Below are 55769 nucleotides of genomic sequence, written 5' to 3'. Positions count from 1 at the left end.
CCTTTCGATCTGATCGTCCAGCAGCCTGCGTCCGATGCCGATGCCACGCAGATGGCGATAGACGCCGAGACTGCCGATGAACCAGCCTCCGACCACCGTCTTCTGCAAGGCGAGCACCGGTGCGGTCGCCGGAATGGTGGCCTCGATATCACCTATCCCCTCATTCAGCGCATGGCCGATCGCCACACCCGCGACCTCGCCATAGGCCTCGGCAATGACGGCATCCCGCCAGCCGCCGACAGCTTCCTCCTCGCCCATCTTCAGCCGGCCCAGCTCCAGCGGCGTGTCGCTCACGCCGTTTTCCACACCGGCGAACCAAAGCCAGGAGGCAAAACCGCGCGATGCGATATCCGCCAGAATCGCCAGCTCCGAGGCATCCCGCCGTGAGGCCTGCCGGAGGGCGATGAAGGAGGTCATGCTCAGATCCCCAGCATCATCCGCACGATCGATTCCAAGCCGCGTCCAAGCGCACGCGTATTCTCCGCATCGAGGTGAATGCCATCGATCGGTGTGGTCTTGGCGACGGAATTGCCGTCGAAGAAGCCGCAACCGAGTTCGTCGGCAAGATCACGATAAAGCGTTGCAAGTTTTGCCGATTCCTCGATGCCGCCGGGAAACGACGCGGCGAAGGGCACATTGCCCGTCGCGCGGATCGCCGGCGGCGCCACGATCAGAATCTCCGGCCCATCGAATTCGAAGGGCCAGGCATGATTGCGGATCAGCCGCACGAGCCGGCTGATGCCCTGGCATGCGGCAAAGGCCGAGCCTGCCACGACCGGCTTCATGTCATTGGTGCCGAGCAGAAGGATGACGAGGTCGAGCGGCGCATGCGTCTGCAAGATCGTCGGCAGGATGCGCGCACCGTTGCGGTCGCAATCGGCGAGATGGTCGTCGAAAGCGGTTGTGCGACCGTTCAAGCCTTCGGCGATGATACGCGCGTCACCGCCGAGCGCTGCCTGAAGCACGCTCGGCCAGCGATTCTTGTAATCATGACGGCCGATCGTCTCGGCGTCATAACCCCAGGTCAGCGAGTCACCATAGCAAAGAACGGTCTTGGTCATTTCCGCCTCGTGCCGCTATCAGACAAGCATGCCCATCGGGTTCTCGATGTAGCTCTTGAAGGCCTGGAGCAGTTCAGCGCCGAGCGCGCCATCGACGCAGCGATGGTCGGTCGAGAGCGTGACCGACATCACGGTGGCAATCGCCATTTCGCCCTTCTTGACGACAACCCGCTGTTCCCCAGCGCCGACCGCGAGGATCGTCGCATGCGGCGGGTTGACGACGGCTGCGAAGTTCTTCACGCCCATCATGCCCATGTTCGAGACCGAGCTGGTGCCGCCCTGATATTCCTCGGGCTTCAGCTTGCGGTCCTTGGCCCGCTTGCCGAGATCGCGCATCTCGTTGGAGATCGTCGACAGGGTCTTTTCCTCGGCCTTGCGGATGATCGGGGTGATCAGGCCGCCGGGGATCGAGACGGCGACGCCGACATCGGCGTGCTTGTGCTTGACCATGTTGCTGTCGGTCCAGGAGACATTGGCATCCGGAACGTCGCGCAGCGCCAGCGCCATGGCCTTGATGACCATGTCGTTGACCGAGAGCTTGTAGGCCGGAGCGTTGTCCTTGCGCGGAGCCGCATCGTTCAGCTGGGCGCGCAGCGCCAGCAACGCATCGAGCTCGCAATCGAGGCTGACGTAGAAATGCGGGATCGTCTGCTTGGATTCGACCAGGCGCCTGGCGATCGTCTTGCGCATGCCGTCATGCGGCACGAGCTCGTAGGAGCCAGGTTCGAAGAGCTTGAGCACGGCCTCTTCGGACGCGCCCTTCGGTGCAGCGGCGGCCGGAGCCGGCGCGGCGGCCGCGGATACAGGCGCAGCAGCAGCCTTGGCGCCACCGCCGGCAACGGCGGCTTCGATGTCGCTCTTGACGACGCGGCCGTGCGGGCCGGAGCCCGCGACTGCCGAAAGGTCGATACCGGCTTCCTTGGCCAGCCTGCGGGCGAGCGGCGAAGAGAAGGTGCGGTTGCCATCAGATGAAACCGAGGCGGGTGCGGCGGAGGTTACAGGTGCCCCAGCCGGAGTAGGCTGGGCCGGAGCCGGTGCAGCCTCGGCCTTCGGCGCGACTGCACCGTCAGCCTTCGGTGCCGGTGCGGCGGAACCCGCACTGCTTGCGGCACCAGAGACATCCTCGCCATCGGCGGCGAGAACCGCGATCAGCGCATTGACCTTGACGCCTTCGGTGCCGGCGGCAACGACGAGCTTGGCGACCGTGCCTTCATCGACGGCTTCGACTTCCATCGTCGCCTTGTCGGTTTCGATCTCGGCGATCACATCGCCAGACTTGACCTTGTCGCCTTCCTTGACCAGCCATTTGGAAAGATTGCCTTCCTCCATGGTCGGAGAGAGGGCGGGCATCGTGATATTGATCGGCATCGAAACACCCTCCCCTTATTTGTAGCAAACAGCCTTCACCGCATCGACCACTTCGCCGACGTTCGGAAGGGCGAGTTTTTCGAGATTGGCGGCGTAAGGCATCGGAACGTCCTTGCCTGCGATCGTCAGGATCGGCGCATCGAGATAGTCGAAGGCCTGCTGCATGACGCGGGTGGCGATTTCGGTGCCGACGGAGGACTGCGGATAACCTTCCTCGACAGTGACGAGACGCCCGGTCTTCTTCACCGATTCGATCACGGTCGGCAGGTCCATCGGGCGGATTGTGCGAAGGTCGATCAGTTCGACGTCGATGCCGATCTTCTCGAGTTCGGCGACAGCCTTGGTGGCATAGCTCATGCCGATGCCGAAGGAGACGACCGTGACGTCCTTGCCCGGGCGATGGATGCGGGCCTTGCCGATCGGCAGCACGAAATTATCGAGCTTCGGCACGTCGAAGTGTTGGCCGTAGAGAATTTCATTTTCGAGGAAGATGACCGGGTTCGGATCGCGGATCGCAGCCTTCAGCAGGCCCTTGGCGTCGGATGCCGTATAGGGCATGACAACCTTCAGGCCGGGGATGGCGCTATACCAGGCAGCATAATCCTGGCTGTGCTGGGCGCCGACGCGAGCGGCTGCACCGTTCGGGCCGCGGAAGACGATCGGAGCGCCCATCTGGCCGCCGGACATATAAAGCGTCTTGGCGGCGGAGTTGATGATCTGGTCGATCGCCTGCATGGCGAAGTTGAAGGTCATGAACTCGACGATCGGCCGAAGGCCGGCCATGGCTGCACCGACGCCGACGCCGGCAAAGCCATGCTCGGTGATCGGCGTATCGACGACGCGGCGGGGGCCGAACTCCTGCAACAGGCCTTGCGTGACCTTGTAGGCGCCCTGGTATTCGGCGACTTCTTCGCCCATGACGAAGACGTTTTCGTCGGCGCGCATTTCCTCGGCCATCGCGTCGCGCAGCGCTTCGCGCACGGTCGTCGACACCATTTCGGTGCCGGCAGGGATTTCCGGATCGTTCTGCACCTGGGCCTTCGGCTCGGCCGGAACGGGTGCTAATGCCGGAGTTGCGGCAGCCGGCTTTTCCTCCTGCGCGGCCTGCGGTGCAGCAGCAGGAGCTGCTGCCGCAGCAGACGCAGTCATGTCGGATGCGGATTCACCGTCCTGCAGGAGAACGGCGATCTTGGCGTTCACCTTGACGCCTTCGGTTCCGGCAGGAACCAGAAGCTTGCCGATGACGCCTTCGTCGACGGCTTCGACTTCCATCGTCGCCTTGTCGGTTTCGATTTCGGCGATCACGTCGCCTGAGGTGACCTTGTCACCTTCCTGCTTCAGCCATTTGGACAGTGTGCCTTCTTCCATGGTCGGGGAGAGGGCGGGCATGAGGATATCGATAGGCATGGGTTCCCTCCCCGATTAGAGCAGAATGTCGGTATAGAGCTCGGATACATCCGGCTCCGGATCGGCCTGGGCGAAGTCGGCGCTGTCGGCGACGATGTCGCGGACATCCTTGTCGATCGCCTTCAGATCGTCTTCGGAAGCCCAGCCCTTTTCGACGAGGCGAGCCTTGACCTGTTCGATCGGATCATGCTCGGAGCGCATCTTCTGCACCTCGTCCTTGGAGCGATACTTCGCCGGGTCGGACATGGAGTGACCGCGATAACGATAGGTCAGCATTTCGAGAATGATCGGGCCCTTGCCGGAACGGCAATGTTCGAGCGCCTCGTCGGCCGCCGCCTTGACGGCGCGGACGTCCATGCCGTCGACCTGAATGCCGGGGATGCCGAAGCCGGATCCGCGAAGCGAATAGTTCGACTGCGCGGTGGCGCGGGCAGTCGAGGTGCCCATGGCGTAACGGTTGTTCTCGACGATATAGACGATCGGCAGCTTCCAGAGAGCAGCCATGTTGAAGCTCTCGTAGACCTGGCCCTGGTTGGCAGCGCCATCGCCGAAATAGGCGATGGAGACATTGTCGTTGCCGCGGTAGCGGTTTGCGAAGGCAAGACCCGTTCCGAGCGAGACCTGGGCGCCGACGATGCCGTGACCGCCGTAGAAATGCTTCTCTTTCGAGAACATGTGCATCGAACCACCCTTGCCGTGGGAATAGCCGCTGCGACGCCCGGTCAGTTCCGCCATGACGCCGCGCGCTTCCATGCCGGTCGCCAGCATATGGCCGTGGTCGCGATAGGCGGTAATGACCTGGTCGCCATCCTTCTGCGCCATCTGCATGCCGACGACGACAGCTTCCTGACCGATGTAGAGGTGACAAAAGCCGCCGATGAAGCCCATGCCGTAAAGCTGACCGGCCTTCTCCTCGAAGCGGCGGATCAACAGCATCTCGCGATAGGCCTTCAGCTCTTCATTGCGATCGAAGTCGGCTACCGGGCCGCCATTCGATGCTTTGGCTGCCGGTTTTGCTGCAGTTTTGCGGCTGGAAACGGTCGCGGTCTTTCGCGGCGCCATTCAACCCTCCCTATGGGTTTGTCGTTTCTTGGTGGCGCGTACCATAGGGAAGAAATATGAGCACAGCAATGCCATAATTGCATGGCTCGTATTCGGTGCTAAATTATTGGAAAAACAATGAAAATTACCAATTAACCTGTTTCCGGTTAATTGGAATAGTGGTTGAATACGACGATCTCGTCGGCGCGCGACATATTGAGCTGATAACGCGCTTTTTCGTCCAACATATCCTTGTCGAGCGAGCCGTCACTCAAAAGCGCTACCTGATTTTCCAGATGTTCGCGCTTCGCCTTCAAGACCGCAAGCTCTTTTTCACGGGCGACACGCTGACGCTCAAACGTCTCCGTCGCGCGCAGGCCGTAATCGCCATGAATGCAATGATAACCGAAATAGGAGAGGAAGGCGACCGTCATGGCCGGAATGACGAAGCGACCGATCTTTCTCTTCTTATGATGCTTTGTCCACATACACGCATGCTCTTGAACGCATTACCAATTCATTCAATCTAGCGCGCAGAGATTAACCGTTCGTTGACTCTAAAAAACGGGCAACAAAAAACCCGCGCCGGGAAGGCGCGGGTCAAGCTGTTGAAAATCAGATCCGATCAGCCGCGAATGATCGACCGGCCGGCATACTGGGCCTGGGGGCCGAGGCCCTCTTCGATACGGATCAGCTGATTGTACTTGGCAAGACGGTCGGAGCGCGACAGCGAGCCGGTCTTGATCTGACCGCAGTTGGTGGCGACCGCGAGATCGGCGATGGTCGAATCTTCGGTCTCGCCGGAGCGGTGGGACATGACGGCGGTATAGGCCGCCTTGTGCGCCGTGTTGACGGCATCGAGCGTCTCCGTCAGCGTGCCGATCTGGTTGACCTTGACCAGGATCGAGTTGGCGACGCCCATGCGGATACCGTCGCGAAGACGGGCGGAGTTGGTGACGAAGAGATCGTCGCCGACGAGCTGGGTCTTCTTGCCGGCCAGGTCGGTCAGCGTCTTCCAGCCATCCCAGTCGTCTTCGGCCATGCCGTCCTCGATCGAGATGATCGGATAGTTGGCGGCGAGCTCGGCCAGGTATTCGGCCATAGCGCCGGATTCCAGCGTGCGGCCTTCACCTTCGAGTACGTATTTGCCGTCCTTGAAGAATTCGGTCGAGGCGCAGTCGAGGCCGAGGCACATGTCGTCGCCCGGCTTGTAGCCGGCTTTCTCGATCGACTTCATGATGAAGTCGAGAGCTTCAGGCGCGCTCTTCAGGCCCGGTGCGAAACCGCCTTCGTCGCCGACATTGGTGTTGTGGCCCTGGCTAGCAAGTTCCTTGCGCAGCGTATGGAAGACTTCCGAACCCATGCGCACGGCTTCGGCGATCGAATCGGCGCCGACCGGCAGGATCATGAACTCCTGGAAATCAATCGGATTGTCGGCATGGGCGCCGCCGTTGATGATGTTCATCATCGGCACCGGCAGCAGGCTGGCGGAAGCGCCGCCGACATAACGGTAGAGCGGCAGACCGGACGCCTGAGCGGCAGCCTTGGCGACGGCGAGCGACACGCCGAGGATGGCGTTGGCGCCGAGGCGCGACTTGTTCGGCGTGCCGTCCAGCTCGATCATGATGTTGTCGATCTGAATCTGGTTTTCGGCGTCGATGCCGCCGATCGCGTCGAAGATCTCGGTGTTGGCGGCTTCGACTGCCTTCTCGACGCCCTTGCCGAGGTAGCGCTTGCCGCCGTCTCGCAGTTCGACCGCCTCATGCGCGCCCGTCGAGGCACCCGAGGGAACGGCCGCACGGCCCATGCTGCCATCTTCGAGATAGACATCGACTTCGACGGTGGGGTTGCCACGGCTATCGAGAATCTCGCGGGCGATGATATCGGTGATTGCAGTCATGGGTTCTTCCTGCTCGGTGGGTGATAAGTCGGTTCGAAACCTGTCTTAGTCGAAGGCGTGCAAATTACAATGCTGCAATTTCCAGCCTTCGGACCGTGTTCGGATCTCGCCTATAGCACGATCATGTCAGGCTGTTGAACGTCAAGCCTTGGCGACCGCATCGAAGGCAAGCAGCTTTTCAAGCAGCCGCGGCATATCCTTGAGATAGACCATGTTGGGGCCGTCGGAAGGTGCGTTATCGGGGTCCTGATGGGTTTCGACGAAGACACCGGCAATACCGGCAGCCACTGCGGCGCGCGCCAGCGTTTCCACGAATTCCCGCTGACCGCCGGAGGATTCGCCCTGCCCGCCCGGCTGCGCCACGGAATGGGTCGCATCGAAGATAACGGGCGCGCCCATCGCCGCCATGATCGGCAGCGAACGCATGTCGGAAACCAGCGTGTTGTAACCGAAAGAGGCGCCGCGCTCGCACAGCAGCACATTCGGATTGCCGCTGGCATTGAGCTTCTTCAGGACGTTCTTCATATCCCAGGGAGCGAGGAACTGGCCCTTCTTGACGTTGACGACGCGGCCGGTCTTGGCCGCGGCAATAAGAAGGTCGGTCTGGCGGCAAAGGAAGGCCGGGATCTGCAGGACGTCGACGATTTTTGCCACCTCCGCGCATTGCTCGGCGGTATGAACGTCGGTCAGGACGGGAAAACCGAATTCCTTCTTGAGGTCGGCAAAGACCTCCATGCCCTTTTCGATCCCGATACCGCGTTCGGCCGAGAGCGAGGTCCGGTTCGCTTTGTCGAAGGAACTCTTGTACACAAGGCCGATACCGAGCTTTCCGCAAAGCTCCTTCAGCATGCCGGCAACCATGAAGGCGTGATCGCGGCTCTCCATCTGGCAGGGACCGGCAATCAGCGACAGGCGGCCGGTATTGGAAAAGGTGACCTGGCCTTGGCCTTCGCCAACCCTGACTTCGGAATTCGTATCGGTGCTCATCCTGTTTCCTCGAAGGCGAAGAGCGTGCCCTGCCCGGGCGCGGGCTTCACCAGAATACGATTGTTCTTGCGCGTGTATGTCACCCCGTTAGCAGCCAAATGCGCTTCTGTCACGGCAAGATCGGCAACAGCGAAGAGGATTGCCCGACCGCGCAGGCCGCGATCTGCGGATGAGCCGGCGATGTCGAAATAGGCCTCCAGCCCTTCCGGCGTCATCAGGCTGATTTTCGCATTCGACGCCGCGATATTGACGCCGAAACCGGTTTTCTCGACTGCCGATTGCGCCGCGGCAAGGCTGACGAAGGCAGCGAATGCCGCCGGTTCCGGCGCGCAAAGCGCGATCTCGACTATGCCGGTCACGCCATTGGCATGCGTCTCCAGCGCGGCGCGGTCGGCCGGCAGCGGATTGATACGCTCGACGGTGAAGAGCAAGAGATCAGGCGCGCGCAGGTCGCCGGCAAAAGCAAGCTTGAAGCCGGCAATCGTCTCGGAGCCGTCCGGCATCGTCATCGGCCGGGTGAACTGCAGCATCTCCCCGGCGCTCGACCCGTTACCCACGAATTCCTGATGATCGATGTCGGCATCCTTGCTGCCGAAGGCCACCGCCGAAAGCCCCTCCGGGCCGCAACGGAAGCGGAAGGCCCGGTTGCGAGCGGTGAAGACATTGCCTCGTCGCGCCGATGCCTCGCTCTCCTCGACGCTCGCAATCCCGAGCGGCTCCAGATAGGTCTTGTCGGCAAAGAAGACACAGGCATTCTCCGTTCCGAAGGGATGGCGCGCATCGGCGGCAACGGTGAAGCCGAGCTTGCCGAGCCTTTCGCGCGCCAGATCGATGTCGACGACCGGCAGCACGACATGATCCAGCGGGTGCGGTTTGGTGGAATGCGTGTTCATGATATCCCTCCCTGACACGGCAGAGATGTGTGACACCGCGGCCTTTAAGGCAAGTCCCGGAGGTTCAGCGAGGGCCGACCAGTGTCACAAACCGACGCAGCGGACGGTGAACGCATTCGGCGTCTCAGCGATATTCCGGTCCGCTTCATATCCTTCACGAACGGAATATGCTCGACCGCGAAGGTGTATCATCGCCAAACTTTGCGAGGCACTCTGCGCGAACGTTCAAGTCGAAAACTTGTTACAAGGGGCCGACTTGACCCTCTACCAAGCCAAGTCGGGCGGACGCAACGAATGCAAGATTTGATCCTGTAACGCAGCAGCCGATGCTCTTGTAGGCCATGCTTCACATTCACACCAAGGAGATTTGCATAGCCACTCCTGGGCGCTTGCCTCACCTGGCGCGCTGCGCCGATATTCAGCGTGGGATGCGATATTTCAAATATTCGCGCATTTGGCTCAGGGCTATATCTCGGGTCAGGCCTTCCGATTGTAAGCCGGCCCGCAGCCAGAGCCCATCGATCAGCGCTGTGATCGCCAGCGCCACGGCCTCGCATTCAGCACGTGGCAGAAGATGGACCAGCGCCGACATCAGGTTGGAACGCATGCGGGCATGGATGACCTTCTGGATGCGGGCGAGCTGCGGCTCGCGCGGAACCTCGGCGCAAAGCGAAAGCCAGGCGTGGCAGATGGAAGGTCGGAAGAAACGCTCCTCGAAATTGCCTTCGATGATCGCCTCCAGTCGCTCGCAAGGCGTCGTCGCCTGTTTCAACCGGGCGTTCACCGCCTCGCTGAGTGAAAGATTCGCCTCGCGCATCGCATGCTCGAAGAGCTCCTGCTTGCTGCGAAAATAGTGCAGCACGATGCCTTTGGATGCACCCGCATGGGCGGCCACCTTTTCCAACGTCGCGCCTGCCATGCCTTCCTGCTGCAGCACCTCGAAGGCCGCCTGTCGTAGCTCCTTGCGCCGGATCGCGCTGATTTTAGTCAGTTTCATGCTCGTGCCCGTTCATCTTGTCTCCATCATTGACAACTCTTCCGCAAAGATCAATTATTGACCGACTGGGCAATTAAATAACCTTCTGGTCAATAAAGAGGACATGCAGTGATTCAGCATCTGAAGACAGGCGTTCTTTCCATACTCCTCTGTTCCGTCGCCATGCCGGCTTTCGCCGCCGATCCGGAAAGCTGCAAGGTGATCCGCATGGCAGAGCCCGGCTGGAACGATCTCGCCTTCACCACCGGTGTCGGCCTCACTCTTTTGAAGGCCCTGGGATACGAGCCGCGAAGCTCGCTGCTCGGCATCGACGTCATCTATCTCAGCTTGAAAAACAAGGATCTCGACGTCTTTCTTGGCTATTGGGACCCTGCCATGGTCGCCTACTATAAGCCCTACAAGGAGGACGGCTCAGTTGAGAACGTCGTGACTAATCTGAAGGGCGCGAAATACACCTTTGCCGTCCCGACCTATGTCTGGGACGCCGGTGTCAAAGATTTCGCCGACCTGCAGAAATTCCCCGATCGGTTCGAAAAGAAGCTCTACGGCATCGAGCCCGGCTCGAACCAGTTGATGCTGGACGCGGTCAAGGATCAGACGCTCGGTCTTTCCGGCTGGGACGTTGTCGAATCCAGCGAACAGGGCATGCTCGCCGAGGTCCAGCGCCACGTAAAGAACAAGGCCTTCATAGTCTTTCAGGGCTGGGCGCCGCATCCGATGAATACCGCGCTGGATATCCGATACCTGACCGGTGGGGACAAGTTCTACGGACCGGATTTCGGCGCAGCCACGGTCTCGACGCAGGTACGCAGGGGTTACCTTCAGGAGTGCCCTAACGTCGCGAAACTGCTGCAAAACTTGACTTTCGACGTCGATTTCGAAAACAGAGGCATGGGTTATCTAATGGCGGATGGTCTGGCTCCGGAGGAGGCTGGCCTGAAAGCCATCGTGAGCGAACCGCGACGTCTCGATGCCTGGCTGGATGGCGTGACGACCCTCGATGGCAAACCGGGGCTTGGGGCTGTGAAAGCCAAGCTGGCGCTGTGAGCCCGTTTTGATGAGCATCGTCGATCAAGACGGCTGGACGGCCCGCAAGCGCATGCTGCGCCTTGCCGACGGGCGGTCGCTCGCATATATCGATACCGGTGGCTCGGGGCCGACGCTTCTGCTGCTGCACGGTTACTCGGATTCCAGCCGTAGCTTTTCGCTATTGGAGCCGTGGCTTTGCGGCTACCGACTTGTCATCCCGGATTTGCCCGGCCATGGAGGCTCCGTGGTCGGGGCAGGCATGACCGTCGCGGATTTCACCGATGACATCGTTGCGCTGATGGCGGCTCTCTCTGTTGAGCGCTTCGCGGTCATTGGCCATTCGATGGGAGCCATGATCGGTATCGATCTTGCTGCCCGGCTGCCCGACCTTGTTGCCGCGCTGGTCACGATTTCCGGCACGGTGCGCCCGGCCTTTCCGCAGCGCGATCCGGTCACGGAAGGAATCCTTGGGCTTTGCGATCCGATCGATCCCGGCGATCCATTCTTCGATCTCTGGCACGCCTGTCCGCATCCGGTCGATCCATGTTTCCTCGCCCCCATCAGCCATGAGGCAGCAGCTATGTCGGCAGCGATCTGGCATGGCATTCTGGTCTGCTTTTCCACACTCGATCTGACGAAGGCCGCGGCACAGGTCAGAATGCCCGTACTTTGCATCGGTGGTAGCGACGATGTGCTGTTCGATGAGGGTCACCGGTTGGCGCTTGAAGATGCGCTCTCGAAAGCACAGTCGGTCCTGATGGAAGGATTTGGACATAACCCGCACTGGGAGGATCCAAAAAAGGTCTCGGTGGTTCTCCGCGATTTCTTTCACGTCACTTTTGCCTGAAAAGCTTCCTCTCTGAGAGCCTGACCGAAAAAGAGTTGAGTGAAATCAGCCAGTTGTGATTCTGTTTGTTTGCTTAGGACGAACGGAGACCACAATGGGCTGGACTGATTTCACCCGTCGGCAATATGCCCGACGCGCAATGCGGTATGCAAGCGATCTGACGGACCGGGAATGGGGGTTGATCTCGCCTTGCCTGCCTGAACCGAGGCGGCTGGGCAGGCCGCGCAGCACCGATCTTCGCGAGGTCGTGAATGCGTTGCTTTACATCGCCACGACGGGCTGCCAATGGCGGATGATGCCCAGGGATTTTCCGCCTTTTACAACTGTGCAGTCCTATTTCTATGAATGGCGAGCGACAGGGTTATGGGGTCGAATCAACCATCATCTTGTGATGGAGGCGCGTGAATTGGAAGGCCGGGAAGCCTCGCCGTCTGCGGGCGTGATCGACAGTCAAAGCGTAAAAACCACGGAAAGCGGCGGCATTTCGGGCTATGACGCGGGCAAGAAGATTAAGGGACGCAAGCGCCATATCGTCGTCGACACGCTTGGACTGATGGTCGGCCTGGTGGTTCACAGCGCCGATATTCAGGATCGCGATGGTGCACCTGCCGTCCTCAAAACCGTTCTCAAGCGCTGCCCTTGGCTGAGACATACCTTCGCCGACGGTGGTTATGCCGGACCGAAGCTGAAGGGCGCACTGCAAAAGATCGCAAAGTTCACTCTCCAGATCGTCAAGCGGACCGACAGGGCAAAAGGCTTCGAGGTTCTGCCGCGTCGCTGGGTCGTGGAGCGCACCTTCGCATGGCTTGGCAGATGCCGACGCTTGGCGAAGGATTGGGAAAAGTCCCTCGCTTCAGCCGAAGCATGGATCACTGTCGCCCGCACCCGCGTCCTGACACGACGCTTGGCAAGATACGGATATCATTGATACCTTTTCGAGTCAGGTTCTGAGAATGCGCGGCAATTAAGTGGGATTGTCCCGGAAGGTTCAGCAAGGCCCGAGCAGCGTCACCAAACCGACGCAGCGCACGGTGAACGTATTCACCGTCGGCGATATTCCGGTCCGCTTCATATCTTTCTCGAACCGCAATTATGCTCTATAGCGGTCGCGAGAAAAAACAATGCCTTAGCTGACCAAATTCTCGAACAATTCTGAATTTCCGTCTCTCCGCCATTCCAAAATAATTTTTGCGCCTCTAGTTTACGGAAATTTAGTTACTTGCGGAACACATATGGAACATATAGTGTCTGTTCTGGATTTGTTTCAATCACGAGGTCACAACGTCGATGCTCACGCGCAAACAACAGGAGCTTCTCCTTTTCATTCATGAGCGCATGAAGGAATCCGGCGTTCCGCCATCTTTCGACGAAATGAAGGATGCCCTGAACCTCGCCTCGAAGTCCGGGATTCATCGCTTGATTACGGCGCTCGAGGAACGGGGCTTCATTCGCCGCCTACCGAACCGGGCCCGTGCGCTCGAGGTCATCAAGCTTCCGGAGGCCTACAGCCCCAGCATCCAGCCGCGGCGCGGCTTTTCGCCGAGCGTCATCGAGGGCAGCCTCGGCAAACCTCAACCGGTCGCCGCCCCCGCTGCCGCAAAACCCGTCGCCGACAACGGCAACTCGGTCTCCGTGCCGGTCATGGGCCGAATCGCTGCCGGTGTTCCGATCTCGGCGATCCAGAATAACACCCACGACATCGTCGTTCCGGCCGACATGCTCGGCTCCGGTGAACATTATGCGCTGGAGGTCAAGGGCGATTCGATGATCGATGCCGGCATCTTCGACGGCGACACCGTGATCATCCGCAACGGTAGCACCGCAAGTCCTGGCGATATCGTCGTTGCTCTCGTCGACGACGAGGAAGCGACACTCAAACGCTTCCGCCGCAAGGGCGCCTCGATTGCGCTCGAAGCCGCCAACCCGGCTTACGAGACCCGGATTTTCGGGCCGGACCGTGTCAAGGTTCAGGGCAAGCTCGTCGGTCTTATTCGCCGCTATCACTGACTTTGGCTAGACCGGGCTCGGTAAAACTATTGCTGCGCCAGTCATAGGCGCGATGGCGCATCCATGGCCGCGACAACCCATCGAATGCGGTTGCGACCTCCAGGCCGGCGTCCGTGAAACGCAACTCGACGGAACCGGTCCTGCGCAGCGTCTCACCGGTGAAGAGCGTCGCACCTGAGCGGCAGCTGTTCAAGCGCAGGCGGACCGACGTCACGATGATATCGGCAGCGTCGCATGCCGGGCCGAGATAGGCGGCATTGTCGATGACGGCCACGACATGGCCATTGCCAAGCCTTGATGTGCACCAGGCCTTTTTGACGCAGGAAAATCGGTTTGCTTCACCGGCCGCTGCGGCTGCCCGCATCGCGGTCCTCGCTTCGGTCTGCTGATCGCGGGAAAGCCTGACGCGGCGGTCTTCTCCCTCCGGCGGGATAGCAGGACCATCCAGCATCTTCGGCGGATCATGCGTCGGCAGGACCAGCGCCCTCTGCCATTGGTCGAAGATGAAATCCGGCGGTCGTTCACGGTTGGAAGCCATTGCTGCCGCCTCGACGACCGCGACGAGGTTGCCATCCTCCGAAATCACCAGATCCGGCGGCCGGGGAACCGGCAGAAGCAACAGGATGAGCGTCGAGACTGCGATGATCGATGTGCCGACATGGCGCAGTCGCGTCCGGAGCAGCGTCAGCAGCAGAAAGCCTGCGACCGCTATCGCGAAATACCAGGCGGGCAAGCGGCCGACGTCGATATTGCCGCCCCAGCTGGACACCGTCTTTGCGACCGCGATCACCAGATCGAGGCCGAATCCGACGACCTTCCAGGCCCAAACATCCAGACCGAAAGGCATGAGCAGCATCGCCAGCAGCCCAGCCGGCATGACGATGAAGGAGATGATCGGCATCGTCGCGAGGTTTGCCGGCAGGCCATAGGCGGTCAGGCGATGAAAATGCTCGATCGAAAACAGCGCGGTTGAAAAGCCGCCGATCAGCGAGGTCAGGAAGACTCCGCCGAAGAAACCCACAATCGTAACGATCGGCCTGATGATCGGCAGCTTGAGGAAGGCGTTTTCGCGAACGCGCCGGTCCTTCCACAGCTGATAGCCCGAGACCAGCGCCAATGTCGCTGCAAAGGACATCTGGAAGCTCGGACCCAAGACCTCGGACGGCGAAATGGCGATGATGACGAGCGCGGAGAGCGCGACATTGCGCAGGCTGATCGACGGCCGGTCGAAGAAGACGGCAATCAACATGATGGCCATCATGATGAAGGCGCGTTCGGCAGAGACCCCAAAGCCCGAGATCAGGAAATAGGCGGTCACGGCGATGAGCGCGCCGGCGGCGGCGATCTTCTTCGTCGGATAGGCCCCAGCGACGCCGGGAAAGAGGCTGAGCAACATCCGGAACCCAACGAAGAAGATACCGGCCGACAGCGCCATGTTGAGGCCGGAGATGGCGACGATATGAGCCAGGCCGGACTGGCGCAGCGCTTCCGTCGTCTCATTCGAGATGGCGCGCCGCTCGTCCGTCACGAGAGCAGCGGCGAAAGCGCCGGTGTCGCCGGGCAGGATCGACCTTATGCGGTCGCCAATGCCGCTGCGCAGCCGGTAGAGCCCTTCGAGCAAAGCTTCCCACGTCGATCTTGCTGCCTGCGGACCTGCCTGCAAGTCGACCTTCGACGGCGCGCCGTAGAAGAAGCCGTTGGCGCCGATGCCATCGAAATAGGCACCGAAGGAGAAGTCGTTGAGCTCAGGAAGTGCCGGGCCTGCCGGCGGCGTCAGCCGCGCCCTGCCGGTGATGATATCACCGATCTCGAAGGGCGCGTCTGCGCCGCGGGCGATCGCGGTTATGCGTTCGGGCGGCCGCTTCACCTCCGGCGCCTCCGTGCCGGTGACGGCAAGAATGTAGCGCCACCGGCCGCGACCGTCGCCTTCGCGCCGTTCCACACGGCCGGTCACCGTCGTCGTAACGGCGGAATCGAGGATTACGGTCGAAGCCCGCCAGCTCTCAATCTGCGCCGAGGCCATGCCGCAGGCCACAAGTGCAAGCGCCAGCAGCGTTGCCCGCAATGCCGCCCGGCTGCGGCTGGCGATGAGAACGGCGACGGTCAGCAGCAACAGGCAGAACAGCGATGCAACGAGCGGAAAGTCCGATGCGGCCAGAAACCAGAAGGCTGACCCGGCACCGAGGAAGACCGGCGAAACCAGCAGCAGACGGCCGTGGTCCGCCTCTTCGCCCAGCATGCGCATGCCGATACGCAGCGATTGCGAGGCTGCTGCCGGCAGCCGGTGCCGCAAGGGGCTCGTCGACTGCGTCTTTGCCGGCCGCGTCACCACGACAGGCGGAGAAAAACCGGCGGAGTCGGCAAGGCCTTCGCCTGCTTCCGGCCGCAATTCGACTGTCGTCAACTCCTGCATGTGCCGCCCAAGCCCAACTGCGAAGGCGGCCAGAATGCAACCTCCAATCAAATCCGGCAAGAATAATCGATTGAAATATGAGGGGAAATCGCGAGCGCAAAAAGACGAGTTGAATCATCGGCTTCGGATATGCGTGCGGCTCATCGCTGCAGTGCCTAAAAGATGATACCGCAATGCACAAAATGCCGTCACGGTAACTTGGCATTAGCTTCGCGATCATATAGCTATCGGTGAGGACGCTTAACCCCTATGGCGCTTTTATGGCGCCACCGCCATTTCGGAGGATCAGCATGACGGATCAAAGCGCTACAATAAAAATCGGTGACAAGTCTGTCGACCTTGCTGTCAAAAGCGGCACGATCGGCCCGAGCGTCATCGATATCGGTGCCCTCTACAAGAACACGGCTTCCTTCACCTACGATCCGGGTTTCACCTCGACGGCATCCTGTGAATCGAAAATCACCTACATCGACGGCGACGAAGGTGTCCTGTTGCACCGCGGCTATCCGATCGAGCAGCTCGCCGAGCATGGCGACTTCCTCGAGGTCTGCTACCTGCTGCTTTACGGCGAACTGCCGACCACGGTGCAGAAGAAGGATTTCGACTATCGCGTCACGCACCACACCATGGTGCACGAGCAAATGAGCCGCTTCTTCACCGGCTTCCGCCGCGATGCGCATCCCATGGCCGTCATGTGCGGCTGTGTCGGCGCGCTGTCGGCCTTCTATCACGACTCCACAGACATCACCGATCCGCACCAGCGCATGGTCGCCAGCCTGCGCATGATCGCCAAGATGCCGACGCTTGCCGCCATGGCCTACAAGTACCATATCGGCCAACCCTTCGTTTATCCGAAGAACGACCTCGACTATGCCTCGAACTTCCTGCGCATGTGCTTTGCCGTTCCTTGCGAGGAATATGTGGTCAATCCGGTGCTTGCCCGCGCCATGGACCGCATCTTCATCCTGCATGCCGATCACGAGCAAAACGCCTCGACCTCGACCGTCCGTCTCGCCGGTTCGTCGGGCGCCAACCCGTTCGCCTGCATCGCTGCCGGCATCGCCTGCCTCTGGGGCCCCGCCCACGGCGGCGCCAACGAAGCAGCCCTCAACATGCTGACGGAAATCGGCACGGTCGATCATATTCCGGAATATGTCGCCCGCGCCAAGGACAAGAACGATCCGTTCCGGCTGATGGGCTTCGGCCACCGTGTCTACAAGAACTACGATCCGCGCGCCAAGATCATGCAGAAAACGACGCATGAAGTGCTCGGCGAACTCGGCATCAAGGACGATCCGTTGCTCGAAGTGGCGATGGAACTGGAGCGCATCGCGCTCACCGACGAATATTTCATCGAGAAGAAGCTCTATCCGAACATCGACTTCTATTCCGGAATCACGCTGAAGGCGCTGGGCTTCCCCACGACCATGTTCACCGTGCTCTTCGCGCTCGCCCGCACCGTCGGCTGGATTGCGCAGTGGAACGAGATGATCGAGGATCCGGAACAGCGCATCGGCCGTCCGCGCCAGCTCTATGTCGGCGAACCGAAGCGCGATTACATCCCGGTTTCGAAGCGCTGATCGCTTCAAAGGAACCCAAAAGAAAACCCGGTCAGTTCAGAAACGACCGGGTTTTTTCTTTTTCAAGACGTCGAGAAGGATCTCGGCGGCGTGCTCGCCGGGCGGCTTTTCGGTCTGCATGCGTTGCCAGACGAGATCGTAACCCTCGTTCATCGCCTTCAGTTGGAATGTGTCGGCCGACAGCCGCTCCATCCAGCGCGCGAGGCTGGCGCCGCGAACGATCTCGTTCAGATATTCCGGCACGACGGCATAATCGGCGATGATATTGGGCAATGCGCCCGTCCACACCTTGATGCGCGGGGCGAGCAGGCGGATAATCCAATCCGTCTTGTAGACGGACACCGTCGGCACGCCGGCAAGGGCGAGTTCGAGGATCACCGTGCCGGAGGCTGCCATCGCCGCATCCGCTTCGGCAAAGGCCTTCCATTTCTGTGCCGGCCCGACCGCCACCTCCGGCGGCGTGGCCCAGCCGGCAACCAGACCCTTCACCAGCGCTTCGTTGTGCGGCACGGTCGGCAGCAGGAATCGCATCGGGCCGTTGCGGGCGACGAGTTCATTGGCCGCATCCTCGAAGAACGGCAGGAGTTTGGCGATTTCGGAGGATCTTGACCCCGGAAGCATCAGGATTGTCTTGCCCGCTTCCCCGACAGATGCGCTGCCGGCGCGCAGCCGCCGCGCTTCGAGCAGCGCCGGATCAGCGATCAGGCGATGGCCGACATAGGTGGTCTCAGGCCCGCCGAGCGCACGCATCGTCGCCGGCTCGAAGGGCAGGACGGCGAGCACATGATCGACATAGGGCAGCATGCGCGTCGCGCGATATTCCTTCCAGGCCCAGACGCTCGGACAGACATAATTGACGACAGGCAGATCGGGCAGTGCGGTACGGACACGCTTAGCGACTCGGTGGGTGAAATCCGGGCTGTCGATGATGAGCAGGATATTCGGCCTGGCGGCAATGATGGCCGCTGTTGTCTGGCGGATCAGGCTATAGAGCCTTGGCAGCCGGCTCAGCACCTGGGTGATGCCCATGATCGACAGCTCGGAAAAATCGAACAGCGATTTCAAACCTTGGGCCTGAAGCCCCTCGCCGCCGACACCGACGAGTTCGATCGGTCCGGCATGGATCCGCTTCAGGGCCGCGACCAGATCGGCGCCGAGCAGGTCGCCCGACACCTCGCCGGCGATGACGGCGATCTTCAGCGGCGCCCCGGTCATTCGAGCCCCCATGCCGGCAGCTCGCGATCGATGCCGCAGACGAAAAGCCCGGCCTCATCGGCGGCCTTGAGGACGGCGGCGCGATCGAGCACCAGCGAACGGCCTGCCTCGATCGCAACGCCGGCAAGGCCAGCCTTCTTTGCATTCAGGACCGTGGAAACGCCGATCGCCGGCAGGTCTGCGCGAATATCCTGCTGAGGCTTGCAGAGCTTGACGAGCGCGCCGCGACGGCGTGGAGAGATGCGTCCGGCGGCTCTGAGACCGGCGACACGCTCGAGCATCTCGTCCGTGCCTTCCGGCCCCTCCAGTGCGACGATGCGCCCGCCGATGGCGACGGCGCCCTGGCCGACATCCAGCCGGCCGAGCATTTCGGCGGCTTCCGCCGCGCGGCCGATATCGCGCCGATCTTCCTCGCCGGGGGCCGCAGCGCCCAGCGAGCCGACCGAGGCAAGAAGATCGGGAGCGATCTCATGGGCACCGACGACGCGCCGGCCGTTTCCCTCGATCAGCCGGATCACCATCTGCAGAACCGTATCGTCGCCGCCTGACAACAGGGTGCGGATCGCCGCCGGCATCTTCATGAGAGTGCGCAGCGTCGGCCGCACCTCGCGCCATTCCGGCCGGCGCCGCACGCTGCCGGACATGACGACACGGCTGATGCCATAGCGGTTGAACAACCCCTCAAGGGCTGCAAAATCGCCGATGGCGATGACGGCGTGGTCATAACCTTCCCAGCGCCGGTCGCTTTCATCCTTCAGCGCGACGATCACGGGATTTTCGCCCGCCGCGCGCGCGGCTTCGGCGACATAGGAGGGCAGAAGACCGCCGCCGGCGATGATCGCCAGCCGGCCCGCAGCGGTGTCGCCTGATATAGCCACGGACTAGCCCTTCTGCCCCCGGGTCGGCGAGGACAAGGCGCGGTCGCTGTCGGCGGCAATGAATTCGAGGATGTGGACCACCGGCTCGCAATCGGCATATTCTTCGCGGATGGCGGCGGCGTTTTCACGGACGGAGCCCGTTCCTTCGAAGATCGACTTATAGGCGCGACGTACCCTGTGAATGATGGCGCGGTCGACGCCGGCGCGCGTCATGCCGACGACGTTGAGGCCGCTCAGCAGCCCGGGATTGCCGTTCAGCATGCCGTAGGGAATGACGTCGTAACTCACTGCCGAAAGCCCGCCGACGAAGGCCTGACGGCCGACGCGGGTGAACTGGTGAACGGCCGAACCGCCGCCCAGGATGACGCGATCCTCGATGACGACATGGCCGGCGAGCATGACGTTGTTCGACATGATCACATGATTGCCGACCCGGCAGTCGTGCGCGACATGCGAATTGGCAAGGAAGAGGTTATTGTCGCCGACGATCGTCCGGCCACCAAAATCGGCCGTGCCGGTATTCATCGTCACGCCTTCGCGGATCGTGCAGTTGGCGCCCACCGTCAGCGTCGTCTCCTCGCCGCCATGATGCACGCTCTGCGGATCGCCGCCGACGACCGCCATCGGGAAGATGCGCGTGCCCTTGCCGATCACAGTGCGGCCGGTCACGACCGCATGCGACAAAAGCTCGACATTCGCATGCAGGATAACGTGCGAGCTGACATGACAGAAGGGACCGATCTTGACGCCCTCACCGATGGTCGCGCCGTCTTCAACGACAGCCATCGGATGAATGCGGGCGCTTTCGGCGATAGTGCTCATGCCTGATCCTTACGAACGATCATCGCGCCGATATCGGCCTCGGCAACAAGCGCACCGTCGACCTTGGCATCGCAATGGAATTTCCAGATATTGCCGCGCTGCTTCTGCTTCCTGACATGGAACTCAACACGATCGCCGGGTACGACGGGCTTGCGGAAGCGCGCATTCTCGATGGTCATGAAATAGACGAGGTTGCCCGGTTGGCCATCCTTCTTGGCACAGATCGCACCCGCGGTCTGAGCCATGCCCTCGATCAAGAGAACGCCGGGCATGATCGGAGATTCCGGAAAATGGCCGGTGAAATGCGGTTCGTTCACTGTGACGTTCTTGATGCCGATCGCCGTGTTATCGCCGTCGATCTCGATGATCTTGTCGACCATGAGAAACGGGTAACGATGCGGCAGCAGCTTCATGATCTCGATGATGTCAGCCGAAGAAAGCGTTGTCGTGGCTTCCTCAGTCATTTTTCTCGCCTCCAGGTTTCTTTCCGCGCACCCTGGTCTTGGACATCAGTTGCGCGACATCTCTCAGATAATCATTCAGCGGACGCGCAGGTGTCCCACCATATTGTCCACCGGCGGCAAGATCGGTCATGATACCGCTTTGGGCGGCGATCTGCACGCCGTCGCCGATCGTCACATGCCCCTTGATGCCGACCTGGCCGCCGATCTGCACGCCATTGCCGATCTTCGCGCTGCCGGCAATGCCGACCTGCGCGACGATGGCGCAATGACGGCCGATCTGGACGTTGTGGCCGATCTGTACCTGGTTGTCGATCTTGGTGCCTTCACCGATCACCGTATCGTCCATGGCGCCACGGTCGATCGTGGTGTTGGCGCCGATCTCGACATTATCCTGGATGATCACTCGGCCGATCTGGACGATCTTGATCATGCCGCGCGGACCCGGCGCATAACCGAAACCATCCTGGCCGATGCGGGCGCCGTTGTGGATAATGACGCCGTTGCCGAGCAGAGCGCAGAGAATGCTCGCGCCGGCCGCAATCGAACAATCCCGGCCAATCTTGACATTGGGGCCGATGATGCTGTGCGCGCCAATACGCGTCCCTTCGCCGATCTCGGCATGCGCACCGATGACGGCCATCGGCTCGACGATCACACCCATTTCAAGCTTGGCGCTCGGATCGATCACCGCGCTTGGCGCGATCTCGCTTTCACCGGAAAAGGCGACCGGGCGCAGTGCCGTGGGATAGAACAGCCCGCCTGCCATCGCGAAGGCCGCATGCGGATTGGACGACAGCATGACCGGGAGATGTTGGGGGACGAGATCGGCGAGCGCCTTGTCGCAGATCACCGCCGAGGCTTCGCATGTCGCCAGCTCATCGCGGCTGCGGCGCGACAAGATATAACAGATATCGCCTGCCCGTGCCCGGCTGATGGGGGCAACGGACCTGACGATAACATCGGCATGGTCGGAATTGACAAGCTCCGCCCCAAGAAATTCTGCCAGCTCAACGAGCCTCAGACCTTCATGGGGCAGAAAAAAAACGTTTTGCTCCACCGGCAATGCTCCAGAACGGAATTGAGTCTTACAGTTCCGGACTGCCGATATCAGAATTGGTTGTTGATGCCAAACTTGAAGTTCTGCGTCTTGTCGAAGTCTTCCTTGAGGACCGGGATCGCGTAATCCACACGCAATGCACCGAAGGGAGACTGCCAGACGACACCGACACCGACGGAAGCACGAAGCGAAGCGCTGGTGCCCTCGGCCTGGTCGGACCCGAGAAGCTCGACGTCATTGCCAAACAGCGTGCCGGCATCGGCAAAGACTGCGCCGCGCAGATTGAAGTCACGTGGGAAGCCCGGCATTGGGAAGGTCGCTTCCGCAGACGCCGCGAAATAGGTCGTGCCACCGAGCGGATCGTCGTGGTCCCCGGTGATGCGCGGGCCGATACCCTTGTTCTCGAAACCGCGAATATCGCCGTTGGTCAGCGTGAACTGGTCGAAGACGTTCAGATGGTCGCCGAAGGGGACGACATAACCAGCCGAACCCGAGACCGAGCCGATGATATCGGCATCGTCGGCAAGCAGATGGTAATAGCGGGCCTTGCCGTAGATCTTGTAGAACTGTGAGTCGCCGCCGAGGCCGGCAATTTCCTGCGTCGCCGTCGCATAGATGCCTTCACGCGGCTGGACGGTGTCGTCAAGCGTGTTGTAGGTCAGCGTCTGCGAGACGGAAGAGCGTGTCCACGGGCTCTCGTCGACCAGATTGGCGTAGGTCGCCGACAGGTCGGAGGTATCGCCGTCGTAATTCATCTGCTTGTAGTTATAGCGGAAGGTCGTCGCCAGGTCTTCGGTAATCGGCGCAGTGACGCGCAGGACGACGCTGGTTTCCTCGTAATCGTAGTCCTGGTTGCTCGACGTTTCGCTGCGATTGACGTCGAAGCCTGCCGCCAGTCGGTAGCCGAGGAAATAGGGTTCGGTGAAGTTGACGCCGTAGGCGCGCGAGCCTTCCTGGCCGCCGCCGGCCGAGATGCGGATGTACTGGCCGCGGCCGAGGAAGTTCTTTTCCTCGATCGATGCTTCGAGCAGCAAGCCGTCGCCGCCGGCGGCATAACCCGCGCCGATACCGAACGAACCGGTCGACTGATCCTGCACGTCGACGACCACCACGACACGGTCCGGGGAACTGCCCGGCTGGGTGGAGATGTTGACCGAGGAGAAATAACCGAGCGCTTCGAGACGACGCTTGGCCCTGGTGATCATCTGCTGGTTGAAGGCGTCGCCTTCGCTCATGTCGAATTCGCGGCGGATGACGTAGTCGCGCGTGCGGCTGTTGCCACGGATCTCGATGCGCTCGACATAGGCGCGCTCGCCCTGGTCGACCAGATATTCAACACCGATCGTGTTGTTGTTGAGGTCGCGGTTGCCGCGCGGCGTGACGCGTGCAAAGGGATAGCCGGCAGACGCCACCTGATCGGAGATCGCCTCGATCGACTTCTGTACTTCCTTGGCGCTGTAGACCTGGCCTTCGCGGGTGCGCACGAGCGGCTGCAGCTGGTCGGAGCCGACGCCTTCGACAGTCGACTGAACGGTCACTGGTCCGAAATCGTAACGCTGCCCTTCCTCGATGTTGAAGGTGAGCGTGTATTTGTTGGTCGCATCGTCGAAGGTGGCATCGGAAGAGACGATGCGCATGTCGGCGTAGCCGCGATTGTAATAGAACTGCCGCAGCGCTTCTTCGTCGGCGTGGAGCTTGTCTTCGTTGTAGACGTCCTTGCGGGTCAGGAACGACAGGAAGTTCGAACGCTTGGTGGCGATGACGGCAGCCAGGCGGCCAGCGCTATAGGCATTATTGCCGACGAAGTTGATCGAATCGATCTTGGTGCGGTCACCCTCGTTGATGACGAAGGCAAGGTTGACGCGGCCTTCGCCGAGCGGCACCACCTGCGTCGTAACTTCGACCTCGCTGCGGCCAGTGGCGGCGTAGGCGTCTTTGATCGACTGGATGTCAGCCTGAATCTGGGTGTCGCTATAAGGGCCGGCAGCATGGGTCTGGACGACAGTCGCGAGCTTGTCGTCCTTGATCTTGCGGTTGCCGTTGAAGACAACCTGATTGACGAGCTGGGCTTCCTGGACGTTGACGACGAGCGTGCTTCCGGAGACCGAGATCTTGACGTCGGAGAAGTAACCCGTCCCGTAGAGCTGCTTGACCGAGGCATCGATATCGCTGTTGGAAAAACTCTTGCCGGGAGCGATGGTAAGGTTCGACCGGACGGCTTCCGCGCCGACGCGGCTTGCGCCGCGCACATCGATGCGCTGGATAACCGCGGCCTCAGCGGCCGTAGCGGAAACGAACGTCAAAGCACCTGCGCCCGAAGCAACAACACTAGCAGACAGCGCAACCGCCGATACTGCGTTCAAAAACTTTGAACCAGCCTTCATTTCACCCATTACCTTTGTTTCCCTCGTCCCCGGCTCCGGGAGAACCCGATTCCGGTCACGTGTGTCGTTTTACCCGCTTTTGACATACAAGCAAGGCAGGTCGTTAATTTCTGTTTACTTCATTTGCAAGCGTGACCCATTCGCCACTACAGCCTTGAAACATCGTAAATAAATAGTAATTAGCCTCGCCTTGCGCGTTTACCCTCTCAACGAGCCAATGTCGTTCCAGGTCGTGAAAACCATCAATGTCAGGATCATCGCCAGGCCGATGCGAAATGCAATTTCCTGGGCCGAAGAGCCGAGCGGCTTTCCCCTCACCGCTTCCACCGCATAGAACATCAAGTGGCCGCCATCAAGTACCGGAACCGGCATCAGGTTAAGCAATCCTATCGAAACAGAAAGCACCGCCGCAAGCTGCAACACTGCGCCTATCCCAAGCGACGCCATCTGGCCCGAGGCTTGCGCGACGCGGATCGGCCCACCCAATTGGTCGGCGCGCATCGTTCCGCTGAAGATGTTACCGATATATTTGAAGGTGCCGGTGACGATATCCCGGGTCTGGAGCACAGACTCACGCAGCGCCTGGAGCGGCGTATAGGTCTGCAGGCGGAAATTGCCAGCCTGCTGGTTGGTGACAATGCCGATCTGGCCGACCTCAGCCTTGTTACCGAACTGGTCAGTCGTGTCGGTGCGTTGCGGCACCATCGGCACGTCGAGCTTCTGGCCGGCGCGCTCGATCGTCACGACGATCTGCTGGCTCGGCCGGATGCTGACATAGCGGCGCACATCGTCGAAGGTCTCGACCTTGCCGCCATCGATGGCGATCAATAGATCGCCTGGAAGGATGCCGGCGGCAGCAGCAGCGCCATCAGGCTTGACCTCGGCAACGACAGGATCGGCGATCATGCGGCCATAGACCGAGAAAAGAATGGTGAAGATGGCGATCGCCAGCAGAAAATTGGCAATCGGGCCAGCCGCAACGGTTGCAGCGCGTTTCCACAGCTTGGCGCCGGCAAAGGAGCGCGCTCTGTCCTCTTCGGACATAGCGGCGATCTTGTCGGTGTCGGGCTTGCTCGAAGCATCCTCGTCGCCGAAGAACCGGACGTAGCCGCCAAGCGGGATCACCGAGATCTTCCAGCGCGTTCCGTGGCGGTCGGTGAAGCCGAATATCTCCGGACCGAAACCGACGGAAAAGGCAAGGATGCGAATGCCGCTCCAACGCCCGACGAGGTAATGGCCCATCTCATGCACAAAGACGAGCAGTGACAGCACGAGGATGAAGGTAACGATATTCCCCATCAAAAATGCGTATATGCCGCTCAGCGTTTCCATGAGTGCCTTCCGTCAGACTGCCGCGTTGTCAGAGTCCGAACAATGCCGCGCCGAGCGACGTCGTTCCGGTCTCCTTTATCAGGGAAAAAAGCCCTGCAAGCAAGAACGCCGAAAAACAGGCAAAAATCAGTCCGTCGACACGGTCCATGACGCCGCCATGGCCGGGAATGAGACGGCTGGAATCCTTGACGCCGAATTTCCGCTTGATAAACGATTCGAAAAGATCGCCGGACTGGCTGCAAACCGACAGAACGAGCGCCACGAAGGCGGCGATGATTTCAGCGCCCGGGAGGAGAAAATGAACGAGAACGACGCCGGCTGCGACGGCCGAAACGGCGCCGCCGATTGCGCCAGACCAGGTCTTTCCAGGCGAGATTGAAGGGGCAAGCTTCGGTCCGCCGAGCGCCCTGCCGACGAAATAGGCAAGGATATCGGTTGCCCAGACGACGGCAAAGACGAAGAGCATGGCGTAAAGGCCGGGCCGGTCATCGCTTCTGATCGCGGCAAGTGCCAGGCCGGTAGCGCCGGCATAAAACAGGCCAGCCGGAAACCAGCGGCTCGTGCCTTGCAAGATGATCAGGGCGATGCCGACGGCGGTGACGCCGGCCAGCATGCCGGCGGCGAATTCGAAATTGCCGACAAGCACAAGGAAGGCGATCGCCGCCTCGCCGATCCAGCCGACGGCATTGGCAACCCAATCGCGGGCGATACCGGTGATCTTCGACCATTCATAGTAGATCAGCAGGCCAATGACGACCGCCAGGATGCGGAAGGCAAGGCCGCCATACCAGGTGGCGGCAAGAACGATGGCAGCAAGGATCAGTCCTGAAACAATGCGGAGCTTCAATTCCCTCTGCATCAGGTGCCGACCGCGGCTGCCTGCGACGAGAGGCCGCCGAAGCGCCGGTCGCGAGAGGCGAATGTCTCGAGCGCCGAACGGAAGATTTCGGCGGTGAAATCCGGCCAGTATTCCGGAAGGAAGATGAATTCCGAATAGGCGGCCTGCCAGAGGAGGAAGTTGGAAAGCCGCTCCTCGCCGCTGGTGCGGATGATGAGATCCGGATCAGGGATGCCTGCCGTGTCGAGACGGGCGTTGATCAGCGCCGCGGTGATGTCCTGCGCCCTCAGGCGGCCAGCCTCGACATCCCTGGCAAGGCTCACCGCGGCGCGGGCGATCTCGTCGCGAGAGCCATAGTTGAAGGCGATGACCAGCGTCAGCGCCGTGTTGTCCTTGGTCGTTTCCTCGGCTTCGAGCAGCAGGCCGAGAATGTCGCTGCGCAGGCTGTGGCGGTCGCCGATCACCTTGATCCGCACGTTCTGGCGATGGAGCTCGGTGAGGTCACGGCGGATGAAAGCCTTGAGCAGACCGAGCAAATCAGAGACCTCGGCTTCGGGCCGACGCCAGTTCTCCGAGGAGAAGGCAAAGAGGGTCAGATATTTTATGCCGACGGCGCCGGCGGCGCGTACTGTCTCGCGTACCGCCTCCACACCCTTGCGATGGCCCATCGTGCGCGGCAGACCACGCTGCTTGGCCCAACGGCCATTGCCGTCCATGATGATGGCAACATGCTCTGGCACAGTTACAAATACAGATTCCGACATTTCCCGTCCGGTCTTTCCAGGCAAAGGCACAGATCCACTAGACCTGCATGATTTCCTTTTCCTTCTCGCCAAGCAAGCGGTCGACTTCGGAAATCGTCTCGTCCGTCATCTTCTGTACACGTTCCGACTGCGCCCGGCTCTCGTCCTGGCCGATGACGCCGTCCTTTTCGGCCTTCTTGAGGCCGTCCATTCCGTCGCGGCGGACATGGCGAATCGCCACCTTGCTCTTTTCGGCATAGTCGTGCGCCACCTTGACGAGCGACTTGCGGCGCTCCTCGTTCAGTTCCGGCAGCGGAATGCGCAGGTTCTGGCCGTCGATGATCGGGTTGAGGCCGAGATTGGATTCGCGGATGCCGCGCTCGACGGCGCTGACCATCGACTTGTCCCAGACGGAAACCGACAGCATGCGCGGCTCAGGCACGGTGATGTTGGCGACCTGGTTCAGCGGCATGCGCGAACCATAGGCCTCGACCGTGACCGGGTCGAGGATGTTGGCCGAAGCACGGCCGGTGCGCAGCGATGCGATGTCGCCCTTGAATGCGGAAATCGCGCCATCCATGCGGCGCTTCAGTTCCTTGATATCGATACCTTCACTCATGTCGATGCTCCCGTCCAGAGCATGATGCCGAAAAGTGTCAGCGGTTTTCGGGCGACATCATGCTCTAACTATCTAATGTAGAACATGATTCAGATTTAGGCCCATCGGGCCTAAAATCATCATGTTCTAGCGAGGGCTGCGCCGAAACCGCGGCGCAGCTTATATCAGTTGTCGGAGACGATGGTCTTGAGGCCACCGCCCGTCAAGATTTCAGCAAAACCGCCTTTTTCGTGGATCGAGAAGACGATGATCGGAATGGAATTTTCTCTGGCCAGCGCCACGGCGGCAACGTCCATCACCGCCAGCCCCCTGTCCAGCACTTCCTGGTGCGTCAGCCGGTCGAGGCGGGTCGCATCGGGATATTTTTTGGGGTCGGCGGTGTAGATGCCGTCGACCTGAGTGCCCTTGAAGATCGCTTCCGCACCCATTTCGGCGGCGCGGAGTGCTGCAGCGGAATCGGTGGTGAAGAAGGGATTACCGGTGCCGCCGGCAAAGATCACCACGCGTCCCATCGACAGATGGTAGAGGGTCGCGCGCTGCGAGAAACTTTCACAAATCTCCGGCATGGAGATGGCCGAAAGCACCACCGTATCGATGTTCAGCTTGCGCAGCGAGGTCGCCAGCGCCAGCGCGTTGATGATGGTGCCGAGCATGCCCATATGGTCGCCGGTGACCCGGTCGCCGCCCTTGGACGCTACCGCGACACCGCGGAAGATATTGCCACCACCGACGACGACGCCGACTTCCACGCCCATATGCCTTGCCTCGGCGATGTCGGATGCAATGCGGTCCGCCACCGTCACATCGATCCCGAAACCCTGGCCACCCATGAGCGCCTCGCCGGAAGCCTTGAGTAGAACACGTTTATAGACAGGCTCTAAAGACATCTTGGCTCCTCGTAAATTGCCGTGAATGCCCGATACACGAAGGGCACCGCGTTGTCACGCGATGCCCTTCGTGTTTTCCCAATTATGGCTGGAAGATCAACCCTTGACGGCAGCAGCGACTTCGGCCGCGAAGTCGGTTTCTTCCTTCTCGACGCCTTCGCCAAGCAGCAGACGGGCCATGCCGGCAACCTCGATCGGCGCGCCGACGGCCTTTTCAGCTTCCTTGATGGCAGCGGCGACGGTCAGATCCGGATTGATGACGAAGGCCTGCGAGAGAAGGGCGACTTCCTCGAAGAACTTGCGCATGCGGCCTTCGACCATCTTTTCGATGATGTTGTCAGGCTTGCCGGAAGCGCGCGACTGCTCGATGAAGACGTTGCGCTCGCGCTCGGCGACGGCGGCATCGACTTCTTCCGGGCGGATCGCCAGCGGCGCGGTCGCGGCGATGTGCATGGCAACCTGACGGCCGATGGCGTTCAGGGCTTCCTTGTCGCCGGTCGACTTCAGCGCGACCAGAACGCCGAGCTTGCCGAGGCCGTCGGAAACAGCATTGTGGATATAGGTGGCGACGACGCCGTCCTCGACGGACAGAGCGGTCGAACGACGCAGGTTCATGTTCTCGCCGATCGTTGCGATCGCATCCTTGATCGTGTCGGAAACCGACTTGCCGGATGCCGGGTAGGTCGCAGCGGCAACGGCCTCGACCGTGCCATCGGTCGAGACAGCGACCTTGGCGATTCCGCGGACGAGATCCTGGAAGGCATCGTTACGGGCAACGAAGTCGGTTTCGGAATTGACTTCGACGACGACGGCCTTGGTGCCCTGGCTCGAAACGCCGATGAGGCCTTCGGCGGCGGTGCGGCCGGACTTCTTGTCGGCCTTGGCGATGCCCTTGGCGCGCAGCCAGTCGATCGCCGCTTCCATGTCGCCACCGGTTTCAGCAAGAGCCTTCTTGCAGTCCATCATGCCTGCGCCGGTCTTTTCGCGCAGTTCCTTCACCATTGCAGCCGTAATCTCGCTCATTAGCTTCCTCTTGTCGGTTCATACGGTGGACCGCAAAGCGCGGCTCGGCACCGGATTGAGGCACGAAATGTACCTGTGTGTATGACAGCGTGATGAAGACGCGTCATAACGAAACTTTTCGGGCGGAGAGCCTGATGCCCTCCCCTTGAAACAGGCAAGGCCGCCGAACTTCGATGAGTCGCGAGCGGCCTTTCCCAGTCTCTGCAAGCCCAGTCTCTGCAAGCATTGGCGGACCTTTTCGATCCGCCTGCTTTCATCAGCCTTCGGCTGATTCCTCGAGAGCCGGCTCGACCGGAACTTCGAAGGATGCGCCGAGATCGCGGCCGGAAGAGCCCTGCTGACGCGCGATGCCGTCGATGGCGGCGCGGGAGATCAGCTCGCAGTAAAGGGCGATCGCGCGCGATGCGTCGTCGTTACCCGGGATAGGATAGTCGATCAGGTCCGGATCGCAGTTCGAATCGATGATAGCGACAACCGGGATGCCGAGGCGCTTGGCTTCGTCGATCGCGATCTTTTCCTTGTTGGTGTCGATGATGAACATCAGGTCGGGCGTGCCGCCCATATCGCGGATACCGCCGAGAGCCTTGTCGAGCTTTTCACGCTCGCGCTCGAGGTTCAGGCGTTCCTTCTTGGTGAAGCCCTGGGCTTCGCCGTTCAGGATCTCGTCGAGCTTGCGCAGGCGCTGGATCGAGTTGGAGATCGTCTTCCAGTTCGTCATCATGCCGCCGAGCCAGCGCGAGTTGACGTAGTACTGGGCCGAGCGCTTGGCGCTGTCGGCGATGATCTCAGACGCCTGGCGCTTGGTGCCGACGAAGAGAACACGGCCGCCGCGGGCAACGGTGTCGCTGACGACCTGAAGGGCGCGCGACAGCATCGGAACAGTCTGAGCCAGGTCGATGATGTGGATGTTATTACGGTCGCCGAAGATGTACGGCTTCATCTTCGGGTTCCAGCGATGCGTCTGGTGGCCAAAGTGGACGCCTGCCTCAAGCAGCTGGCGCATAGAAAAATCAGGCAATGCCATGCCTTGTTACTCCTTTTCCGGTTGAACCTCCGCAAGGCGAACAGCACCCTCTTCGAGAATGCCACCGGGCGGAACAGCCCGGATTTCTCCCGGACGATCCCATGCCTTACGTGTGGAATGCCGGTGCCCATACATTCGATTTGGCGCAAAAGCAAGGCTTATGCGGAAAAAACCTGGCCGCTTAGCTTAGCAGTGTCGGCAGCAGCGACAGCATAACGCCTGCATCCGGCATCGGCAGGATGGCATCGACCTCGGCCGGCAGCAGAGAGCCGATCGTGCTGTCGGCATTGCCGGTGGCAGTTCCCAGCGGACCACGGAAGCCGTGTCCCGTCCAGGCAAGTTCCTGGAGCTTCGCGCTCACCAGCGCTTCGATCAGCCGGTTGGCGTTCTCGTCGACGACGATCAGCGGATGTGCCGAATAAACGGTCGGGCGCGGATAGAGCACTACGGGCTTTGCGCCGGCGCTCGCCTTGATCCGATCCCATCGCGCGGGATCGGCAAGGATCCACTCGACCAGCTGGTTCTCATAGCCGACGATCATCGGCTCGCCGCCGAGGCCGCCTGCCAGATACTGGTCGAAAAGCTTGCCTGAGGATGGTGACTTGAAGCCCATGTTGCGGAAGATCGCCTGCACTTTGGCGCCAAACGTAGCAAGGTCACCTGATGTCGCGACATTGCCGCTGAAAAGGCTGAGCGCCAGGCCTGCGAACATGAAGCCGGAATTCGAGCGGTTCGGATCGGTCGAGACGATGCGGGCGCGGCCGTAGAGCGAATTGACGCCGAGCTTCGACCAGTCGGATCCGGCAAGAATCGAATCAAGCAACGCCTTGAGGTCGAGCTGATGATGACCTTCGTTCGTCACCGTCACCAATCCCGTTTTCATCAATCCGTCGACAACGGGCTGCCAGGAATAGACCACGATGGGTGTGTTCAGCACGACGCGGTCGTTGCGGATATTGATGCCGTTTTGTCTGGCGATATCGACCATGATCGAGGAGGACGGCCAGAGGAATTGCGGACGCTGCGACTGCAGCGCCTGTTCGCGGACCATCTCCACGGAGCCCGCGACGCGGCTATCCACCGTCAACCCGTATCCGCCGAGCGCCCTGATGACGTCAGGATCGGCCAGGAAGGCCTCCTTCTCGCCGCCGACGAAGCCGAACAGCGTCGTGCGGCTGCCGAGCAGGCCCTGCAATTCCGGCCGATCCCGGACGGCGAAATAACCGCCGGTGCCGACGACGCCGGCTCCGAGCAGTCCCACTCCAAAGGCGCGACGAGAAAGGGCCATCAGCGTCCGATATCCTCTTTGAGCGATGCCTGGATGAGGCGCAGATCGGTGTCGAGCGTGCCGAGTTCCTCATCAACCAGGCTGTCAGCGTAGTGGACGAAGGCCTCTTCAAGCTTCACTAGCACGCCGCGCACCTCCTCCAACTGCTTGAGGTCGGGAACGCGCTTGACCTCAATGACGGCAAAGCCTTCCGCCAGCTCGGCAGAACGCGGCAGATAATAGGAGAGGAACCGCCGCACGGCATTGGCACTTTCGGGCTTGGCTTCGACCTTGCGAAGGACATCGGCGGCGATTTCAGCGAGATGCCGAACTGCGGCCGCCATCTGGTTGTCGCCGATCACATCCGCGGCAGTCTCCAGGCGTTCGGCAAAAGGAACGGCAGCCTCCAGCAGGTCACGGGCAAAGGCGACGCGTCCGCTGCCGATGCGCTTGATATCGAGGCCTTCGAACAGCCGGCGCGGTGCAAGCAGAATGACGAGGCCGGCAAAGACCAGGAGGGCGATGATGGCAGCGATCCAGAAGGGCATGCCGGCGGCAAAGCTCAAGAACGGCACGGTGATTGCCGCCGCCAGTCCCGCTACGATCCAGTTGCCGTCATTGCCGAGCCAGTTGCGCATGCCAGTCCTAATTATAGCCTCGCGCCGTACGAAAGGCGGTGGCGAGATCCGAGCCGCCGTCGAACACGCGCGCTGAGGTCAGCTTGGCGAGGCTGTCGAGCTGCGTCTTGTCGGCATCGCCGAAGGTGATGCCGAAGATCGGCACATGTGGCTCCATCGCGTTCCATGAACGCATGAAAGCCTGGCTTTGATCATCGGACTTGCCATCGGTCATGATGACGATGGCAGGCAGATGAGTCGAGAGCCTGTCGGTTCGGGCAATCTGCTGCAGAGCCCGTTCGGCGCAGGCATACATGTTCGTGCCGCCATCGGCCCTCTGCCGGGAAATCTCATTCAGCAACCCTTCCTGCTCCAGCGGATTTCCACTCGCCATGAACGTGCTGCGCACGCTGCCGTCGAAGGGAATGACGATAATCTGATCGGCGGGCGACCATTGCACCAGTACCTTGCTCGCTTCGTCTGGTGTCAACAGGAAACGCATCGCCTTCTGCAACTGCTCCTCGCCGTCCCCTTGCATCGAGCCGGAAAAATCGAGGCAGAGCGCAGTCAGCGACGGTTTGCGCAGCGCCGCCTGATAAAGGTTGAGCGCCTGGCGGATGACGCCCGCCTCCGGCATGCGGATCGCCGTCACCAGCCGGGCGGGGTCGAAATTCCAGCTCGGGTCCGGTTTTGCGGCAACGCCGGTAAGCGGAATGCGCCGGCCGGTATCGGCGATGCGCTGCTGCACGGGCGCTGAGCTGAGATAGGCGAGCAGATCTTTGAAGAAGGTCTGGACTTCTGGCCCGCGGCCATGATCGACGAAACCGATCGGCGAATCCGCCATGGCCACACCATCTGCCGGATAGATGGCGTAAAGCGGTTCCTGCGACAGGGCAGCGAGCTTGTCGTTGGTTTCCTTCAGCACCGCTTCGTAATTCCACATCGCGTCATAGACCGTGCCCTTGCCGGCGGATTCGACATAGAGATCGGCGAGCCAGCCCGAAGAACCGGAAGAGCGCACGACACCTGAAAGCAGCGACCGGACGCTCTCCTGGACGTGTCTGTCGTCGAGATCGCCGGGTTCGATCACCGGCTTGTTGCCGAGCGCGCTCGACAGCATGGCAAGATAGGCGCTGGCGCCCGAATTGGATTGCGTCGCCGAGGTCATCAGGAACTTCAGCGACCCGCTCTCGACGGCAGCGAGAATGTCTTTCATGAAGACATCCTTGCCGATCCAGCCGAGTTGCTGTGCCTTCGACCTACGTACGCCCAATACCACCGGCGTCTGAGCGATCGAGGTCAGGTTCTTGACGCGGCGCCTGGTGTCGAACATGTCGACCCAGACGCTGGAGGCGGGCCAGACCGCATCCTGCACGACGCCCTCTTCGCTCTGCAGCGCTAGGCCGATATCGAGCGTGCCTTCATATTTGAAGGTGCAGGTGGCGTTCTTCTGCTTGCAGAATTCCTCGACGATCGGCTGCAGAACGGTATTCTCCGATCCGGATACGATCGAGAAATCCGGCCCCTGGCCGAAGGGACTGCAGCCGGTAAGGGCCAGAGCGGCAAGAAGTGCCAGGCCTGAAAGCAGCGCTCGCATCGTCACCTTACCGATCACGCCTGGGTCATCGCCTTCTTGAGTTCGACCGTCATCTGTTCCATCTGCTGCTCGGCGAGCGCCCGCTTCCGGCGCCCCTCCTCCTGAACCTGCAGCACGCCGGATATCGTGTCGATCAGATCCCTGTTCGCCCTGGCGAGCGTGTCGATGTCGACGATGCCGCGCTGCGACTGCTGCTCGATTGATATCGCCTGATCCTTCATCATCTCGGATGCCTGGCGGATCATGTCGTTGGTGGCGTCGGTCACCGCCTTCTGCAAGTCGAGCGCCGATTTCTGCCGCGTCAGGCCGAGCAGGATCACCATCTTCTGCTTCCAAGCCGGCACCGTCAGCGCCGACGTCGCCTGCAGGTTCTCGATCAGCGTTTCGTCACCCGCCTGGACGATGCGGATCTGCGGCAATTGCTGGATACCGAGCTGGCGGGCCTGCTGCAGGTAGAAGACCCGCTTTTCCAGCCGGTCGAGCGCCTGCATGCTGTCCTGATAGGTCTGCGCCTCCAGCATGCCGCCGCCGGGGCCTGTCGCTGCCGCCTCGGCTTGCGCCTTGAGCCTCGGCAGATCGACGCTGCGAAAACGCTCGGCGAAAGTCTTGCCGGCCTGGACATAGGCCTCGAGCCGCATGATCGATTGCCGGGTTTCCTCATGCAGGTCGTCGAGCAGCGCGATGTCGCGCCTCAGCGTATCCTTATGGCGGTCGAGCTCCAGGCCGATCCGGTCGATCTGACCGGCCACGTCCTCGAACTCCGCCTTGAAGCGGTCGAGCCGGGCCTTGGCCGAGAGAAACATGCGGCTGAGGAAGCCCTTATCCTTCAGCGATGCCGGATCGAGGCTTTTCGATTTGAGGATGATGTCGGTCAGCAGGCGGCCGACATCGCCGAGGTCCTTGTTGCGGACTTCGCGCAGGATCTTGTCGGCATAATCGCTGACCGCCTGCTGGGCGCGGTCGCCATAGACCGAGATGCCGGCGCGGTCGGTGATATTGATGCTATCGGAAATGCGGGCAATTTCCGCCGGATCGGCGACGACAACCGGCAGGGCGGCATTCTGAACAGTCGCGAGATCGGTATCGGCCATGGTTCGGGCTTTCAAGCTTGCGATGCGTAATGGTCTACGCAGTCTAACAGATAGACGTCATCGCAATGGCTTGGCCGCTGGGATCGCACCGACCCGAAAAGCAGGACGACAGACGGCGACTCAGTCATCGCTGATCACCGAACCGTAGTGAATTTTATGATACAGTTTTATGACAAGGCGTGCTCTCGCCGCCTATTTGCAAACCTCGGCCTTGCGGTCGAGCAGCTCCAGCTTGGCGAGCTTGCCGGTCAGGACGAAATCGCCATAATCCATCGTCAGGTCGCGGGTAATGCCGTTCTCATAAAGCTTGAACGACATACGGTAGACCGGCAAAGCATCCGACTTCGCACTCTCGTTGAAATAGGCGATCGTTACCGGCCAGAAGGCCGTCTTGGAGAAAGCGCCGGCGTTACCGGCATCGGTTTCCTCGGCGATCGGCGTCTCCTGCTTGCCGACGATCGTCGTCGTCACCAGCGACTTGTCGCCGTCGTCCGAACCGTCGAAGACGCGCGCCTCGAAGAAGCGCTTGCCGTCCTTGGCGTGCTGGATCACGTCGAGCATATGTTCTGTGGGAAAACGGCTTTCTAAAAGCTGCAGCTCGCGGCTCGCCGGCTGCGTCAGATCGACCTTGACACCATCCGGCTGATCCTGAGCCGCACCGTTGACCTCCTTGTCGAGCTGGTCGTCAGTGAAGGACTTGGTGTCGAAGGTGAACTTGCCGTCCTTCAGGTTCTCGAAGGTCTTCGTCTGCTGGTCGCTGACGCGTACGTTGTCGCCGGTGTCGATCTGCGTCACGAAGCGGAAATTGGTGGTGAAGCCCTGGCAATAGCTGCCATCGAACTCATATACCATGCGACCATACATGGCGGCGATGCCAGAGCGGTCCGACGCGTCCTTCAATTCCAGATCGTAGACCGCACGATGTGCGACGAGGCCGGTCGCGATCGCAGCACTTACCGCGGGCGCAGCCGCCCATGCATTGGCGGAAACGCTGGCGAGAAGCAGAGCGACAAGACTCGATCGGAACATTCATTAACTCCTGTTGGACTCGGTCGCGATGTTATAAGAACGCTTTCGGCCAAATCGAGGCTCGAAACTGTCATATTAAAGATTCTAGTCTTGATGCATAATTTTAGAAGAACTGTCAATTGAACACTTATTCCGGTTAAGTATCAACTAGTTGATCTTCAGATTATTCTTCGCACCCTGTTGCGTACCCTGCAAAAGTCACCCATCGTATGTGCGATATCACCCACCTCGCTGAGGTGGTTTATCCGCAATGGAACCGATAAACGATGGACACGCCACCTCCCCCACCACCATTGCCCGCCTCTGTCAAGCGAGCATTGCGGGGCTTCTCAGCGACTCAGGTGCAAGAGGCCCGTAAGACCCTCGTCTCGCTAGCGCAGAATTGTACCGACTTTCGCACTCGAAAGGAAGCAGCGGAATATATTGACAAGGCGGCGCGGGCTGAAGAAGACCAATTCTTCAAGGGTGACGAGCAGGCGCTAGAACAGTTGGCAATGCTCCCTATCGAGCAGCAGGCGACGGCAGCACTGCAACTGTTCGCTAAACAGGCGATTACCCGCGCCGACCTGGACATGATCCTGAAAACTGTTGCTGCCGATCAGTCCGCGAAGATTGCGGACCTCGAACTAGCGCGGCTTCACCTTGAGCGAGAGAACAAGGACCTGGCCCACTTGCTCCAGACCGGCAAGCGCATTGATGCTTCGGCACTATCGCAGGAGCCGGTTGTCCAATGAAGGTCACAGATGCAACGGTGGACCGGATTCAGCAACGCCGCGAAAAGCTGGAACGCAAGGGTATTCTCAAAGAAAACATCCCCGGGTCGGACGTGACCGCGCACCTGTGGCAAGCAGATAAGAATGGGCTGCTCACGAAGGTAGGCGAGCACGAAGGCCCGGGCATTCCCTTCGTGGTGATCCCGTCAGGCAAGTTCATCACAATCGAAAGCGTCGTAGTCCCGGCGATGTCCGAAGAGCAATGGATTACCGGGTTCGCGCATCTCGAAGACCTGCCGGAAATGCCCTTGCGGGTGTCACCGCTCATTGACGCGCCCCCTGCCCCCGAATTTCATCCCCCTGTGATTGAGAGGGTGCCAGACGCGACGATTGCCACAGGGGACGACCCGAACGCGCACGATCGACCGCTTGGGGTTCGTCCGCATATCGACCGCGATGCTGTGCTGCTCGATCTTGAGAAGTTTCGCAAGGAACGAGGCGCGGGAGATGCGGAACCGAAACCCAAAAGCAAACCCAAGGCCCGAACATTCGAGGAGCGTGCTCGCCGCGTAAGCGAGGAAATGGCTGCTCAGTTCGAGGCAGTTAGGCAAGCGCAGCAGAAAACGGAAACGCGCCCCGTGATAAGAATGGCAATGGCCCCGACAATCACAGATTGGAAGGGATATTGAGTGATGGCAAGACGACGGACCGTCGCGACTTATCGGCGATATAGCTGGCTCAGTCGCACCAGTCATTTCTCCGTTCCGGATTCCACGACCGCGCGAAGCCTTCCGTGAGCAGCTTCCTCCCGATCTCCTCACCGTTCGTTCGATAGATGTTAACGAGAGGTCGGTGCGACTGCGTACGGTCAACCGAGCCGCTGAATATCACCCGCAGTCCCTTTTCAGCCAAAAACTCTTTCAGCCTTCCCTTGGCGATCAGCGCCAGTTTCCGTTCCTTCATGCACTTTGCGTGCGAACCGATCTCCGGCGTATCTATGCCCGAGACGAACGGAACACCTTCCCCCAGCAGTCGCATGTTCTGCCCATCGCATTTCACCGTGTCGCCGTCGACGACTGTCAGCGACGCGCAGATGATCAGCCCAGCAATCATTTATCATTCCCTTCTTGTGTTCCGAGGTCATCGCGAAACATAGCCGATGACAATGTTGGCGCCGCGGTGACCGCATTTGCATTTCAGGCGCGGACCTATTGCCGAAATCTTCGTATTCTTGCCGAGCCGCTTCTGCAGTGCCCATCGATCAAGTGGTCGTTTCCGCTTGCAATCCGCGTTCCTGCAAAAGGCCACCAGACCCTCCCATTCGACCAGATCGCCGAGAGCACGATCCCTCTTCTGCGCGTCCTCTGGCTTCACATAGCCATGCCGCCGCGCCCATTCCTCCGGGCTGTGGTGATAGGTGAGTCTGCACCGCTCGTAATATTTGTTTTCGGTGCGCTGGCATCCGAGGCCTTCTTTTGCGAGCGTCGCGAGGAGCGAAGGCATAGAAGCATTGCCATGCTTTGCAACGAGCTCGTCCCCGTCGAAGAATTTCAAAATCTCGCATTCCTCGCAGATCACGCCCACCCGCTTGCCTGCATATGACTTTAGCCCCGTGCCGGCGTCGGACGAATCCCAATCATCGACGGTCATAGTCCGGCCGCCATCCGCGGGTCATGCCTCGGCTCATGGCGCCCTCTGCCAATGCCAACTGCCGGCGAAGGTGACGAATATCCTCCAGCAGGGTGTCGATTGCGGCGTGCGTGTCGCCCCTATGGTAGGCGATCACCTCTGCACGCTCATCGTTTTCCACGGCTTCGCCGATCGGCTGCTCTCGCATATCCGTGCTCCATATTCAGTTTTCAGATTGGCGGCCGCAGCGCCGATGTTCTTATTATGTTCGCACGCCGATACGAGTCAATAATCAATCTGGGTCAATTGCTTTTTAAGACGTTGCTGATGGGATGGAGGCATGACAAAGCCGCCGAAACCCAAACCGCTCCTGCAGGATACTGAAAAGCCGGTTCGATCCCGCCCGCGTAAGCCGCGAGATCCAGCGCAGCCGAACCTTCCCCTCGATCCTATGCCAAATCGCATTGAGCCGTGTCTTGCGCTTCTGAAAGCAAGGCCGCCGAAGGGCAACGATTGGGTTTATGAAATCAAATGGGATGGCTATCGCCTGTCTGTTCACGTAGAGCCGACAGGCATTCGCATCCTGACGCGCGGCGGCCATGATTGGACGGATCGTTTCCCGGCAATCAAACAAGCGGCCCTGTGGCTTCCCGTTGGCACCGCGATCCTCGACGGGGAGGCCGTGGTTCTCGACGAGCAGGGCCGGTCGGATTTCGGCCTACTGCAACAATCGCTGGGCGGGCGGGGCGGCAAGAAGAGCTCAAGCGACGCCATCTTCATGGCTTTTGATCTGCTCTATTTCGATGGTCACGACCTCAGGAAGTCCGAGCTCGACGAGCGCCGGCGTCTACTCGAGGATCTGGTGCCTGCCGGTGAGCAGGGCGATGTCCGGCTTTCCGAGCAGATCGAGGCCGACGGTGATCAGTTGCTGGCGAGCGCCTGCGAACTTGACCTAGAAGGCATCATAGCGAAGCAGCGGCGCGCCCCCTATCGCAGCGGTCGCGGCGGCGAGTGGCTGAAGATCAAGTGCATCCAGAGCGATGGCTTCGTCATCGTGGGATATGAGAAGTCGACGGCATCCTTCGGGGGCATCGGTCGTCTGCTGCTCGCCGCGCGCAAGGGAAGCGATCTGGTCTATGTCGGGGGTGTGGGGACCGGGTTCAACGAGCGATCCGCCGCCGAGCTCCGGGAGCAGATGGACAAGCTGATCATCGCCAAGCCCGCTATCGACACCGGAAGGAAGCGGAATGCGGTCTTTGTCGATCCGAAGCTTGTTGCCGAGATTGAATATCGAGCCTGGACACATGACGGGAAGCTGCGGCACGCTTCTTACAAGGGGCTGCGCGATGCGGCTGATAAGGCGACGGTTTATCAGTTGGACGACATACGCTAAGGTTCAACACCGGCCAGCCTCGTCGGTCGGCAAACAGCCACCCCTCAGTCTTTGCTAGTAACTTCCACTTGATCCCTTCTGTTCGGCCCTTTGATTCTCTTGGCCAGCAAAACGGTCGACGAGATCCCACCGCTCAGCATTTTTAGAAGAACTATGTTGAAAAAGGTGAGAAAATACGCATTCCCGAGGGCTGTTGTCGAAGCGCCTGCACCGTAGACCGGTAAAGGAATGAGAAAAATAAAAGAAACGAAGGTGAGCACATATGCCAAGTCCGCTTTCACAACGCTTTTTAGATCGGCAACTATAATTTCTCGGCTCAATTGGGAGGAAATGATATAAATCGAAAACAATAGTGTCTTCACGGCCGTAAATGTGATCAGAGAAAACGAAAGACATGTGTAAAGGGCGACCTGTTCTGGATGGTTCTCCGCCAGCCATGGCAGTTCATAGTGGTATTTGGGTAGAATAACCAACAAGTATCTTAGGTGCGGGGCGATGTAATCCAGTACGCCTCCTCTGGTCAGCCAAAGAAACAAGATCGACATAGACAAAATAGCCATATCGAGGGGTGGACCGCTAATATGGCTCTCGTATCGTTTGATAAAGTTCTCATTCTGAAGGCGAATGAAAAGGTCAACTCCGGCCAAACTTTTAAACATATTTACATACCAGCCTTTGATTCCGGACTATGCCTATTGAAAGTGGCGGTCGAGCACAACGCCCGTCAACCATTCCCGTCGACCTCTCCATCTTCGTCGAGATCGTGGATCGGCAGATAAAGGTTCTTCTCCATCCACTCCCGCACAATAAAACTGATCGCATTATTGCGCGTCATGCCGAGCTCGCCGGCCAGATCTCGCAAGGCGTCCTCGATATCTTCCTCCATCGAAACGGCCGCGGCATTGCGCAGCCGCAGCGCAGCACGACGAAGCATGATCTGGATATCCGCGCGCGGGATGTCTGCGATCCGGTCGGCGGCGTCCTCTAGGAGCGTGGCGGTGTCAGATGAGGTCATCAATAGGTTTCTGAATGTCGACTGCCAAGCATTGATCTATCACAAAGATCCAAGCTATTTTCAATCATCAGGCGACTGTTGAGTCTGCAAATTCTACCACTGAGTTGCCACAGGGAGCGATATGGCCGACGAGATCTACTTCACGAAAGAAGAGAGCACAGCAGTTGCGGATGCTTTCCTAAAAGCCTTTACAGACCTCTATCCAATAGCATCCCTGAAGGCCGAACGTGCGCTAACGAACGTCGACAAATACCCTCAAATGAACTTCAGAGACAACGGGATGCCCTACTTCTCGTCAGTGTGGCGGGACAAGGCAAGACCGGATTACGAGTGGGCCTTAAGTGGTGGCAGCCTTTTGGCATCCGCCCTCAGCTCAATCGATGAAGGAAACAATCTCGAGCCAGTTAAAAAACTCGGAAAGATACTTTGGGACATTCCTGCTTTCAGGACGCGCTTTAAAAAAGAAGATGCTTGGTACGCCGAATACGAAGCGAAGAAATTAGTTGAACAAGCCCTCCTGCGTTATCTTAACTGCTATGGGCCTGGCAATGAACTCGACCCGAGCAAGGCCTGGATTGTTGCTCGACAGTTTCTGTTCGCACTAAGCGCCGGCCGACTACCTCTCACACTTGTTATTCCGATCCTCATGCATAAATTCGAGACGGACCACTATAGGCTGACTGACGACGCTTACATTTTCAAAATGCGCGAACCATTCCAGCTTGCGCGATCGGTCAGCGGCTATTCTACTGGTGGAGTATCACGAAGCGTCGTCCACTCGGCAACTCATGCGTTTGTTAACATGAACTGGAGTATAGGCAACCAACCCTCGTCGGACCTTGGGATGTCGCTGACTGAGACGAGTGAAGCTGCATTCGAGGTGATCGACTCCTTTTTCGCAGCCCTTCGACTTGCAACTGATGCTGTCGCCGGATACGCGCAGATATTACAGGTGCCGCGCGGCTGGGGCGTTTCGTATAAGTGGGACTTGCCTGCGATGTACATTTCAGAGAACCGACGCTACCCGATGTTCTACGACCGAGCGTATTCACGAAATGACGCAGTGAGGTCAGTTCCCGAAGATCTAATGCCAGACATTCGAGAGACCTATCATCAGGTACTGGCCAGCAAATCGAACAAAATGCAGCTGGCTCTTCGCCGTCTGAATGCTTGTGTGACCCGAGATGATGACGTTGATGCTATCCTTGATGCGATCATTGGGATCGAATTGCTTCTCGGTGACGAAAACGACTCCCTGACCTTCAAATTGAAGATGCGGGTCGCGGGCCTCTCAAAACTCACGGATGGGCGATTTCCACCTGAGGCTTCTTACAAGGAAATGGGAAAGCTCTACCAAACGCGTTCCGCAATCGTCCACGGAAGCTCACGAGGCAAAAAGAGTAAGGATATCGAAGCAGACACAAGGACCGTTTATGCCAGTCACCGAGATCTCGCCACGCGATACCTCCGAATGGTCATCAAAACGCTTCTCGAACATCCACAATATCTCTCACCGCAATTGATCGACAGACAGTTGCTCATCGGCGTTGACGACGAACCACCCGCACAAGAGGACATTCCAGGACTAAACGTTTGATTGGTTGCAGTCGGCCCGTGCGATATCGACGTGAGGCGCTGTGCAGTTCGCAGAGGGTTCGCGTCACGCGGTTTCCCAGGCAGTGCCGCTCAATGTAGCATCGCGATCGAAACGCGCGTCACTGGGCAAAATATTGGAGGTGAATATGAGCTTGGACGGATTTGACGAGTTCGATGAGGACACCGAGGCGGCTTTAAAATGTGACATCGAGCTAGATATCCAAGGCCACAGAACTCCACGAGAGGCAGCCAAGGCTACGGCTGCTATACTCCGGGCATTAGCTGCGAGCATCGAGAACGGTCAGCTTGACACCGGACACCATCCGGTCATGAACCTGGACCAAGAACAGGTTGGGGAAATCTACCTCGATTTCTACGGCGTGGGTTGATGGTAGATTTCGCCCCTGTCGGTGCCGTCCCCTGTGGCATGCGTTCACGAAACCGTCTTCTCGCGTTCGAACACTCGCTTTAACCAGTCACCTCGCTTCTCCTGTTTGAGGATCGTGGCGCTGCCTTCGATTCTGACTGATCCCTGTGCCACAGGGGCGAATACGCCTATGGGGACAGGGACTTCGTTGGAGTTCAGCGACAGATCGAAGCGCGGCGGTGTGTCGGGATTCAGGATACGCAGGTGCGGGTTGCGGTTGACCTGGAAAGAAGACTCCGGGTGCTGGATATATCCGCGTGAAACGAGCGTGTTCGTTTCGTGGTCGATCTTCATCCCTGGGAAGAGATGCAGCACAAGCTCGTCCGACTTCTCCACAGACAGGCAGTCTTCACCACCGAGAAAACGTTCAAGTATGAAAGTTGGGATGCGCGATGACCTTTCTAGCAGCGGCAGGTCTCGTCCTATCAGCGCGCCGCGAAGCGCGTTTCCTGCGTCGGTCACGACGGCATCTGCCGTCTCGTCATAGCGGAGAATGCCCACGCTCACGACGGCACAAAGCTGTACGAGTTCTTCCGTGGTTGGCTCGACACCCCCTGTGGCAATTTCCTTCAGGTGGGCGACCTGGTGCTTGCGAGCGTAGCCAAGCTTTTCCGCGAGGTTCGCGATATTTTCACGGCCGAGCGCGGCCACGATCGCGGCGGCACCGTCTCGCTGTGTTGCACGTAGTCTATTGATCATTGGATTTTCTCTCTTGGTTTCGTTCAGCGGGTTACGAGAACATGATTTGCTGCTGGTCGCATTCGAGCTCGTCGGCCATGCTCTTTCGGAACGCCTTGAGCTCCTTCGCGTTCAGACCGCGAACCTCATCCTGCCCGAGGAGTTTGCGGCGATTTTTCATCTTCTCCTCGGTTAGCTCTTCGTGGGTTTTGCCTGCTTCGCGAAGCTTGCGGACGATCTTTTGCATCCCCGAAATCTTCTCAAGCAGGGGATCGATGTTGATTTCCGTCATCGTGGCCTTCCTTTCGTTTTTCAGAGGAATGTTGATTTCTTCGGGCGTTGGATCGCGGCAGGCATTGACCGTGCATGATGGATTTCCGGGGCGCCGATCATCGCCGCAGAGGATGGAAATCTCATCCAGCTTGCCCTTCTTGAGTCCACCGCGCGTATATCCGATGCTGAATCCCCGGCACTTCTCGGCAAGCTCGTCGTCCTGCACCAGGACCTTGACGTACATCCCGATACCAGTGTGGAAAGCGTCAATGAGTACGGCTTCGGTCGCCCCCCTGTGGTTCAGCCATATTGGGGTGCTGAGATCCTTGGCGAATGCCTGCGGAGATTCGAGGCATGTAGTGTCAACGTACTTCTTGCCGAGAACCGTTCCGGTTCCGTGGTTCTCGCCAGTCGTGTAGGCGTACCCTTCAATTACCTTCGCCATTTTCAGTTCACCTTTTGTTCAATCAAGAAAAAAGACCGACAGGGGAGCGAGGCCTCAGCTGCGACCCTGCCGGATCGGGCAAAGGTGTGGTGGTCTACCAGAGACCCAAGGAGCCACGTTGCCTTTCGCCCCGATTTCATTGTTTCCACACGATCGTCGGAGGCAGAGGCTCGCGTAGCTCCTCAGGCCGGTACATATCGAACAACTCGGCAGTGACAAATCCGCGCTCTGCTCGATACTGTGGAGGAATATGATAGCCTGCATCGTATGTCTGATACTCGAACCTAACGGTCGGTATGAAAGCCTCACCCAAGTTGATGCGCATACGCGAGCCATCAGTGCCTATCGCAACTTGAGGGGGTTGTTGCTCGCGTATACGCTTATTGAGCCAGGCAATGATGCTATCGGCATCCTGAACCTTGCGCCCCTGTGACTGCAAGCACTCGACCAGACCCCACTTCATGACGATCTCGTCCATTTCGGGGAAGGCCCATTCGCCAGTCCCCTTTGACACGTAGTCGCGAAGATCGGTCAGAGATTGCATAACGTAGCAGGACCGCTCGATTGGCGTTATGCCCAGCGCATAGCTGTCCCAGAGCTCGTCAGGAACGCAAACGGCACGCCCCTGTGGCAAGCCGTGGACCTTGAGTGTCAGCGCCGCAGCGGGCGTCATTTTGATGCCGAGAAACATTTACTCATCTCCCTCACAAGATTGGCCTGACCACAGGAGGCAGGACCTGCTTGTGCAGCGCCACGTCGACCGTGATGGCGAAGTGATCGCAGAGCTTCTGGAAGGTCGGGAGCGATGGCATGCGCCGGTCGGCGATTATCCCGTAAAGCGTCCGTACCGACACGCCGCATGCCAGGGAAAGTTCTTCGTACTCAGCTGCCGGCACGGCCTTGATTTTGCGCTTGACGCCATCGAGCAGCATCATGAGGTCGATAGACACAGCGGCACCTGTGGGCTCAAGTTCAACAGCATCACACATCGGTATCTCCTACGTTTAATTTAACGTGATGATAACGATATTGTCATTGTCGACAATGACATTTTCATTTCCATCTGACTATATTTTGTTTCCGCATCAGTATACGACGGTTTAATATTGTTAATACTCGGATGGAAACGATTTTGTATTTGACAGATCGAAATTTAATTCGTTATTCGTTCGAAAATCGCAATGAAATTCAGCTGACGAAGGCAAACGAACATGAGCACGAAACAAGTTACACTTGCCGAAATCTCGGAAACAGTTCGCACGAAGCTTCGCGAGCATCCGAGCGTTACAGCGCTCGCACGCGAGCTCGGATTCCTTCCAGGAACGCTACATAACATCATGACAGGACGGCGCGTAAACCCACGGCCAGAGGTCGCGGATGTTCTTTGTAAGCATTTCGGGATAACGCTTATTGCCGTCACTAAGGACGCAGCGTAATATCGTCAGCACTCATCCCCGTGTCGCCCCTGTTGGCATATGACGCGGATGAGGAATCGAAGCTCTTGCAGCCTCGCGTTTGATCCAAACCGCAATGATCGAAAAGAAAAACCCCCGAACTTTCGTCCGGGGGCATATCAACTGCGATATTGCAAAGGTAGTATTGGAACTCCTTGTATATCGCACGGATCAACCGCGAATGCAAGGAGTATTATTGTGTCTATTCATCAAACTATTCTTCTTATTCCAGGTAAAATCACCCACGAAGCGAATATCCACGCTGAATTGCGCAATGTGCCACAGTGGATATTGTGGGAATTAATTCCAGAAGGACCTAAACTCAAAAAGTACCCGCGCGACTGGCGCGATCCAAAATACAATGTCAGCGCACACGACAAGAAGTACTGGACGACGTTTGAGAACGCGGTCGCCGTCATGCGCGCTGATCCAGAAGGTCGTTTCGGGATCGGGTTCGTGCTCGACGGTTCTGGTTACCTGTGTATCGATCTTGACGATCATGCAGGGGCCGATCAGGAAGCCGTGAAGCGAGGGCAAGAACTCGTCGACCATGTGCTTGCCGTGACAGGCGGAACATATGCGGAAATGTCGCTGCAAGGCGCAGGCAAACATGTGTTCCTTAAAGCAACGTTGCCACACGGGCGAACATATGGCGACCTTACAGCGCACCTGAATATCGAGGTCTACGCGGCAGGGTTCATCGCGATCACCGGCAAAGTATTGAGCAGTTGGCCGACGCCTATCGCTGACGGTCAGGCGATTGTCGACGAGTGGCAGCTCCCTCCCCCTGTGGCAAACATTGGATCAGTCGAGAAGACCGAGGCACTCGGACGGCGACTCGACCTCCCCGATAAACAGGTCATCGAAACGCTGATGGTTCGTCGCCTTGCATCGTTCAAAACGCTCGCCACAGAGGGCGATCTGGTCGAGCGTTCGGACGCCTTCGCATATCTCGTTGGCGACCTCGACAAGATTACTGGCGACCCTGAGCAGATTGATCGCATTATCCGCAAGGCGCCTGTCTTCAAAAGCTCCCATAACAGTTCCCGCTACGAGCGTCGGACATATTCATTCGAGCACTGGGTTAGGCTGGCTCGCGCAACGAACAAAGAATCCATCCCATATACGGAATTCATCACGCGGGAACGTCGGTTATTTCTTGAGTCGATCGCATCCGACATTTCCCGTCGAACACAGGCACCCTTACCCCCGGAGGTGATAGCGCAGCAGGAATTGCCAGCCGATGAGCTCGCTGGCTTAACGAACGACCTGCTCTGCGGATTGCCCGAGCACGTCAGCGGCCATGACGCCTTTGAGCATCTGGTCTATTGCAGTGAGCGCGGCTCGAAGAAACCGTTCCGGCTTTTCTCGGAAATAGCGACGATCGGAGCTTTTGGTGCGCTCCTCGCCCGGAAGTTCAAGTCGACAGACGGCACGTCCACGATGCCGATGGAAATGCTGATAGCCAGAACAGCTTCGGGCAAAGGCGAAGCTTTCAATTTCTGGTCTTCGCACATCAGCGCGCGAGCAACGCCCGACAGCCCTTCAAAGATCGTTGCCGGACCTGCCTCATCGGCAGAGGCGCTGCATGGTCTCATCCAGAAGACAGGTTCAACCCTTTGGATTCGTGCTGACGGTGACGCCGATGTGCAGATGCTAGCGAAGCCGACCGACGCTAATCAGAAGCGTTTCCGGAACTACGTATATGAGATGTTCGATGCATCTCGGTATGGACAGGCTCCAATGGCACCGCCTGAATCCATTGCCGCACAAAAACGCGGAGACCAGCCAATCCACAACGCATGCTGCTCGCTCCTGTGGTCAACGACTCCCTACGCCTTCGCGCAGGTCTATGACCTCGATGTCCTTTCAACAGGTCTCGGGTCGCGCGCGATCATCACTGTCCACGATACGCATAGCGGCGAGCTTGTGCCTGACTCGCAAGTCGTCAAAGAACTCGACTCCCGCGCCAATAACATCCTCAATCAAGTTCACCTCCTCGCAGATGAGATCGATACGGCCTACCGTCGAAGCGCAACTGATGGAGACTCCTATGTCCGACAGGTAGGGTATGACCAAGAGGCAGCCGAGTTCATATGGACGCTTGAGCAAAAGCAAACTGCGATCCATAGAAAGGTGGACGACAACGAATACCCGCCCCACTACGCGGTTTTTCTGCGAACCTCGATGCTCACCAAGAAGCTCGCTTTGCTGAGCGCCCTCATTCGATTCTTCGACTTGCCACAGAGTGGGACGGCGCGTCCGATAATCACGAAGAAAGATGTAGAATGGGGTCTCGCTCGCGTGGTCCGTTCAATGCGCACCCTCGCGAAGATGTTCGATGATGGCAAGCTAGGCAAAGGTGGTGACGCCGCGCGCCGTGCAGCATTCAAAATATGGGTTCTCTCATTTGTCGATCCCAAGAAGCCGCCGAGAGACAGCCGCATCACGCAGGAAATGCTCGACGGTCGGATAATGCCGCACTGGTGGCTCAGGGTGCGCGCGCAAAACACGAAGGTCTTTGCCGATCACCCTTACGGCTTGGATCACGCTTTGAGGGCGACAATCGCGAACCTGATTCTGGAAGGCGTTCTTGCAGAAGTTTCGGCCCCTTCGGGAGGCAAGCGATATCAACTGGTGAATGCAGAGTTGTTGTGATCGATTCCGAACGGCAGAGAATCGTCAGTGAAAATAGGGGCAAAATCGCTTTGCATGCAAAGTACACCTATATACACGTTTTCAACTGATATATCTGCCCTTCATCCACTAATTATGCAATGTACAATGTTCGATATTACTATATTGATTTCACTCTATATTTGCTTTGCACAACGCGACATGAAAAGTCTGCACAATATGCAATGTATTAGGGGCAAGACAGTAGCCAGCTTTGCATAAAACCGCCCTGTTTATGCAAAGTTATGCAAAGCTGTATGCAAAGTTATCTCGGCGCAATTGAACCGCTGCGCCCTCCCTCCCAATGTGCCGATCAAAAAAAAAATCGCAACCAGATACGGACATCTGTGAACACTCTAGAACGCTCCCGAACAGCGTTCCAATCCACACCTAAGTTGCTGTATCTACAAGACTAATTGACAGGCCTACCGGAGTCTCTAAGCTGGTCCTGCAAGTTGCAAACCAGCTCAAAAAGGAGACAGGAAGTGCCTAAGTTTATAATGGTGACCGAAGTCGCGGATTTCGGGGAAGATGTGTTAACCAGACGGACGTTGATAAACGCTGACCAAATCATCTGGAGCTATGACGGCATCGAAGAGGTCGGTGCGTACATCGAGCTTACCTATCTTGAAGAACCGTTGGCTGTAGCCGAAACCCCGGAAGAGATCCTCGCGCTGATCGAAGGACGCCCCCTCCCTAAAGCTCCCGTCGGAGGCGGAGACGCGATGAAAATCGTTCTGGCCAGCCCCATGCCTGTGGCAACCGGGAAGCAGTTCCCACAATCGCCCGGTGACGCGATTTAACGCCAAGTCCGCCCACTGGACCGGTCAACGGCTAACGCCCGTCACGCCGCAAATATGAGACCATGAAAAACCCCGCTGTATGGCGGGGCTATTTAGGTTCGGTGCTCGAGGCGCGCTAAACGTCGTCATCATCGACTGGCTGCTGAGAAGGATCATACTCAAATTTTGGAAAGACGAGTTCATCCAACTCCTGGAACATACTTGCCCGAGCCGCTTCTAGCTTTTCTCGCAAGACCGGCGAGTCGGTCAACGCTGCCAACCGCGCCTCCACTGCGGCAAGGTTCAGCTCCAGTGTGATCTTATCAGAAGCGATGTTCGTCATCTTTCACCTCCATCTCCTATTCGAGGTCGGGCAAGTGCGCCGACTGCTTTCGCCTTAGCGCATCTCGGTTGGCTTCGTGCCATTCCTCGACCGTGATGTTTTCGAATCCGGGCATCACCTTGAACCCTGCATCAACGGCGCGGACCTTCTTCGGATCGATAGGCGGGCTTTCGGCAGGCGCGGGCTGGGCCGGTTCGATCTGCACCCCCTGTGGCCCCTCTTTGAGCTTCAAGACATCCTCGCGGCGATAGAGAAGCCCTTTCGGTTTCTTCCCCCGCGCAGACCAAGACACAGGCTCCAGCTTGAACTCGTCTCGCAATTGCCAGAACCGAGTGCGCCCGACGCTGAGCAGGGTCATTGAATCTTCGATGGATAAAAGCTCGCCTTGTGGGGCGGGACGATGGGTACGTTCCTTCTTAGTCATGCTGCTTGCTCCTCAATCCCCTGTGCAGCAGAGGTTTTGTCAATCTTGTTGGCAGTTTCGTTTGAACTACCATCGATGAAATCGGCCCAATATTGCAGGGCAGCGCGACGTTTCGCGAGGCCTGGTGCGCGGCGGTATGCCTTAGCAGTCGCATCACCGACCTTGTGCCCGAGCGTTTCCTCGGCTGTGTTCCAAGACACGCTGGTTTCGTCGCCGAGATATTCGCGTAGCGAGGAACGGAACCCGTGAACCGATACCCCTGCAGGAAGCAGGTGCTGAAACGCATTGTGCGATAGTCGCGGGGATCGCAGATCCGCCCAAACATGGGCAGGGGTTGCTACAGGGTTGCGAGAATGCGCGTTCACCCCCGAGACCATACAATCGACCATGTCGAGTTGCTGTCGCAGTATCTCGACCACCCTATGAGTTAGGGGAACCACGTGTTCGCGACGTTGCTTCGTGCGCTCAGCGGGGATGGTCCAGGTGAGCTTCCCGAGGTCAAGCTCCTCACGCAGCATGCCGGCAACTTCCTCCTTACGAGTTCCCGTCAGGATGAGGAGTTCAAAGGCGCGGGCGGCGCGGCTGTCCCTGGCGCGTAGCGTTGCGACGAACGCCGGGACATCGGAATACGGCATGGAGGGGTTGTTGCCACCCTTGTACTCAAGCGACGTGAGGCGACCGACGCGAGACGTCATGGCGGGGTTATCTTCGCGGAGTTCGGATGCGACGGCCGTCTCCATCGTGCGACGGATCACGGAGAGGGCGAACTTCTTGGTCGTGGGCCGGTCATCGAAGACAGCGAGGGCCTTAGCTATATCTATGCCCTTTACATGTTTCACTATCATCGAACGCAGATCGCCTAGCTCCTTGACGACGCGATCCCACTGCTCGACTGCGCCATCGAACGTCCATTTCTTGCGGAGGATCTCGCGAGTGTCATTGGCGCATTGCTCGAACGTGACAGCCCCCCTCACAGCTTCGGCTTCGGCTGTCGCACGCTCAAGCAGGGGATCAAGGCCCTTGGCGATCATACCCCTACCCTCTGATGCCTTCTCACGAGCATCAGCCAGGGACACAGTTGCGAGCGTGCCGAGACCCATCTCACGACGCTTGCCAGTGACAGGGGAAGTGAACTTGAACAACCAGCGCACCCCGAACTTGTCGATAACGAGCGTCAAACCACCCCCGTCATTATGTGCGCCGTAGCCTTCAGTTCCCTTCTTGATTGTGGATTCAATTCCTCGTGTCGAAAGCCTATGTAATTCCCTTGCCATCAAAAGGCTCCTATGATCATTTCGACCGAGGTAAGATCCACCCTGTGGCATCATACCTCGCATTGTGTCTTGATCGTACCCCCATTCTACCCCGCATTTGCGTCCTGCACATTTGCGAATAGATGTGAACACTCACGAACACAATAAGAAAATAATCTTGGGAAATCAATAACCTAAGACACACGAAATGAACAATGAAAAACGCTGCAAAACACTGCCTTGCAGTTTTAGAAGAATTGACAATAAAAGCGGAGACGAAAATGTCCGATGAAATAGCAGCGCGCCTGATTGAGATGGGGATAACCCTGCCCGAAGCCGCAGCACCTGCTGCAAATTACGTTCCCTATGTCATCAGCGGCAATCTCCTCTACATCTCCGGCCAGCTACCGCTCGAAGGCGGCAAGGTCGCCGTATCGGGCCATCTCGGCAAGACCGTCGACGTTGCAACGGGCCAGCGCGGCGCCGAACTCTGCGCCATCAACATCCTTGCCCAGGCGAAGGCGGCACTTGGCGGTGAACTCAGCCGTATCCGGCGCGTCGTCAAGCTGAACGGCTTCGTCGCCTCGGCGCCCGACTTCATTGAGCAGCATCTCGTTATCAATGGCGCTTCGAACCTGATTGCCGGCGTGCTCGGCAAAGCCGGCAAACATGCGCGTGCTGCTGTCGGCATGGCCGCCCTGCCGTTGAACGCCGCCGTCGAGATAGACGCTATCATGGAAATCGCCGAATGACCAATGCTGCCTGGATCAGGGACCTGCCGGTCGCCCATCGCGGCTATCACGATCTCAACACCCATATCTGGGAAAATACGCTTTCGGCATTCTCGCGTGCCGTCGAAGCGGGCTTTGCGATCGAATGCGACCTGCATTACGCCTCCGACGGCGTGCCGGTCATCTTTCACGACGAGGACTTGCAGCGCCTCTGCAATCTCAGCGGCGACATCCGCGAGCGCACCTCCAGGGAACTCGGACTGATCGCCGTCGGCGGCACCAGCGACAAGGTGCCGACGCTGCGCCAGCTCCTCGACCTCGTCAAGGGCAAGGTGCCGCTGGTGCTGGAGCTCAAGGGCCGCGAGGCCGATGACGAAGGTTTCGCCGAAGCCGTGCTCGAGGTGCTTGAAGACTATCAGGGCAAAGTGGCGCTGATGAGCTTCGACCACTGGCTGCTGCGCGATCTGAAGGCGCTTGGCTCGCCCTACCCGCTCGGGCTGACCGCCAATGGCAACACGCCGGAAGCGTTCAACACGCATGCGAAGGCAATGGAGATTGGTCTCGATTTCATCTCCTATTATTATGACGACCTGCCGAATGCCTTCATCACCGGCGAACGCAAGAAAGGCATTCCCGTCATCACCTGGACGGTGCGTGACGAAGAGGCGCGTCGACGCTCATTCGCCAATGCAGACCAGATGACCTTCGAGGGCTTCGATCCGCGTGTGGCTGCTTGACACTCGCTTTTTGGCCAAGATCATGCGCAGACTGCTGCATAGTTCCTTAAATCGGATCGATTTGAGGATAAAATTATGCAGCAACTCAAAGTGTTACAGCGTCCTTTGCGCGTCTGAAAGACGCGGCGCTGTAAGGCAGAGCCGAGACTATCCTCCCACAGGCTTCACATTTGCCCCATGACTGACGAACTATCCATTCGCGTAGAACGCTCCTTCACCGCGATTTCCCCGGAGAGCTGGTCCAGGCTTTCCGGGGCTTCGAAGTCCTGCAGTACGCTTGCCTACAACCCGTTCGTTTCGCACGCCTTTTTATCGTCGCTGGAGGATTCCGGTTCGGCCGACGCCGAGACCGGCTGGCTCGGCAACCATCTGCTGCTCGAGACCGATCGCGGCAAACTGATCGGCGCCCTGCCCGGCTACCTCAAGAACCACAGCCAGGGCGAATACGTCTTCGACCATGGCTGGGCCGACGCCTTCGAGCGGGCCGGCGGGCGTTATTATCCCAAACTTCAGTGCTCGATCCCGTTCACCCCGGCGACAGGCCCGCGTCTTCTTGTCGCCGAGGGGCTGCAGCGGCTGCCGATCCAGAGCGCTATCGCCGAAAGCCTGAAGGAGGTCGTGCGCCGGCTCGGCATCTCCTCGGCCCATATCACCTTCGTGCCGGACGAAGAGATCGGCGTCTTCGAGATGGACGGCTATCTGCACCGCACCGACCAGCAGTTCCATTTCATCAATGACGGCTATGCCAATCACGAGGAATTCCTCGAAACGCTTGCCTCGCGCAAACGCAAGGCGTTGCGCAAGGAGCGTCGCGCCGCACTCGAAAACGGTATCAGTATCGACTGGCTGACCGGCAGCGACCTGACAGAACGCATCTGGGATCAATTCTTCAAGTTCTATATGGATACCGGCGGGCGCAAGTGGGGCCGGCCCTACCTTACCCGTAAGTTCTATTCGCTGATCGGCGAACGCATGGCCGACGACATCCTGCTCGTCATGGCCAAGCGCGACGGGCGCTATATCGCCGGCGCGATCAACTTCATCGGCGGCGATACGCTCTACGGCCGTCACTGGGGCTGCATCGAGGATCATCCCTTCCTGCATTTCGAGGTCTGCTATCACCAGGCGATCGACTTCGCCCTTTCGAAAGGGCTGAAACGGGTCGAGGCCGGTGCGCAGGGAGAACACAAGCTCGCCCGCGGTTACCTGCCGGTGACAACGCATTCCGCCCATTATGTCGCCCATGCCGGCCTTCGCCGGGCAATCGGCGACTATCTCGCCCGCGAGCGCACCGACGTCGAACAGATGAGCGAGTTGCTGAGCGAGCATAGCCCGTTCCGCAAGGGCGAGCGTCAGCAGGAGGATTGACGCCGCCGCAATGGTCGCGCTACCCGAATAATCTGGAAACGAGGAGATTTTCGTGATGACCAGCCCAGCCGCCTATGACGACAGCAACATCTTCGCCAAGATCCTGCGCGGCGAAATCCCTTCGCACCGGGTTTATGAAGACGAGCATACCGTCGCGATCATGGATGTGATGCCGCAGGCGCCGGGCCACGTGCTGGTCGTTCCGAAGGCGGCGTCGCGCAATATCTTCGATGCCGATCCCGCCACCCTCACCCGTGCGATTACGGTCGTCCAGAAGGTCGCCAATGCGGTCAAGGATGTTTTCGACGCCGACGGCGTTTTCATCGCCCAGTTCAACGAACCGGCCGCCGGGCAAACGGTGTTCCATCTGCATTTCCACGTCATCCCGCGGCTTGAGGGCACCGCCCTGAAGCCGCATTCCGGCAAGATGGAGGACGGTGCCGTGCTGGCCGCCAATGCCGAAAAGATCAGGGCAGCGCTGGCGTAGGGTTACCCGCCGATGTCACGCGAGGGCGGACTCAAACTGACAGCCTGTCCTTGCTTAAAACGGTGATTTTCTGGATATAGTGCTGGAAATAAGCTGAAGGTGCTTAGTGACCAGTTCGCAAAGCGTGCTATGCAAAAGTATCGATCTCGCCTCGGCGAGCGCGGCATGGCGCGCCTTGATGGCCGCTCAAACCGACACAGATCTCTTCATTTACTCACTTACGTAGTCCTATGAGCCTTGCGGCAGCCCACACCCACGCATTTTTCAATGAAGTCACACAGAGTGGGTTCGTATGGACTATTCGTGACGAAGCAGGCTTCCCAACGTCAACAAACCAGTCAAATGAAGCGGCCATGCCGTTCTGGTCGTCAGAAATTCGGGCTCGACGCATTATTGATCAAGTGCCCGCTTATAGGAGGTTCACTCCGCACAAGCTCCCAATGGAGGTGTTTCTTGATCGTTGGCTGCAAGGTTTGGAGCAGGATAACGTGAGAGTCGGTATCAACTGGAGTGGTGTCCGTGCAACCGGTTTCGATATTGCACCTGCCGATGTTCGCCAACGTCTACATAGCGCGTCAACTCGCTAATCTTTTGAGTCTTTAATTTTATCCTTAAATCGATCCGGTTTAAGGAATTATGCAGCAGGCTGGCTACGACACCTACAATGCCCATCCCCTGTCACCTTCGTGCGTGACCGCTGGGTGCCCCGAGATCGCCGACTTTCTCGCGGTCGACTACACTAGGCGCTCTGAGGAGTGGTGATGCAGGGTTCAGAAATCGGCATAGGAGGCGATCATATCCGATCGCACCCCTGCCACACCACCCGGCATGCGGGTCCGCACCGGGCGGTTCGAGAGATTGAGGTTAGGCGAGCCTGGGCATTCCAAGTTGGTCGGCCCATTTGATCGTGAGGACGGTGTTGAGGAGC

59 protein-coding genes (1 of these 59 running past the window's edge) are annotated in these 55769 nt (G+C 59.1%); 18 read left to right on the top strand and 41 right to left on the bottom strand.

The window, feature by feature from the left end; all coding sequences use genetic code 11:
- The 10 genes from HFO99_RS30540 to betI form a co-directional block, all read right to left on the bottom strand.
- Positions 1-417, bottom strand: the 5' portion of a protein-coding gene (locus HFO99_RS30540) for a GNAT family N-acetyltransferase (RefSeq protein WP_222365442.1). 165 nt of this gene lie to the left of the window's left edge; the window shows 417 of its 582 coding nt (coding positions 1-417); the start codon lies at positions 415-417; its stop codon lies beyond the left edge, outside the window.
- 2 nt (positions 418-419) lie between these two features.
- Positions 420-1061 carry an SGNH/GDSL hydrolase family protein gene (locus HFO99_RS30535; RefSeq protein WP_003539320.1) on the bottom strand — a complete coding sequence of 214 codons (642 nt, stop codon included), beginning with the start codon at positions 1059-1061 and terminating at the stop codon, positions 420-422.
- 18 nt (positions 1062-1079) lie between these two features.
- Complete coding sequence (locus HFO99_RS30530) at positions 1080-2429, bottom strand: pyruvate dehydrogenase complex dihydrolipoamide acetyltransferase (protein WP_222365440.1); 1350 nt, start codon at positions 2427-2429, stop codon at positions 1080-1082.
- A gap of 15 nt (positions 2430-2444) precedes the next feature.
- On the bottom strand, positions 2445-3836 hold the full coding sequence (locus HFO99_RS30525; protein ID WP_222365438.1) for a pyruvate dehydrogenase complex E1 component subunit beta: 1392 nt from the start codon (positions 3834-3836) through the stop codon (positions 2445-2447).
- Between the two features lie 15 nt (positions 3837-3851).
- Positions 3852-4898: a pyruvate dehydrogenase (acetyl-transferring) E1 component subunit alpha gene (gene pdhA, locus HFO99_RS30520; protein WP_062943634.1), complete on the bottom strand. Its 1047-nt coding sequence runs from the start codon at positions 4896-4898 to the stop codon at positions 3852-3854.
- A gap of 146 nt (positions 4899-5044) precedes the next feature.
- Positions 5045-5365 carry an FtsB family cell division protein gene (locus tag HFO99_RS30515; RefSeq protein ID WP_017988232.1) on the bottom strand — a complete coding sequence of 107 codons (321 nt, stop codon included), beginning with the start codon at positions 5363-5365 and terminating at the stop codon, positions 5045-5047.
- Between the two features lie 137 nt (positions 5366-5502).
- Positions 5503-6777, bottom strand: a complete 1275-nt coding sequence (eno, locus tag HFO99_RS30510; protein WP_163876657.1) for a phosphopyruvate hydratase — start codon at positions 6775-6777, stop codon at positions 5503-5505.
- A gap of 141 nt (positions 6778-6918) precedes the next feature.
- Positions 6919-7764: a 3-deoxy-8-phosphooctulonate synthase gene (kdsA, locus tag HFO99_RS30505; protein WP_222365436.1), complete on the bottom strand. Its 846-nt coding sequence runs from the start codon at positions 7762-7764 to the stop codon at positions 6919-6921.
- Positions 7761-8657 carry a VOC family protein gene (locus HFO99_RS30500; RefSeq protein WP_222308283.1) on the bottom strand — a complete coding sequence of 299 codons (897 nt, stop codon included), beginning with the start codon at positions 8655-8657 and terminating at the stop codon, positions 7761-7763. The genes kdsA and HFO99_RS30500 overlap by 4 nt, the downstream gene beginning before the upstream one ends.
- 418 nt (positions 8658-9075) lie before the next feature.
- A complete protein-coding gene (betI, locus tag HFO99_RS30495) occupies positions 9076-9654 on the bottom strand; it encodes a choline-responsive transcriptional repressor BetI (RefSeq protein ID WP_222252985.1) in 579 nt (192 codons plus the stop codon).
- 162 nt (positions 9655-9816) lie between these two features.
- Here betI and choX point away from each other — a divergent pair, with 162 nt between their 5' ends.
- The 4 genes from choX to lexA all read left to right on the top strand — a co-directional run bounded on the left by choX (position 9817) and on the right by lexA (position 13537).
- Positions 9817-10701 carry a choline ABC transporter substrate-binding protein gene (gene choX, locus HFO99_RS30490; RefSeq protein ID WP_222253018.1) on the top strand — a complete coding sequence of 295 codons (885 nt, stop codon included), beginning with the start codon at positions 9817-9819 and terminating at the stop codon, positions 10699-10701.
- 10 nt (positions 10702-10711) lie between these two features.
- The gene (locus tag HFO99_RS30485; RefSeq protein ID WP_261323399.1) at positions 10712-11530 is read left to right on the top strand and encodes an alpha/beta fold hydrolase; all 819 of its coding nucleotides are present in this window, start codon (positions 10712-10714) and stop codon (positions 11528-11530) included.
- Positions 11531-11624: 94 nt separating this feature from the next.
- Positions 11625-12458: an IS5 family transposase gene (locus HFO99_RS30480; RefSeq protein WP_222365434.1), complete on the top strand. Its 834-nt coding sequence runs from the start codon at positions 11625-11627 to the stop codon at positions 12456-12458.
- Positions 12459-12817: 359 nt separating this feature from the next.
- The gene (lexA, locus tag HFO99_RS30475) at positions 12818-13537 is read left to right on the top strand and encodes a transcriptional repressor LexA (RefSeq protein ID WP_222252987.1); all 720 of its coding nucleotides are present in this window, start codon (positions 12818-12820) and stop codon (positions 13535-13537) included.
- Here the strand turns inward: lexA and HFO99_RS30470 are convergent.
- Entirely contained in the window at positions 13518-15950 is a 2433-nt protein-coding gene (locus HFO99_RS30470; RefSeq protein ID WP_222365433.1) for a ComEC/Rec2 family competence protein, read from the bottom strand. The genes lexA and HFO99_RS30470 overlap by 20 nt on opposite strands.
- A 290-nt stretch (positions 15951-16240) precedes the next feature.
- Here HFO99_RS30470 and gltA point away from each other — a divergent pair, with 290 nt between their 5' ends.
- Positions 16241-17530: a citrate synthase gene (gene gltA / locus HFO99_RS30465; RefSeq protein ID WP_017964153.1), complete on the top strand. Its 1290-nt coding sequence runs from the start codon at positions 16241-16243 to the stop codon at positions 17528-17530.
- 36 nt (positions 17531-17566) lie between these two features.
- Here gltA and lpxB read toward each other — a convergent pair whose 3' ends face one another.
- From lpxB to HFO99_RS30375, 18 genes are all read right to left on the bottom strand, one after another.
- Positions 17567-18745, bottom strand: coding sequence for a lipid-A-disaccharide synthase (gene lpxB / locus HFO99_RS30460; RefSeq protein ID WP_222335391.1), 1179 nt, complete (start codon positions 18743-18745; stop codon positions 17567-17569).
- The gene (locus tag HFO99_RS30455) at positions 18742-19623 is read right to left on the bottom strand and encodes an LpxI family protein (RefSeq protein WP_222335392.1); all 882 of its coding nucleotides are present in this window, start codon (positions 19621-19623) and stop codon (positions 18742-18744) included. Before HFO99_RS30455 ends, lpxB begins: the two co-directional genes overlap by 4 nt.
- A 3-nt stretch (positions 19624-19626) precedes the next feature.
- Positions 19627-20445 (bottom strand): acyl-ACP--UDP-N-acetylglucosamine O-acyltransferase, encoded by an 819-nt coding sequence (gene lpxA, locus HFO99_RS30450; RefSeq protein ID WP_222252991.1) that lies wholly within the window; start codon positions 20443-20445, stop codon positions 19627-19629.
- On the bottom strand, positions 20442-20909 hold the full coding sequence (gene fabZ, locus HFO99_RS30445; protein ID WP_017964149.1) for a 3-hydroxyacyl-ACP dehydratase FabZ: 468 nt from the start codon (positions 20907-20909) through the stop codon (positions 20442-20444). Before fabZ ends, lpxA begins: the two co-directional genes overlap by 4 nt.
- Positions 20902-21966 carry a UDP-3-O-(3-hydroxymyristoyl)glucosamine N-acyltransferase gene (gene lpxD / locus HFO99_RS30440; RefSeq protein ID WP_222365432.1) on the bottom strand — a complete coding sequence of 355 codons (1065 nt, stop codon included), beginning with the start codon at positions 21964-21966 and terminating at the stop codon, positions 20902-20904. The genes fabZ and lpxD overlap by 8 nt, the downstream gene beginning before the upstream one ends.
- Positions 21967-22016: 50 nt before the next feature.
- A complete protein-coding gene (gene bamA / locus HFO99_RS30435) occupies positions 22017-24350 on the bottom strand; it encodes an outer membrane protein assembly factor BamA (RefSeq protein ID WP_222253019.1) in 2334 nt (777 codons plus the stop codon).
- Positions 24351-24548: 198 nt separating this feature from the next.
- Positions 24549-25682: an RIP metalloprotease RseP gene (rseP, locus tag HFO99_RS30430; protein ID WP_064250066.1), complete on the bottom strand. Its 1134-nt coding sequence runs from the start codon at positions 25680-25682 to the stop codon at positions 24549-24551.
- Positions 25683-25710: 28 nt separating this feature from the next.
- Positions 25711-26541, bottom strand: coding sequence for a phosphatidate cytidylyltransferase (locus tag HFO99_RS30425; protein ID WP_222365431.1), 831 nt, complete (start codon positions 26539-26541; stop codon positions 25711-25713).
- Positions 26541-27284, bottom strand: coding sequence for an isoprenyl transferase (locus HFO99_RS30420; RefSeq protein WP_222252994.1), 744 nt, complete (start codon positions 27282-27284; stop codon positions 26541-26543). Before HFO99_RS30420 ends, HFO99_RS30425 begins: the two co-directional genes overlap by 1 nt.
- Before the next feature lie 37 nt (positions 27285-27321).
- On the bottom strand, positions 27322-27882 hold the full coding sequence (frr, locus tag HFO99_RS30415; protein WP_017964143.1) for a ribosome recycling factor: 561 nt from the start codon (positions 27880-27882) through the stop codon (positions 27322-27324).
- 164 nt (positions 27883-28046) lie between these two features.
- On the bottom strand, positions 28047-28769 hold the full coding sequence (gene pyrH, locus HFO99_RS30410) for a UMP kinase (RefSeq protein WP_003539289.1): 723 nt from the start codon (positions 28767-28769) through the stop codon (positions 28047-28049).
- Positions 28770-28865: 96 nt separating this feature from the next.
- Complete coding sequence (gene tsf, locus HFO99_RS30405; protein WP_047614958.1) at positions 28866-29792, bottom strand: translation elongation factor Ts; 927 nt, start codon at positions 29790-29792, stop codon at positions 28866-28868.
- Positions 29793-30048: 256 nt separating this feature from the next.
- Entirely contained in the window at positions 30049-30816 is a 768-nt protein-coding gene (rpsB, locus tag HFO99_RS30400) for a 30S ribosomal protein S2 (protein WP_017964141.1), read from the bottom strand.
- 181 nt (positions 30817-30997) lie between these two features.
- The gene (locus tag HFO99_RS30395; RefSeq protein ID WP_222365429.1) at positions 30998-32104 is read right to left on the bottom strand and encodes a substrate-binding domain-containing protein; all 1107 of its coding nucleotides are present in this window, start codon (positions 32102-32104) and stop codon (positions 30998-31000) included.
- Entirely contained in the window at positions 32104-32721 is a 618-nt protein-coding gene (locus tag HFO99_RS30390) for a 5-bromo-4-chloroindolyl phosphate hydrolysis family protein (protein ID WP_222335395.1), read from the bottom strand. The genes HFO99_RS30395 and HFO99_RS30390 overlap by 1 nt, the downstream gene beginning before the upstream one ends.
- A gap of 7 nt (positions 32722-32728) precedes the next feature.
- Positions 32729-34297, bottom strand: a complete 1569-nt coding sequence (locus tag HFO99_RS30385; RefSeq protein ID WP_261323407.1) for a substrate-binding and VWA domain-containing protein — start codon at positions 34295-34297, stop codon at positions 32729-32731.
- 14 nt (positions 34298-34311) lie between these two features.
- Positions 34312-35388: a toxic anion resistance protein gene (locus HFO99_RS30380; protein ID WP_222365425.1), complete on the bottom strand. Its 1077-nt coding sequence runs from the start codon at positions 35386-35388 to the stop codon at positions 34312-34314.
- 192 nt (positions 35389-35580) lie between these two features.
- Positions 35581-36417, bottom strand: a complete 837-nt coding sequence (locus HFO99_RS30375; protein WP_017964136.1) for a cell envelope integrity EipB family protein — start codon at positions 36415-36417, stop codon at positions 35581-35583.
- A 266-nt stretch (positions 36418-36683) separates the two neighbouring features.
- Between HFO99_RS30375 and HFO99_RS30370 the strand changes: the two genes are divergently transcribed.
- A complete protein-coding gene (locus HFO99_RS30370) occupies positions 36684-37151 on the top strand; it encodes a hypothetical protein (protein WP_222365423.1) in 468 nt (155 codons plus the stop codon).
- Positions 37148-37819 carry a hypothetical protein gene (locus tag HFO99_RS30365; protein WP_222365421.1) on the top strand — a complete coding sequence of 224 codons (672 nt, stop codon included), beginning with the start codon at positions 37148-37150 and terminating at the stop codon, positions 37817-37819. Before HFO99_RS30370 ends, HFO99_RS30365 begins: the two co-directional genes overlap by 4 nt.
- A gap of 49 nt (positions 37820-37868) precedes the next feature.
- Here HFO99_RS30365 and HFO99_RS30360 read toward each other — a convergent pair whose 3' ends face one another.
- The 3 genes from HFO99_RS30360 to HFO99_RS30350 are packed head-to-tail and all read right to left on the bottom strand — an operon-like array spanning position 37869 to position 38967.
- Positions 37869-38243, bottom strand: a complete 375-nt coding sequence (locus HFO99_RS30360; protein ID WP_222365419.1) for a thermonuclease family protein — start codon at positions 38241-38243, stop codon at positions 37869-37871.
- A 27-nt stretch (positions 38244-38270) separates the two neighbouring features.
- Positions 38271-38780: a hypothetical protein gene (locus HFO99_RS30355; RefSeq protein ID WP_222365417.1), complete on the bottom strand. Its 510-nt coding sequence runs from the start codon at positions 38778-38780 to the stop codon at positions 38271-38273.
- Positions 38767-38967, bottom strand: a complete 201-nt coding sequence (locus HFO99_RS30350) for a hypothetical protein (protein ID WP_222365416.1) — start codon at positions 38965-38967, stop codon at positions 38767-38769. Before HFO99_RS30350 ends, HFO99_RS30355 begins: the two co-directional genes overlap by 14 nt.
- A gap of 132 nt (positions 38968-39099) precedes the next feature.
- On the opposite strand from HFO99_RS30350, the gene ligD reads away from it, so the two are divergent.
- Positions 39100-40152: a non-homologous end-joining DNA ligase gene (ligD, locus tag HFO99_RS30345; protein WP_222365413.1), complete on the top strand. Its 1053-nt coding sequence runs from the start codon at positions 39100-39102 to the stop codon at positions 40150-40152.
- Positions 40153-40196: 44 nt separating this feature from the next.
- On the opposite strand, the gene HFO99_RS30340 is transcribed toward ligD, so the two are convergent.
- Positions 40197-40811, bottom strand: coding sequence for a hypothetical protein (locus HFO99_RS30340; protein ID WP_261323397.1), 615 nt, complete (start codon positions 40809-40811; stop codon positions 40197-40199).
- 65 nt (positions 40812-40876) lie between these two features.
- Positions 40877-41167, bottom strand: coding sequence for a CopG family transcriptional regulator (locus HFO99_RS30335; RefSeq protein WP_222365411.1), 291 nt, complete (start codon positions 41165-41167; stop codon positions 40877-40879).
- Between the two features lie 121 nt (positions 41168-41288).
- Here HFO99_RS30335 and HFO99_RS30330 point away from each other — a divergent pair, with 121 nt between their 5' ends.
- Positions 41289-42764, top strand: coding sequence for a HEPN domain-containing protein (locus tag HFO99_RS30330; RefSeq protein ID WP_222365410.1), 1476 nt, complete (start codon positions 41289-41291; stop codon positions 42762-42764).
- A 145-nt stretch (positions 42765-42909) separates the two neighbouring features.
- Complete coding sequence (locus tag HFO99_RS30325) at positions 42910-43152, top strand: hypothetical protein (protein WP_222365409.1); 243 nt, start codon at positions 42910-42912, stop codon at positions 43150-43152.
- A 44-nt stretch (positions 43153-43196) separates the two neighbouring features.
- Here the strand turns inward: HFO99_RS30325 and HFO99_RS30320 are convergent, their stop codons facing one another.
- The 4 genes from HFO99_RS30320 to HFO99_RS30305 form a co-directional block, all read right to left on the bottom strand.
- Positions 43197-43889, bottom strand: coding sequence for a hypothetical protein (locus tag HFO99_RS30320; RefSeq protein ID WP_222365408.1), 693 nt, complete (start codon positions 43887-43889; stop codon positions 43197-43199).
- Between the two features lie 31 nt (positions 43890-43920).
- A complete protein-coding gene (locus HFO99_RS30315; RefSeq protein ID WP_222365407.1) occupies positions 43921-44586 on the bottom strand; it encodes a hypothetical protein in 666 nt (221 codons plus the stop codon).
- Positions 44587-44722: 136 nt separating this feature from the next.
- Positions 44723-45277, bottom strand: a complete 555-nt coding sequence (locus HFO99_RS30310) for a hypothetical protein (protein WP_222365406.1) — start codon at positions 45275-45277, stop codon at positions 44723-44725.
- 13 nt (positions 45278-45290) lie between these two features.
- Positions 45291-45575 (bottom strand): helix-turn-helix domain-containing protein, encoded by a 285-nt coding sequence (locus HFO99_RS30305; RefSeq protein WP_222365405.1) that lies wholly within the window; start codon positions 45573-45575, stop codon positions 45291-45293.
- 222 nt (positions 45576-45797) lie between these two features.
- Here HFO99_RS30305 and HFO99_RS34015 point away from each other — a divergent pair, with 222 nt between their 5' ends.
- From HFO99_RS34015 to HFO99_RS30295, 3 genes are all read left to right on the top strand, one after another.
- Positions 45798-46022 (top strand): helix-turn-helix domain-containing protein, encoded by a 225-nt coding sequence (locus HFO99_RS34015; RefSeq protein WP_064829938.1) that lies wholly within the window; start codon positions 45798-45800, stop codon positions 46020-46022.
- Positions 46023-46238: 216 nt separating this feature from the next.
- On the top strand, positions 46239-48698 hold the full coding sequence (locus HFO99_RS30300; RefSeq protein ID WP_222365403.1) for a hypothetical protein: 2460 nt from the start codon (positions 46239-46241) through the stop codon (positions 48696-48698).
- A gap of 503 nt (positions 48699-49201) precedes the next feature.
- The gene (locus tag HFO99_RS30295; protein WP_222365401.1) at positions 49202-49519 is read left to right on the top strand and encodes a hypothetical protein; all 318 of its coding nucleotides are present in this window, start codon (positions 49202-49204) and stop codon (positions 49517-49519) included.
- Positions 49520-49634: 115 nt separating this feature from the next.
- Here the strand turns inward: HFO99_RS30295 and HFO99_RS30290 are convergent, their stop codons facing one another.
- From HFO99_RS30290 to HFO99_RS30280, 3 genes are read right to left on the bottom strand one after another with little or no spacing between them, the layout of a single operon-like run.
- Positions 49635-49841: a hypothetical protein gene (locus tag HFO99_RS30290; RefSeq protein ID WP_222365399.1), complete on the bottom strand. Its 207-nt coding sequence runs from the start codon at positions 49839-49841 to the stop codon at positions 49635-49637.
- Between the two features lie 16 nt (positions 49842-49857).
- The gene (locus HFO99_RS30285; protein ID WP_222365397.1) at positions 49858-50265 is read right to left on the bottom strand and encodes a hypothetical protein; all 408 of its coding nucleotides are present in this window, start codon (positions 50263-50265) and stop codon (positions 49858-49860) included.
- Entirely contained in the window at positions 50262-51539 is a 1278-nt protein-coding gene (locus HFO99_RS30280) for a tyrosine-type recombinase/integrase (RefSeq protein ID WP_222365395.1), read from the bottom strand. Before HFO99_RS30280 ends, HFO99_RS30285 begins: the two co-directional genes overlap by 4 nt.
- 260 nt (positions 51540-51799) lie before the next feature.
- Between HFO99_RS30280 and HFO99_RS30275 the strand changes: the two genes are divergently transcribed.
- The 5 genes from HFO99_RS30275 (at position 51800) to HFO99_RS34010 (ending at position 55428) form a co-directional block, all read left to right on the top strand.
- Entirely contained in the window at positions 51800-52270 is a 471-nt protein-coding gene (locus tag HFO99_RS30275; RefSeq protein ID WP_222365393.1) for a RidA family protein, read from the top strand.
- Positions 52267-52986, top strand: coding sequence for a glycerophosphodiester phosphodiesterase (locus HFO99_RS30270; protein ID WP_222365391.1), 720 nt, complete (start codon positions 52267-52269; stop codon positions 52984-52986). Before HFO99_RS30275 ends, HFO99_RS30270 begins: the two co-directional genes overlap by 4 nt.
- Before the next feature lie 177 nt (positions 52987-53163).
- Positions 53164-54354, top strand: coding sequence for a GNAT family N-acetyltransferase (locus tag HFO99_RS30265; protein WP_222365390.1), 1191 nt, complete (start codon positions 53164-53166; stop codon positions 54352-54354).
- A 55-nt stretch (positions 54355-54409) separates the two neighbouring features.
- A complete protein-coding gene (locus HFO99_RS30260) occupies positions 54410-54841 on the top strand; it encodes an HIT family protein (protein ID WP_170262092.1) in 432 nt (143 codons plus the stop codon).
- A 230-nt stretch (positions 54842-55071) separates the two neighbouring features.
- Positions 55072-55428 carry a DUF2750 domain-containing protein gene (locus HFO99_RS34010; protein ID WP_222365389.1) on the top strand — a complete coding sequence of 119 codons (357 nt, stop codon included), beginning with the start codon at positions 55072-55074 and terminating at the stop codon, positions 55426-55428.
- Positions 55429-55769 lie beyond the last annotated feature (341 nt).

Source organism: Rhizobium leguminosarum, assembly GCF_019798305.1.
GTDB classification, from domain to species: Bacteria; Pseudomonadota; Alphaproteobacteria; order Rhizobiales; family Rhizobiaceae; genus Rhizobium; species Rhizobium leguminosarum_U.
The sequence above is the reverse complement of the archived record's forward strand: the minus strand, read 5'-3'. Positions and strand labels throughout refer to the sequence as shown.

Coding starts and splice junctions, on each gene's coding strand:
- HFO99_RS34010 (WP_222365389.1), top strand. CDS start 55,072: ATGAGCCTTGCGGCAGCCCACACCCACGCATTTTTCAATGAAGTCACA.
- rseP (WP_064250066.1), bottom strand. CDS start 25,682: ATGGAAACGCTGAGCGGCATATACGCATTTTTGATGGGGAATATCGTT.
- pyrH (WP_003539289.1), bottom strand. CDS start 28,769: ATGTCTTTAGAGCCTGTCTATAAACGTGTTCTACTCAAGGCTTCCGGC.
- gltA (WP_017964153.1), top strand. CDS start 16,241: ATGACGGATCAAAGCGCTACAATAAAAATCGGTGACAAGTCTGTCGAC.
- HFO99_RS30380 (WP_222365425.1), bottom strand. CDS start 35,388: ATGGCCGATACCGATCTCGCGACTGTTCAGAATGCCGCCCTGCCGGTT.
- HFO99_RS30370 (WP_222365423.1), top strand. CDS start 36,684: ATGGACACGCCACCTCCCCCACCACCATTGCCCGCCTCTGTCAAGCGA.
- HFO99_RS30530 (WP_222365440.1), bottom strand. CDS start 2,429: ATGCCGATCAATATCACGATGCCCGCCCTCTCTCCGACCATGGAGGAA.
- HFO99_RS30485 (WP_261323399.1), top strand. CDS start 10,712: ATGAGCATCGTCGATCAAGACGGCTGGACGGCCCGCAAGCGCATGCTG.
- lpxB (WP_222335391.1), bottom strand. CDS start 18,745: ATGACCGGGGCGCCGCTGAAGATCGCCGTCATCGCCGGCGAGGTGTCG.
- HFO99_RS30470 (WP_222365433.1), bottom strand. CDS start 15,950: ATGCAGGAGTTGACGACAGTCGAATTGCGGCCGGAAGCAGGCGAAGGC.
- frr (WP_017964143.1), bottom strand. CDS start 27,882: ATGAGTGAAGGTATCGATATCAAGGAACTGAAGCGCCGCATGGATGGC.
- lpxA (WP_222252991.1), bottom strand. CDS start 20,445: ATGAGCACTATCGCCGAAAGCGCCCGCATTCATCCGATGGCTGTCGTT.
- HFO99_RS30320 (WP_222365408.1), bottom strand. CDS start 43,889: ATGATCAATAGACTACGTGCAACACAGCGAGACGGTGCCGCCGCGATC.
- rpsB (WP_017964141.1), bottom strand. CDS start 30,816: ATGGCATTGCCTGATTTTTCTATGCGCCAGCTGCTTGAGGCAGGCGTC.
- HFO99_RS30275 (WP_222365393.1), top strand. CDS start 51,800: ATGTCCGATGAAATAGCAGCGCGCCTGATTGAGATGGGGATAACCCTG.
- eno (WP_163876657.1), bottom strand. CDS start 6,777: ATGACTGCAATCACCGATATCATCGCCCGCGAGATTCTCGATAGCCGT.
- betI (WP_222252985.1), bottom strand. CDS start 9,654: ATGAAACTGACTAAAATCAGCGCGATCCGGCGCAAGGAGCTACGACAG.
- HFO99_RS30500 (WP_222308283.1), bottom strand. CDS start 8,657: ATGAACACGCATTCCACCAAACCGCACCCGCTGGATCATGTCGTGCTG.
- choX (WP_222253018.1), top strand. CDS start 9,817: ATGCCGGCTTTCGCCGCCGATCCGGAAAGCTGCAAGGTGATCCGCATG.
- HFO99_RS30285 (WP_222365397.1), bottom strand. CDS start 50,265: ATGACTAAGAAGGAACGTACCCATCGTCCCGCCCCACAAGGCGAGCTT.
- HFO99_RS30270 (WP_222365391.1), top strand. CDS start 52,267: ATGACCAATGCTGCCTGGATCAGGGACCTGCCGGTCGCCCATCGCGGC.
- lexA (WP_222252987.1), top strand. CDS start 12,818: ATGCTCACGCGCAAACAACAGGAGCTTCTCCTTTTCATTCATGAGCGC.
- HFO99_RS30265 (WP_222365390.1), top strand. CDS start 53,164: ATGACTGACGAACTATCCATTCGCGTAGAACGCTCCTTCACCGCGATT.
- HFO99_RS30260 (WP_170262092.1), top strand. CDS start 54,410: ATGACCAGCCCAGCCGCCTATGACGACAGCAACATCTTCGCCAAGATC.
- bamA (WP_222253019.1), bottom strand. CDS start 24,350: ATGAAGGCTGGTTCAAAGTTTTTGAACGCAGTATCGGCGGTTGCGCTG.
- HFO99_RS30515 (WP_017988232.1), bottom strand. CDS start 5,365: ATGTGGACAAAGCATCATAAGAAGAGAAAGATCGGTCGCTTCGTCATT.
- HFO99_RS30290 (WP_222365399.1), bottom strand. CDS start 49,841: ATGACGAACATCGCTTCTGATAAGATCACACTGGAGCTGAACCTTGCC.
- HFO99_RS30340 (WP_261323397.1), bottom strand. CDS start 40,811: ATGTTTAAAAGTTTGGCCGGAGTTGACCTTTTCATTCGCCTTCAGAAT.
- HFO99_RS30365 (WP_222365421.1), top strand. CDS start 37,148: ATGAAGGTCACAGATGCAACGGTGGACCGGATTCAGCAACGCCGCGAA.
- HFO99_RS30335 (WP_222365411.1), bottom strand. CDS start 41,167: ATGACCTCATCTGACACCGCCACGCTCCTAGAGGACGCCGCCGACCGG.
- HFO99_RS30425 (WP_222365431.1), bottom strand. CDS start 26,541: ATGCAGAGGGAATTGAAGCTCCGCATTGTTTCAGGACTGATCCTTGCT.
- HFO99_RS30420 (WP_222252994.1), bottom strand. CDS start 27,284: ATGTCGGAATCTGTATTTGTAACTGTGCCAGAGCATGTTGCCATCATC.
- fabZ (WP_017964149.1), bottom strand. CDS start 20,909: ATGACTGAGGAAGCCACGACAACGCTTTCTTCGGCTGACATCATCGAG.
- HFO99_RS30480 (WP_222365434.1), top strand. CDS start 11,625: ATGGGCTGGACTGATTTCACCCGTCGGCAATATGCCCGACGCGCAATG.
- HFO99_RS30395 (WP_222365429.1), bottom strand. CDS start 32,104: ATGGCCCTTTCTCGTCGCGCCTTTGGAGTGGGACTGCTCGGAGCCGGC.
- HFO99_RS34015 (WP_064829938.1), top strand. CDS start 45,798: ATGAGCACGAAACAAGTTACACTTGCCGAAATCTCGGAAACAGTTCGC.
- HFO99_RS30385 (WP_261323407.1), bottom strand. CDS start 34,297: ATGCGAGCGCTGCTTTCAGGCCTGGCACTTCTTGCCGCTCTGGCCCTT.
- pdhA (WP_062943634.1), bottom strand. CDS start 4,898: ATGGCGCCGCGAAAGACCGCGACCGTTTCCAGCCGCAAAACTGCAGCA.
- kdsA (WP_222365436.1), bottom strand. CDS start 7,764: ATGAGCACCGATACGAATTCCGAAGTCAGGGTTGGCGAAGGCCAAGGC.
- HFO99_RS30310 (WP_222365406.1), bottom strand. CDS start 45,277: ATGTTTCTCGGCATCAAAATGACGCCCGCTGCGGCGCTGACACTCAAG.
- HFO99_RS30355 (WP_222365417.1), bottom strand. CDS start 38,780: ATGACCGTCGATGATTGGGATTCGTCCGACGCCGGCACGGGGCTAAAG.
- HFO99_RS30535 (WP_003539320.1), bottom strand. CDS start 1,061: ATGACCAAGACCGTTCTTTGCTATGGTGACTCGCTGACCTGGGGTTAT.
- HFO99_RS30305 (WP_222365405.1), bottom strand. CDS start 45,575: ATGTGTGATGCTGTTGAACTTGAGCCCACAGGTGCCGCTGTGTCTATC.
- ligD (WP_222365413.1), top strand. CDS start 39,100: ATGACAAAGCCGCCGAAACCCAAACCGCTCCTGCAGGATACTGAAAAG.
- tsf (WP_047614958.1), bottom strand. CDS start 29,792: ATGAGCGAGATTACGGCTGCAATGGTGAAGGAACTGCGCGAAAAGACC.
- HFO99_RS30280 (WP_222365395.1), bottom strand. CDS start 51,539: ATGGCAAGGGAATTACATAGGCTTTCGACACGAGGAATTGAATCCACA.
- HFO99_RS30360 (WP_222365419.1), bottom strand. CDS start 38,243: ATGATTGCTGGGCTGATCATCTGCGCGTCGCTGACAGTCGTCGACGGC.
- HFO99_RS30330 (WP_222365410.1), top strand. CDS start 41,289: ATGGCCGACGAGATCTACTTCACGAAAGAAGAGAGCACAGCAGTTGCG.
- HFO99_RS30375 (WP_017964136.1), bottom strand. CDS start 36,417: ATGTTCCGATCGAGTCTTGTCGCTCTGCTTCTCGCCAGCGTTTCCGCC.
- HFO99_RS30325 (WP_222365409.1), top strand. CDS start 42,910: ATGAGCTTGGACGGATTTGACGAGTTCGATGAGGACACCGAGGCGGCT.
- HFO99_RS30525 (WP_222365438.1), bottom strand. CDS start 3,836: ATGCCTATCGATATCCTCATGCCCGCCCTCTCCCCGACCATGGAAGAA.
- HFO99_RS30390 (WP_222335395.1), bottom strand. CDS start 32,721: ATGCGCAACTGGCTCGGCAATGACGGCAACTGGATCGTAGCGGGACTG.
- HFO99_RS30350 (WP_222365416.1), bottom strand. CDS start 38,967: ATGCGAGAGCAGCCGATCGGCGAAGCCGTGGAAAACGATGAGCGTGCA.
- HFO99_RS30315 (WP_222365407.1), bottom strand. CDS start 44,586: ATGGCGAAGGTAATTGAAGGGTACGCCTACACGACTGGCGAGAACCAC.